The 55,797-nt window shown below is 63.6% G+C and carries 56 protein-coding genes and 1 tRNA gene (1 of these 57 only partly in view); 38 read left to right on the top strand and 19 right to left on the bottom strand.

The annotated features are described in order from the left end of the window. The 6 genes from B0G62_RS00290 to B0G62_RS00265 form a co-directional block, all read right to left on the bottom strand. Positions 1 to 898: the 5' portion of a glycosyltransferase family 4 protein gene (locus B0G62_RS00290; RefSeq protein ID WP_103701428.1), read on the bottom strand. It extends 134 nt beyond the left edge of the window; 898 of the gene's 1,032 nt are visible here — the first part of the coding sequence; it begins with the start codon at positions 896 to 898; the stop codon falls past the left edge of the window. Positions 899 to 979: 81 nt separating this feature from the next. Continuing rightward, positions 980 to 1,930: a UDP-2,3-diacylglucosamine diphosphatase gene (locus B0G62_RS00285; protein ID WP_103701426.1), complete on the bottom strand. Its 951-nt coding sequence runs from the start codon at positions 1,928 to 1,930 to the stop codon at positions 980 to 982. A 220-nt stretch (positions 1,931 to 2,150) separates the two neighbouring features. Continuing rightward, the gene (locus tag B0G62_RS00280) at positions 2,151 to 2,723 is read right to left on the bottom strand and encodes an RDD family protein (RefSeq protein ID WP_103702829.1); all 573 of its coding nucleotides are present in this window, start codon (positions 2,721 to 2,723) and stop codon (positions 2,151 to 2,153) included. Between the two features lie 94 nt (positions 2,724 to 2,817). Further along, complete coding sequence (locus tag B0G62_RS00275) at positions 2,818 to 3,651, bottom strand: DUF3106 domain-containing protein (protein ID WP_103701424.1); 834 nt, start codon at positions 3,649 to 3,651, stop codon at positions 2,818 to 2,820. Between the two features lie 16 nt (positions 3,652 to 3,667). Further along, positions 3,668 to 4,099, bottom strand: coding sequence for a DUF3619 family protein (locus tag B0G62_RS00270; RefSeq protein WP_103701422.1), 432 nt, complete (start codon positions 4,097 to 4,099; stop codon positions 3,668 to 3,670). Then, positions 4,096 to 4,659, bottom strand: a complete 564-nt coding sequence (locus B0G62_RS00265; RefSeq protein WP_103701420.1) for an RNA polymerase sigma factor — start codon at positions 4,657 to 4,659, stop codon at positions 4,096 to 4,098. The genes B0G62_RS00270 and B0G62_RS00265 overlap by 4 nt, the downstream gene beginning before the upstream one ends. 511 nt (positions 4,660 to 5,170) lie before the next feature. Here B0G62_RS00265 and B0G62_RS00260 point away from each other — a divergent pair. The 6 genes from B0G62_RS00260 (at position 5,171) to B0G62_RS00235 (ending at position 12,229) form a co-directional block, all read left to right on the top strand. After that, on the top strand, positions 5,171 to 6,946 hold the full coding sequence (locus B0G62_RS00260) for an acetolactate synthase 3 catalytic subunit (RefSeq protein WP_103702827.1): 1,776 nt from the start codon (positions 5,171 to 5,173) through the stop codon (positions 6,944 to 6,946). A gap of 117 nt (positions 6,947 to 7,063) precedes the next feature. Continuing rightward, positions 7,064 to 7,555: an acetolactate synthase small subunit gene (gene ilvN / locus B0G62_RS00255; protein WP_027795483.1), complete on the top strand. Its 492-nt coding sequence runs from the start codon at positions 7,064 to 7,066 to the stop codon at positions 7,553 to 7,555. A gap of 123 nt (positions 7,556 to 7,678) precedes the next feature. Then, positions 7,679 to 8,695 carry a ketol-acid reductoisomerase gene (gene ilvC / locus B0G62_RS00250; protein WP_103701418.1) on the top strand — a complete coding sequence of 339 codons (1,017 nt, stop codon included), beginning with the start codon at positions 7,679 to 7,681 and terminating at the stop codon, positions 8,693 to 8,695. Between the two features lie 148 nt (positions 8,696 to 8,843). Beyond that, positions 8,844 to 9,497, top strand: a complete 654-nt coding sequence (locus B0G62_RS00245; protein ID WP_103701416.1) for a phosphatidylserine decarboxylase — start codon at positions 8,844 to 8,846, stop codon at positions 9,495 to 9,497. Between the two features lie 11 nt (positions 9,498 to 9,508). Further along, entirely contained in the window at positions 9,509 to 10,384 is an 876-nt protein-coding gene (pssA, locus tag B0G62_RS00240; protein WP_103701414.1) for a CDP-diacylglycerol--serine O-phosphatidyltransferase, read from the top strand. A 297-nt stretch (positions 10,385 to 10,681) separates the two neighbouring features. Further along, positions 10,682 to 12,229, top strand: a complete 1,548-nt coding sequence (locus B0G62_RS00235) for a 2-isopropylmalate synthase (protein ID WP_103701412.1) — start codon at positions 10,682 to 10,684, stop codon at positions 12,227 to 12,229. Between the two features lie 83 nt (positions 12,230 to 12,312). On the opposite strand, the gene B0G62_RS00230 is transcribed toward B0G62_RS00235, so the two are convergent. After that, the gene (locus tag B0G62_RS00230) at positions 12,313 to 12,891 is read right to left on the bottom strand and encodes a hypothetical protein (RefSeq protein ID WP_103701410.1); all 579 of its coding nucleotides are present in this window, start codon (positions 12,889 to 12,891) and stop codon (positions 12,313 to 12,315) included. Positions 12,892 to 13,125: 234 nt separating this feature from the next. Between B0G62_RS00230 and B0G62_RS00225 the strand changes: the two genes are divergently transcribed. From B0G62_RS00225 to B0G62_RS00090, 28 genes are all read left to right on the top strand, one after another. Further along, the gene (locus tag B0G62_RS00225; RefSeq protein WP_103701409.1) at positions 13,126 to 14,418 is read left to right on the top strand and encodes a branched-chain amino acid ABC transporter substrate-binding protein; all 1,293 of its coding nucleotides are present in this window, start codon (positions 13,126 to 13,128) and stop codon (positions 14,416 to 14,418) included. A gap of 162 nt (positions 14,419 to 14,580) precedes the next feature. After that, positions 14,581 to 14,850 carry a 30S ribosomal protein S15 gene (gene rpsO, locus B0G62_RS00220; RefSeq protein WP_027795476.1) on the top strand — a complete coding sequence of 90 codons (270 nt, stop codon included), beginning with the start codon at positions 14,581 to 14,583 and terminating at the stop codon, positions 14,848 to 14,850. Positions 14,851 to 15,208: 358 nt separating this feature from the next. Next, positions 15,209 to 17,359: a polyribonucleotide nucleotidyltransferase gene (gene pnp / locus B0G62_RS00215; protein ID WP_103701407.1), complete on the top strand. Its 2,151-nt coding sequence runs from the start codon at positions 15,209 to 15,211 to the stop codon at positions 17,357 to 17,359. A gap of 140 nt (positions 17,360 to 17,499) precedes the next feature. Continuing rightward, positions 17,500 to 18,516 (top strand): NAD(P)H-quinone oxidoreductase, encoded by a 1,017-nt coding sequence (locus B0G62_RS00210; protein ID WP_103701405.1) that lies wholly within the window; start codon positions 17,500 to 17,502, stop codon positions 18,514 to 18,516. A 143-nt stretch (positions 18,517 to 18,659) separates the two neighbouring features. Beyond that, positions 18,660 to 19,442, top strand: coding sequence for a triose-phosphate isomerase (tpiA, locus tag B0G62_RS00205; RefSeq protein WP_103701403.1), 783 nt, complete (start codon positions 18,660 to 18,662; stop codon positions 19,440 to 19,442). A gap of 93 nt (positions 19,443 to 19,535) precedes the next feature. Continuing rightward, on the top strand, positions 19,536 to 19,937 hold the full coding sequence (gene secG / locus B0G62_RS00200) for a preprotein translocase subunit SecG (RefSeq protein WP_103701401.1): 402 nt from the start codon (positions 19,536 to 19,538) through the stop codon (positions 19,935 to 19,937). Between the two features lie 111 nt (positions 19,938 to 20,048). Further along, positions 20,049 to 20,133 (top strand) — tRNA-Leu (locus B0G62_RS00195). Positions 20,134 to 20,299: 166 nt separating this feature from the next. Then, positions 20,300 to 20,659: an NADH-quinone oxidoreductase subunit A gene (gene ndhC / locus B0G62_RS00190; protein ID WP_027819583.1), complete on the top strand. Its 360-nt coding sequence runs from the start codon at positions 20,300 to 20,302 to the stop codon at positions 20,657 to 20,659. Between the two features lie 72 nt (positions 20,660 to 20,731). Further along, complete coding sequence (locus B0G62_RS00185) at positions 20,732 to 21,211, top strand: NuoB/complex I 20 kDa subunit family protein (protein WP_027819582.1); 480 nt, start codon at positions 20,732 to 20,734, stop codon at positions 21,209 to 21,211. Positions 21,212 to 21,234: 23 nt separating this feature from the next. Continuing rightward, entirely contained in the window at positions 21,235 to 21,840 is a 606-nt protein-coding gene (locus B0G62_RS00180; RefSeq protein ID WP_103701399.1) for an NADH-quinone oxidoreductase subunit C, read from the top strand. A 9-nt stretch (positions 21,841 to 21,849) separates the two neighbouring features. Further along, complete coding sequence (locus B0G62_RS00175) at positions 21,850 to 23,103, top strand: NADH-quinone oxidoreductase subunit D (protein WP_103701397.1); 1,254 nt, start codon at positions 21,850 to 21,852, stop codon at positions 23,101 to 23,103. A 153-nt stretch (positions 23,104 to 23,256) separates the two neighbouring features. Next, positions 23,257 to 23,742, top strand: coding sequence for an NADH-quinone oxidoreductase subunit NuoE (gene nuoE, locus B0G62_RS00170; protein WP_103701396.1), 486 nt, complete (start codon positions 23,257 to 23,259; stop codon positions 23,740 to 23,742). Then, positions 23,739 to 25,067 (top strand): NADH-quinone oxidoreductase subunit NuoF, encoded by a 1,329-nt coding sequence (nuoF, locus tag B0G62_RS00165; RefSeq protein ID WP_103701394.1) that lies wholly within the window; start codon positions 23,739 to 23,741, stop codon positions 25,065 to 25,067. Before nuoE ends, nuoF begins: the two co-directional genes overlap by 4 nt. Positions 25,068 to 25,190: 123 nt before the next feature. After that, positions 25,191 to 27,524 (top strand): NADH-quinone oxidoreductase subunit NuoG, encoded by a 2,334-nt coding sequence (nuoG, locus tag B0G62_RS00160; protein ID WP_103701392.1) that lies wholly within the window; start codon positions 25,191 to 25,193, stop codon positions 27,522 to 27,524. Beyond that, entirely contained in the window at positions 27,525 to 28,589 is a 1,065-nt protein-coding gene (gene nuoH, locus B0G62_RS00155; protein WP_103701390.1) for an NADH-quinone oxidoreductase subunit NuoH, read from the top strand. It begins immediately after the preceding gene. Between the two features lie 11 nt (positions 28,590 to 28,600). Beyond that, the gene (gene nuoI, locus B0G62_RS00150; protein ID WP_103701388.1) at positions 28,601 to 29,089 is read left to right on the top strand and encodes an NADH-quinone oxidoreductase subunit NuoI; all 489 of its coding nucleotides are present in this window, start codon (positions 28,601 to 28,603) and stop codon (positions 29,087 to 29,089) included. 174 nt (positions 29,090 to 29,263) lie between these two features. After that, positions 29,264 to 29,974 (top strand): NADH-quinone oxidoreductase subunit J, encoded by a 711-nt coding sequence (locus B0G62_RS00145; protein WP_103701386.1) that lies wholly within the window; start codon positions 29,264 to 29,266, stop codon positions 29,972 to 29,974. A gap of 20 nt (positions 29,975 to 29,994) precedes the next feature. After that, complete coding sequence (nuoK, locus tag B0G62_RS00140) at positions 29,995 to 30,300, top strand: NADH-quinone oxidoreductase subunit NuoK (protein WP_006052894.1); 306 nt, start codon at positions 29,995 to 29,997, stop codon at positions 30,298 to 30,300. An 11-nt stretch (positions 30,301 to 30,311) separates the two neighbouring features. Next, positions 30,312 to 32,360: an NADH-quinone oxidoreductase subunit L gene (gene nuoL / locus B0G62_RS00135; protein ID WP_103701384.1), complete on the top strand. Its 2,049-nt coding sequence runs from the start codon at positions 30,312 to 30,314 to the stop codon at positions 32,358 to 32,360. 13 nt (positions 32,361 to 32,373) lie between these two features. Beyond that, positions 32,374 to 33,873, top strand: coding sequence for an NADH-quinone oxidoreductase subunit M (locus tag B0G62_RS00130; protein ID WP_103701382.1), 1,500 nt, complete (start codon positions 32,374 to 32,376; stop codon positions 33,871 to 33,873). A gap of 24 nt (positions 33,874 to 33,897) precedes the next feature. Next, positions 33,898 to 35,370, top strand: coding sequence for an NADH-quinone oxidoreductase subunit NuoN (gene nuoN, locus B0G62_RS00125; RefSeq protein WP_103701380.1), 1,473 nt, complete (start codon positions 33,898 to 33,900; stop codon positions 35,368 to 35,370). Continuing rightward, complete coding sequence (locus B0G62_RS00120) at positions 35,370 to 35,672, top strand: DUF2818 family protein (RefSeq protein WP_103701378.1); 303 nt, start codon at positions 35,370 to 35,372, stop codon at positions 35,670 to 35,672. The genes nuoN and B0G62_RS00120 overlap by 1 nt, the downstream gene beginning before the upstream one ends. A 119-nt stretch (positions 35,673 to 35,791) precedes the next feature. After that, on the top strand, positions 35,792 to 36,397 hold the full coding sequence (locus B0G62_RS00115; RefSeq protein ID WP_103701376.1) for an NUDIX domain-containing protein: 606 nt from the start codon (positions 35,792 to 35,794) through the stop codon (positions 36,395 to 36,397). A 265-nt stretch (positions 36,398 to 36,662) separates the two neighbouring features. Continuing rightward, positions 36,663 to 37,142, top strand: a complete 480-nt coding sequence (locus B0G62_RS00110; protein ID WP_103701374.1) for a DUF1178 family protein — start codon at positions 36,663 to 36,665, stop codon at positions 37,140 to 37,142. Positions 37,143 to 37,206: 64 nt separating this feature from the next. Continuing rightward, positions 37,207 to 38,403, top strand: a complete 1,197-nt coding sequence (locus B0G62_RS00105; protein WP_103701372.1) for an acyl-CoA dehydrogenase family protein — start codon at positions 37,207 to 37,209, stop codon at positions 38,401 to 38,403. Positions 38,404 to 38,414: 11 nt separating this feature from the next. After that, a complete protein-coding gene (locus B0G62_RS00100; RefSeq protein ID WP_103701370.1) occupies positions 38,415 to 39,536 on the top strand; it encodes an acyl-CoA dehydrogenase family protein in 1,122 nt (373 codons plus the stop codon). A 33-nt stretch (positions 39,537 to 39,569) separates the two neighbouring features. After that, positions 39,570 to 40,043 carry a MaoC family dehydratase gene (locus B0G62_RS00095; RefSeq protein WP_103701369.1) on the top strand — a complete coding sequence of 158 codons (474 nt, stop codon included), beginning with the start codon at positions 39,570 to 39,572 and terminating at the stop codon, positions 40,041 to 40,043. Next, a complete protein-coding gene (locus B0G62_RS00090; RefSeq protein WP_103701366.1) occupies positions 40,040 to 40,522 on the top strand; it encodes a MaoC family dehydratase in 483 nt (160 codons plus the stop codon). The genes B0G62_RS00095 and B0G62_RS00090 overlap by 4 nt, the downstream gene beginning before the upstream one ends. A gap of 88 nt (positions 40,523 to 40,610) precedes the next feature. On the opposite strand, the gene B0G62_RS00085 is transcribed toward B0G62_RS00090, so the two are convergent. After that, positions 40,611 to 41,327, bottom strand: a complete 717-nt coding sequence (locus tag B0G62_RS00085; RefSeq protein ID WP_103701364.1) for a glutathione binding-like protein — start codon at positions 41,325 to 41,327, stop codon at positions 40,611 to 40,613. Positions 41,328 to 41,538: 211 nt separating this feature from the next. On the opposite strand from B0G62_RS00085, the gene B0G62_RS00080 reads away from it, so the two are divergent. Next, positions 41,539 to 42,099, top strand: a complete 561-nt coding sequence (locus tag B0G62_RS00080) for a hypothetical protein (RefSeq protein ID WP_244193065.1) — start codon at positions 41,539 to 41,541, stop codon at positions 42,097 to 42,099. 24 nt (positions 42,100 to 42,123) lie between these two features. On the opposite strand, the gene B0G62_RS00075 is transcribed toward B0G62_RS00080, so the two are convergent. From B0G62_RS00075 to B0G62_RS00055, 5 genes are all read right to left on the bottom strand, one after another. Then, a complete protein-coding gene (locus B0G62_RS00075; protein WP_103701360.1) occupies positions 42,124 to 43,383 on the bottom strand; it encodes an acyl-CoA dehydrogenase family protein in 1,260 nt (419 codons plus the stop codon). A gap of 82 nt (positions 43,384 to 43,465) precedes the next feature. Continuing rightward, positions 43,466 to 44,620, bottom strand: coding sequence for a phosphotransferase (locus B0G62_RS00070; protein ID WP_103701358.1), 1,155 nt, complete (start codon positions 44,618 to 44,620; stop codon positions 43,466 to 43,468). Between the two features lie 34 nt (positions 44,621 to 44,654). Continuing rightward, positions 44,655 to 45,374, bottom strand: coding sequence for a histidine phosphatase family protein (locus B0G62_RS00065; protein WP_103701356.1), 720 nt, complete (start codon positions 45,372 to 45,374; stop codon positions 44,655 to 44,657). Positions 45,375 to 45,390: 16 nt separating this feature from the next. Continuing rightward, positions 45,391 to 46,182: an oxepin-CoA hydrolase, alternative type gene (locus B0G62_RS00060; RefSeq protein WP_103701353.1), complete on the bottom strand. Its 792-nt coding sequence runs from the start codon at positions 46,180 to 46,182 to the stop codon at positions 45,391 to 45,393. Next, entirely contained in the window at positions 46,179 to 46,364 is a 186-nt protein-coding gene (locus B0G62_RS00055) for a hypothetical protein (protein WP_103701350.1), read from the bottom strand. The genes B0G62_RS00060 and B0G62_RS00055 overlap by 4 nt, the downstream gene beginning before the upstream one ends. Positions 46,365 to 46,499: 135 nt before the next feature. Here B0G62_RS00055 and B0G62_RS00050 point away from each other — a divergent pair, with 135 nt between their 5' ends. Beyond that, positions 46,500 to 47,141, top strand: a complete 642-nt coding sequence (locus B0G62_RS00050) for a glutathione S-transferase family protein (RefSeq protein ID WP_103701348.1) — start codon at positions 46,500 to 46,502, stop codon at positions 47,139 to 47,141. A gap of 83 nt (positions 47,142 to 47,224) precedes the next feature. Here B0G62_RS00050 and B0G62_RS00045 read toward each other — a convergent pair whose 3' ends face one another. Together B0G62_RS00045 and B0G62_RS00040 are read right to left on the bottom strand one after the other, a co-directional pair. Further along, positions 47,225 to 48,427: a pyridoxal phosphate-dependent aminotransferase gene (locus B0G62_RS00045; RefSeq protein ID WP_103701346.1), complete on the bottom strand. Its 1,203-nt coding sequence runs from the start codon at positions 48,425 to 48,427 to the stop codon at positions 47,225 to 47,227. 97 nt (positions 48,428 to 48,524) lie between these two features. Beyond that, positions 48,525 to 49,025 (bottom strand): putative toxin-antitoxin system toxin component, PIN family, encoded by a 501-nt coding sequence (locus tag B0G62_RS00040; RefSeq protein ID WP_103701344.1) that lies wholly within the window; start codon positions 49,023 to 49,025, stop codon positions 48,525 to 48,527. Between the two features lie 65 nt (positions 49,026 to 49,090). Between B0G62_RS00040 and yaaA the strand changes: the two genes are divergently transcribed. Further along, positions 49,091 to 49,873: a peroxide stress protein YaaA gene (gene yaaA, locus B0G62_RS00035; RefSeq protein ID WP_103701341.1), complete on the top strand. Its 783-nt coding sequence runs from the start codon at positions 49,091 to 49,093 to the stop codon at positions 49,871 to 49,873. Positions 49,874 to 49,932: 59 nt separating this feature from the next. Then, positions 49,933 to 51,096: a M14 family metallopeptidase gene (locus tag B0G62_RS00030; RefSeq protein ID WP_103701339.1), complete on the top strand. Its 1,164-nt coding sequence runs from the start codon at positions 49,933 to 49,935 to the stop codon at positions 51,094 to 51,096. Between the two features lie 114 nt (positions 51,097 to 51,210). Here the strand turns inward: B0G62_RS00030 and B0G62_RS00025 are convergent, their stop codons facing one another. From B0G62_RS00025 to B0G62_RS00010, 4 genes are all read right to left on the bottom strand, one after another. Beyond that, positions 51,211 to 51,909 (bottom strand): BspC domain-containing protein, encoded by a 699-nt coding sequence (locus B0G62_RS00025; protein WP_103701337.1) that lies wholly within the window; start codon positions 51,907 to 51,909, stop codon positions 51,211 to 51,213. A gap of 271 nt (positions 51,910 to 52,180) precedes the next feature. Beyond that, positions 52,181 to 52,855, bottom strand: coding sequence for an energy-coupling factor ABC transporter permease (locus tag B0G62_RS00020; RefSeq protein ID WP_103702825.1), 675 nt, complete (start codon positions 52,853 to 52,855; stop codon positions 52,181 to 52,183). A gap of 10 nt (positions 52,856 to 52,865) precedes the next feature. Continuing rightward, positions 52,866 to 53,816, bottom strand: coding sequence for a LuxR family transcriptional regulator (locus B0G62_RS00015; RefSeq protein WP_103701335.1), 951 nt, complete (start codon positions 53,814 to 53,816; stop codon positions 52,866 to 52,868). Between the two features lie 197 nt (positions 53,817 to 54,013). Beyond that, entirely contained in the window at positions 54,014 to 55,228 is a 1,215-nt protein-coding gene (locus B0G62_RS00010; RefSeq protein WP_103701333.1) for a DUF2863 family protein, read from the bottom strand. Between the last annotated feature and the right edge of the window lie 569 nt (positions 55,229 to 55,797).

The following is a 55,797-nucleotide window of genomic DNA, read 5'->3' as shown; positions in this document are numbered from 1 at the left end:
CTTCGAGGCAGGCTTCGCGCAGGTCCTCGTTCATCGCGCCCGCGCCGCCCGTGCCCAGCACGTCGATCGGGCCCGTGACGGGGTAGGCGGCCACCGGCGTGCCGCAGGCCAGCGCCTCCAGCAGCACGAGGCCGAAGGTGTCGGTGCGGCTCGGGAACACGAACACGTCGGCGGCGGCGTAGACCTTGGCCAGTTCGGGCTGGCTCAGCACGCCCAGATAGTTCGCCTGGGGATAGCGCGACTTCAGCTCGGCCAGCGCCGGGCCTTCGCCGCAGACCCACTTCGAGCCGGGCAGATCGAGCTTGAGGAAGGCCTCGACGTTCTTTTCCACCGCCACGCGGCCCACGTAGAGGAAGATCGGCCGGGCCGTGTTGAGCACCTTCGAGTCCATTGGCTCGAAGATTTCCAGATCGACGCCGCGAGTCCACAGCACGACATTGGTGAAGCCGAATTTTTCGAGGTCGGTCTTCACGACGGGCGTGGGCGCCATCACGGCGAGCGAGGGCTTGTGGAACCAGCGCAGGAAGCGATAGGTGACCGACAGTGGAATGCCGAAGCGCGCCTGCACGTACTCGGGAAAGCGCGTGTGGTAAGCGGTCGTGAACGGCAGGTCGTGGTCGATTGCGTAGCGGCGGGCGGCGAGGCCCAGTGGGCCTTCGGTGGCGACGTGGATCGCGTCGGGGCCGAAGGCGTCGATGCGCTCGCGCAGATGGCGCCTGGGGAGCAGCGAGAGCTTGATCTCGGGATAGGTCGGGCACGGGATCGTGCGGAATTCGAGCGGCGTGAGCAGTTCGACCTGATGGCCGAGCGCGATCAGCTCGCGCGTCGTGTTCTTCAGGGTCCGTACCACGCCGTTGACCTGCGGCTCCCATGCATCGGTCACGATCATTACTTTCATCGGTCGTCGGCCCTCGGGGTTCGGGTGTTGCGGTGGGTTGGCGAATGCTTGGGATGAGGGACGTCGCGCGTCATGCCGGTTTCAGGCCGCGCTCACGCGCGCCTTGCGCGGCGCGCCCTGGGCTTGCGGCGACTGCATCACGGTCCAGTAGACGATGCGCAGTTCGCCCTCGAAGGTTTCGACCAGCGCCGACAGACTCTCGACCCAGTCGCCGTCGTTGCAATAGAGCACGCCGTCGATTTCGCGGATCTCGGCCTTGTGGATGTGGCCGCAGACGACGCCGTCACAGCCGCGGCGGCGCGCTTCGTCGGTCATCACGCGCTCGAACGAGGAGATGAAGTTCACCGCGTTCTTGACCTGGTGCTTGAGGTACTGCGAGAGCGACCAGTACTGGAAACCGAGCCGCGCGCGGATGCGGTTGAACCAGCGGTTGAGCACGAGGATCACCGTGTACGCCGAGTCGCCCAGATAGGCGAGCCACTTGGCATGCTGGATCACGCCGTCGAACAGATCGCCGTGCACGACCCACAGGCGCTTGCCGGCGAGCGTCGTGTGGAACGCTTCCTCGCGCACGTGGATGTCGCCGAAGGCGAGGTTGCAGAACTGGCGCGCGCCTTCGTCGTGGTTGCCCGGGATGTACACCACCTGGGTGCCCTTGCGCGCCTTGCGCAGGATTTTCTGCACCACGTCGTTGTGCGCCTGCGGCCAGAACCAGCCTTTGCGCAGTTGCCATCCGTCGATGATGTCGCCCACGAGGTACAGATAGTCCGACTCGTTGTGACGCAGGAAATCGAGCAGATAGTTCGCCTGGCAGCCGTTGGTGCCGAGGTGAATATCCGAGAGCCAGATGGTGCGGTAGCGATGCGGAGCGGGGTGGTCGTCGTCGTGCGAGTCGGAGGAACCGGTGTCCTTGAGGGGCAGCGCCGGCGTCGGGAACGCGGCGGCGCTCGGACCGGAGTGGAAGGCGGCGGAATCGCTATCCTGACCGGAGGTCTGCCGGAAAAGTGGGGTCGCGGACGTCTTCTGGGCCATGGCTCACGCGGCAGGTTGCAATACGCGCATTGCGCCATGAGGCCGTGACGGCGCCGTGACATTCACAAGAAGGTCTTGTTACGCAGTCCCGACGAGCAATGGGTGCGGGCCGCCGCAGCCGCGCGGGGCATGGCCGGCAAGGCGTCGAGGCTTGCGCGCGCTACTTTCGCGCGCTGCAGCGTGACGCTTTGATGACGTGGCGCGCTGACGACGGCGCGTTTTAACGAGGCTGGCGCAGCACAGAAACGATGCGCGTGCCGGCGAGCCGATCATGCGGAAACTGCCGGTCGCGGCTCAGGCGGGCGCTGGCGGCCCAGAGCACGAACCAGAGCGCGGCGAGCGCGAGCGTGTGCGGGACGGTGAGGTTCAACAGCGGATGCAGCGCGAGCGGCGGCAGGAACCAGAGCCAGGCGGCCAGGTAGCGCAGCGTGGCGCGGCCGGTCGTGGGGGGCTGGCCATCCGGGCCCACCACGCGCAGGCGCCAGGTTTTCATCGGCAAGGTCTGGCCGCCATGACGCCAGAAGCCGACGAAATACGCGAGCGCGACGAACGCGATCCAGACGGCCATCAGCCGGTGGTACGTATAGCCGTTGCGCTGCTGCAGAACGAGACTGAACGCGAGGCCCGCGAGGAAGATCACGCCGAACAGCAGCACGCTCTCGTAGAGGAGCGCGGCGAGGCGCCGGCGCACGGTCACGGGGGCAGCAGGCGCAGCAGGTTCACGCGGCGCGGCGCGGGACGCGTTCGGGTCGGAAGCGGCGAGGGCGGGCGCAGCGGTGGCGTGTTCGGTCACGGTGGCGCGAAGGCTCAGCGATGGGACTTCGTGAGCATAACCGCGATCGGCGGCCACCAGAAACGCGGGAAAACGTGGGCGCCCTCGCGCAGGCTCAGGAACCCTTGAACGCGGCGGGCGCTTCGGACGGCGATACCGGTACGGGGATCGCGGGTTCGAAGCTGCCGGCGGCGGGAATGCTGGCCGCCATGGCCGTGGCGGGCGGCTCGGCGAGCTGCCCCGAGGTGCCGGGCTGACCCGGTGCGACAGGCGCCGTCGTGCCGCCCGGCACCGAGGCTCCCGCGGCGGTGCGGGCACGCGCGCGACGGTCGCGTTCGTTCACGAGGCGCTCGATATCGCGGATCTCGCTCTTGTTGCCGCTCGGCGGCGCGCTCACGACGGTGCGGCGCTTGCGTTCGCTCGCGGCGAGCTTTTCCTTCTGGTCTTCGGAGAGTTCCTGGTAGGCCTTCCACGCGCGCTGGCGGGCCTGCGGCGGCAACTCCTTCGAGACCTGGTAATTCTCGCGCGCGACGCGGCGCTGCTCGGGCGTCATGCGCACCCATTCGGCCATGCGCTCTTGCAGACGTCTTTGCACATCGGGCGTCATCTTCGGATAATGCGCGGCGATCCGCAGCCATTTGCGCTTGCGCACATCGCTGAATTTGTCCCATTCGCTGGCGAAGGGGGCGAGCGCGACGCGCTGCGCGTCGGTCAGGCGCGACCAGGAGAGCGGGTTGTCCGCATTGTCGTTCGCAGGCGCGGCGGCGACCGTCGCCGCTGCCGCAATGGAGTCAGAAGCCGATGGCTGGCCCTGGGCGGCGACGGCCGGCGCGAGCGCCGCGTCCGGGGCGGCTGCCTCGGGGTGAAAGCGCGGATACGTCGCCGCATACGACACCAAAGCCGTGACCACGCATCCGATGACAATGGCCAGGCCGCGCTTGTAACTCACCCCGTCAATCCCCCGCTTAGTGCGCGCGCGTCAGGTACGCATTGAAACCGTGATCGAGATAGGCCGTGAGCGGCAGGTCGTCGCTCAGCATGGCCGCGTCGATATCGGCAAGTTCTGCGGTGCGTTGTTGGTCTTCGAAATAGGCAATCGCGAACAGGCCGGCCACCAATGCGGCGAGCGGCCAGGCCAGCGCGAAGCGCGCGAACGCGGACCGGCGGCGCGGCGGCAGGCCGTCAGGCAGCGCGGCCATGCCGGCGCCCACGCCCGCTGCGGCGAGCGACGGCACGCGCACGAGCACCGGCTCAGCCTTCTTGCGGGCGAGCGCGGCCTTGCGGGCGGCGGTGAGACGGGCAGTGGTGGCGGACGGCAGGCTGGCCGCGCTCTCGTCGAGCGCGCGGCGCATCCCCTGCACGAACTCTAATTCCTTGATTTCGAGAGCGGAGCTCATAGCGTGATTCCTTTAGCCTTGAGCGCCTGAGCCAGCGTGTGCGTGGCCCGCGAACAGTGCGTTTTCACGCTACCTTCGGAGCAGCCCATGGCGGCGGCGGTTTCGGCGACATCCATATCTTCCCAGTAACGCATCAGAAACGCCTCCCGTTGACGTGCCGGTAATTTCTGGATCTCTTCTTCGATCAGCTTGAGGATCTGTTCGCGCTCGAATTGCTGCTCGCTGCTCTCGACGCCGGGCGATCCCGACTCGGACTCGAAGGTTTCGAGGATGTCGAACTCCTCGTCGTCGGCGCCGCCGAGTGACGAGAACAGGCTCACCCACGTATTGCGTACTTTCTGCCGACGAAAATAGTCGTGCATCGTGTTTTGCAAAATACGCTGGAAGAGCAGGGGGAGTTCGGCAGGCGGGCGGTCTCCGTATTTTTCCGCGAGTTTGATCATCGCGTCCTGCACGATATCGAGCGACGCGTCATCGTCGCGCACGGCGTAGACCGTCTGCTTGAACGCGCGCCTTTCGACGCCCGCCAGGAAATCGGCGAGTTCCTTGTCTGATGCCATCCGTTGCAGGCGCCGCCACCAGCGTACGCGTAATCGTTCGAAAAATGTCGTAAAACCCGCGGATCCTAGCAAATTTTCGCGCAAGCGGGGGCGCCGTCCGGCCAGACGTTTGCGTTCGAGCGGGCAGAAAGCGTCCGCGCGCCTTTCAGCAAGCCGCTGTGGCGTCGCGCTGTGGCCTCGATAGGGATCTTGCGGACTTCTTTCAATTGTCTTCGTGTTTTGCGGTCCGTAAGTGGTCCGCATGTGGATTCCGGGAGGATTTGTCGCGCACGCAACGTTTATTCCCGATGCGCGGCGAACGAGCGGCGCTTGAACGGAAATCGCAAAATAAGCGCTTGACCGAATGCTTTCGAGCCGCTATCTTCGACGGTTCGCAACATAAGTGACTTGTCTCAATTCGGATGTGGCCCAAGAAGCTCATCTGTCAACTGGACGCGCCGCTTGAACCCGAGCCACAAGCCCGGCAGAGAGCACCCGATCAATTTTTTGCCGAAAATTCGAAAGGTCAATGATGAATATGCCCAGCGCGGAATTCTCCACGTCGGTCCCCCCTTCGCAAGAATCTGCCCCTCAAGCTGCTACTTCCATCGGCGGAACCGTGCTGATGAAGGCGCTCGCCGACGAGCAGGTCGAATTCATCTGGGGCTACCCCGGCGGCTCGGTACTTTACATTTACGACGAGCTGTACAAGCAGGACAAGATCCAGCACGTTCTCGTGCGCCACGAACAGGCAGCCGTGCATGCGGCCGATGCCTACGCGCGTTCGACCGGTAATGTCGGCGTGTGTCTCGTGACCTCGGGACCTGGCGTCACCAATGCGGTGACGGGCATCGCGACGGCCTATATGGACTCGATCCCGATGGTGATCATCAGCGGCCAGGTGCCTACCGCCGCGATTGGTCAAGACGCCTTCCAGGAGTGCGACACGGTCGGCATCACGCGTCCCTGTGTGAAGCACAACTTCCTCGTGAAGGACGTGCGCGACCTCGCCGCTACCGTCAAAAAAGCTTTCTACATCGCGCGCACCGGCCGTCCCGGCCCCGTGCTGATCGACATTCCGAAGGACGTGTCGAAGACGCCGTGCGCGTATGAACCGGTCAAGAACGTCGCACTGCGCTCGTACAATCCGGTCACCAAGGGCCACTCGGGGCAGATCCGCAAGGCGGTGTCGCTGCTCCTCTCGGCCAAGCGTCCGTATATCTACACCGGCGGCGGCATCATCCTCGCGGATGCGTCGCGCGAACTGAATCAGTTCGCCGATCTGCTCGGCTACCCGGTCACGAACACGCTGATGGGTCTGGGCGGCTACCGCGCGAGCGACCGCAAGTTCCTCGGCATGCTCGGCATGCACGGCACCTACGAAGCCAATATGGCGATGCAGCACTGCGACGTGCTGATCGCGATCGGCGCGCGCTTCGACGACCGTGTGATCGGCGACCCGGCGCACTTCGCCTCGCGTCCGCGCAAGATCATTCACATCGACATCGACCCGTCGTCGATCTCGAAGCGCGTGAAGGTCGATATCCCCATCGTCGGCGACGTCAAGGAAGTGCTCAAGGAACTCATCGAGCAGCTTCAGCACGCCGAACACGGCCCGGATACGGCCGCGCTCGCCGACTGGTGGAAGGAAATCGAAGGCTGGCGCGAGAAGAACTGCCTGAAATTCGACCGTTCGAGCGACATCATCAAGCCGCAGTTCGTGGTGGAAAAGGCGTGGGAACTGACGGGCGGCAACGCGTTCGTGTGCTCGGACGTGGGCCAGCACCAGATGTGGGCCGCCCAGTTCTATCGCTTCAACCAGCCGCGCCGCTGGATCAACTCGGGCGGTCTCGGCACGATGGGCTTCGGCCTGCCGGCGGCGATGGGCGTGAAGATGGCGCACCCGGACGACGACGTGCTGTGCATCACGGGCGAAGGCTCGATCCAGATGTGCATTCAGGAGCTGTCGACCTGCAAGCAGTACGACACGCCCGTGAAGATCATTTCGCTGAACAACCGCTACCTCGGCATGGTCCGCCAGTGGCAGCAGATCGAATACAGCAAGCGCTATTCGCATTCCTATATGGATGCGCTGCCTGACTTCGTGAAGCTCGCCGAAGCGTACGGCCACGTCGGCATGCGTATCGAAAAGACCGCGGACGTCGAGCCGGCGCTCAAGGAAGCGCTGCGTTTGAAGGACCGCACGGTGTTCCTCGATTTCCAGACCGACCCTTCCGAAAACGTCTGGCCGATGGTTCAGGCCGGCAAGGGCATCACCGAGATGCTGCTCGGCTCGGAAGACCTGTAACGGTATTCGAACGACAGCCGTTGCAATCCCGCGCGGCGCGCGTCCACACAAGGGGCGTGCGGGTTCGCGGGAACGCAGCGGCGACACGCTCAATCTGGATAAATCGCGGATCACATCATGAGACACATCATTTCCGTTCTGCTGGAAAACGAGCCGGGCGCGCTCTCGCGCGTGGTCGGCCTCTTCTCCGCACGCGGCTACAACATTGAAACCTTGACGGTGGCGCCGACCGAAGACCGTTCGCTGTCGCGCATGACCATCGTTTCCATTGGCTCGGACGACGTGATCGAACAGATCACGAAGCATCTGAACCGCCTGATCGAGGTGGTGAAAGTGGTCGACCTTACCGAGGGCGCCCACATCGAGCGCGAGCTAATGCTGATCAAGGTAAGGGCGGTCGGCAAGGAACGTGAGGAGATGAAGCGGATGGCGGATATTTTCCGCGGCCGCATCATCGACGTCACCGAAAAGACCTACACGATCGAACTGACGGGCGCGAGCGACAAGCTCGACGCGTTCATCGAAGCGATCGACGCAACCGCGATTCTCGAAACCGTCCGTACGGGCGGCTCGGGCATCGGGCGCGGAGAGCGCATTCTGAAGGTGTGACCCGACCACAGTCGATCTTGCACCGGAACTTGACCGGATGAAGCGGTTACGACACGCGGCATCCGGCGCAGCAAAAGCTAATAGCAGTACCGAAATTCACCAGACTCTCGCCAAGGAACCAACATGAAAGTTTTCTACGACAAGGACGCCGATCTCTCCCTCATCAAGGGCAAGCAGGTCACGATCATCGGTTACGGCTCGCAAGGCCACGCACACGCGCTGAACCTGAAAGACAGCGGCGTGAACGTCACGGTCGGTCTGCGCAAGAACGGCGCATCGTGGAGCAAGGCTGAGAACGCCGGCCTGCAGGTCAAGGAAGTGGCCGATGCGGTGAAGAGCGCCGACGTCGTCATGATGCTCCTGCCCGACGAGCAGATCGCCGATGTCTACGCGAAGGAAGTTCACGCGAACATCAAGAACGGCGCAGCGCTCGCGTTCGCACACGGCTTCAACGTGCACTACGGCGCAGTGATCCCGCGCGCGGATCTGGACGTCATCATGATCGCGCCGAAGGCGCCGGGCCACACGGTCCGCGGTACGTACTCGCAAGGCGGCGGCGTGCCCCACCTGATCGCTGTCCACCAGGACAAGTCGGGCGCAGCGCGTGACATCGCGCTGTCGTACGCAGCAGCGAACGGCGGCGGCCGTGCCGGCATCATCGAAACGAACTTCCGCGAAGAAACCGAAACCGACCTGTTCGGCGAACAAGCCGTGCTGTGCGGCGGTACGGTCGAACTGATCAAGGCTGGCTTCGAAACGCTGGTGGAAGCCGGTTACGCGCCGGAAATGGCGTACTTCGAGTGCCTGCACGAACTGAAGCTGATCGTCGACCTGATCTACGAAGGCGGCATCGCCAACATGAACTACTCGATCTCGAACAATGCCGAGTACGGCGAGTACGTGACGGGCCCGCGCGTCGTCACGGCTGAGACGAAGAAGGTCATGAAGGACGTCCTGAAGGACATCCAGACCGGCGAATACGCCAAGAGCTTCATTCTGGAAAACAAGGCGGGCGCACCGACGCTGCAATCGCGCCGCCGCCTGGGCGCCGAGCACCAGATCGAAACGGTCGGTGCGAAGCTGCGCGCGATGATGCCGTGGATAGCCGCGAACAAGCTCGTCGACCAGTCGAAGAACTAATCTGACGGAGCGGATCTGTCTGGCTGTGCGGTTTTGACCGACGCGCAGCCGGCGTACCCGAGTCGGACTCAACAAAAGCCGCCCAGGTGAGAAGAAGCCTGGGCGGCTTTTGCTATGCTACGGTTTTTATAATAACTGCGAAGCCAACATGAATTACCCCCATCCGATCATCGCGCGCGAAGGCTGGCCGTTCATCGCCATTGCGGCCGTCGTGACGCTTCTGATCCATGCGGTCGCAGGCTTCGGCTACGCATGGCCGTTCTGGCTGATCCTGATTTTCGTCGTTCAGTTCTTCCGCGATCCGCCGCGCCCGATTCCGACCCAGGCCAACGCCGTGCTGTGTCCGGCCGATGGCCGCATCGTTGCGGTCGAAACCGCGCACGACCCGTATGCCAACCGTGAAGCGCTGAAGATCAGCGTGTTCATGAACGTCTTCAACGTCCACTCGCAACGCTCACCCGTGGACGGCGCCGTCGCCAAGGTCGAATACTTCCCGGGCGCGTATCTGAACGCCGCCATCGACAAGGCTTCGACCGAGAACGAGCGCAACGCCGTGGTGCTCACGATGGCCGACGGCACGACCGTGACCTCGGTGCAGATCGCGGGCCTGATCGCACGCCGCATTCTTTGCTACGTGCGCGCAGGCGAGCCGCTCTCGCGCGGCCAGCGCTATGGCTTCATCCGCTTCGGCTCGCGCGTCGACGTGTACCTGCCGGTGGGCAGCCGGCCGCGCGTGTCGATCGGCGAGAAGGTCTCCGCCTCGTCGACGATCCTCGCTGAACTGCCGACCCAATCGGCATAAGGAGGGCACCGATGGCCGGACTCAAACCGCGTCGACCCCGTAATCCCGGCAACGCGCCGCTACCGCGACCGTTCCGCCGCAACAAGGCCATGCAGGAGTCCGTTGGCCCTGCGGCTAGCCGCCGTGCCGCCCGCCAGGAATTCCTGAAAAAGCGCGGCATCTATCTGCTGCCCAATGCGTTCACGACCGCCGCGCTGTTCTGCGGTTTCTTCGCGGTCGTGCAGGCCATGAACGTGCGCTTCGAGGTGGCGGCCATCGCCATCTTCGTGGCGATGGTGCTCGACGGCATGGACGGGCGCGTGGCGCGCATGACGCATTCGCAGAGCGCGTTCGGCGAGCAGTTCGACAGCCTGTCGGACATGGTCTCGTTCGGCGTCGCGCCCGCGCTCGTGATGTACGAGTGGGTGCTCAAGGACCTCGGGCGCTGGGGCTGGCTGGCGGCCTTCGTCTATTGCTCGGGCGCCGCGCTGCGGCTCGCGCGTTTCAACACCAACATTGCCGTGGTGGACAAGCGCTTTTTCCAGGGCCTGCCGAGCCCGGCCGCGGCTGCGCTGATCGCGGGCTTCGTCTGGCTGGCTACCGACAACCGCGTGCCGGTGAAGCTCTCATGGCTGCCGTGGGTCGCTTTCGTGCTGACGATCTACGCGGGCGTGACGATGGTGTCGAACGCGCCGTTCTACAGCGGCAAGGCGCTCGACGTGCGCCATCGCGTGCCGTTCGCGGCCACGCTGCTGGTGGTGGTGGCTTTCGTGCTGGTCTCGTCCGATCCGCCGCTGATGCTGTTCGGCCTGTTCGTGCTCTATGGCCTTTCGGGCTATGTGTTCTGGGCCTGGCAGTCGGTGCGCGGGCGCAATAACCCGGCGCGCTCATCGCCAAGAGAGCGGTAGGGCGCTTGAATCGCTGAATCCAGAGGGCTGCGCGCGAGCGCGGCCCTTTTTGTTTTCCGCGGCCCACCCGGATTGCGCTATCGGCGGAATCCGGCTATAGTCGGCTGATGGACACCATCCAGTTCCCCTTCTTCTCCCTTCAAGCCGGCGCGCCCCTACGCACGCTAGCGCTAGCGCGCCTGCCGCGCTGATCTCGCTCGCCCTCCGTAAGCCTCGTTCATTGTCAGCGTCGCCATCGGTGGCGCGAACACCCGAAATCCGTTTTAGACACTGAACAAGTCCCCCCGGAGACCCAAAATGGCAGCAGACAAGCTCATCATCTTCGATACGACGTTGCGTGACGGCGAACAGTCGCCCGGTGCGTCGATGACGAAGGAAGAGAAGATCCGTATCGCGAAGCAACTCGAGCGCATGAAGGTCGACATCATCGAAGCCGGCTTCGCGGCCAGCTCGAATGGCGATTTCGACGCGATCCACACGATCGCCGGCCTGATCAAGGACAGCACGATCTGCTCGCTGGCCCGCGCCAACGACAAGGACATCCAGCGCGCCGCCGACGCGCTCAAGCCCGCCGACCACTTCCGCATTCACACCTTCATCGCCACGTCGCCGCTGCACATGGAGAAGAAGCTGCGCATGTCGCCGGAGCAGGTGCTCGAACAGGCGAAGCTCGCAGTGCGTTTTGCGCGCAAGTTCACCAACGACGTGGAGTTCTCGCCGGAAGACGGCAGCCGCTCGGACATGGACTTCCTGTGCCGCGTGCTCGAAGCCGTCATCGCCGAGGGTGCGACCACGATCAATATCGCCGATACGGTCGGCTACGGCGTGCCAGAGCTGTATGGCAACCTCGTGAAGACGCTGCGCGAACGCATTCCGAACTCGGACAAGGCGGTGTTTTCGGTGCATTGCCATAACGACCTCGGCATGGCGGTGGCGAACTCGCTGGCCGGTGTGCAGATCGGCGGGGCGCGTCAGGTCGAGTGCACGATCAACGGCCTCGGCGAGCGCGCGGGCAATACCTCGCTCGAAGAAATCGTCATGGCCGTGAAGACCCGCAAGGACTACTTCGGCCTCGATCTCGGCATCGACACGTCGCAGATCGTGCCGGCCTCCAAGCTCGTGTCGCAGATCACCGGTTTCGTCGTGCAGCCGAACAAGGCCGTGGTGGGCGCCAACGCGTTCGCGCACGCTTCGGGCATCCACCAGGACGGCGTGCTCAAGGCGCGCGACACCTACGAAATCATGCGCGCGGAAGATGTGGGCTGGAGCGCGAACAAGATCGTGCTCGGCAAGCTTTCGGGCCGTAACGCGTTCAAGCAGCGCTTGCAGGAACTGGGCATCACACTCGAAAGCGAAGGCGAACTCAATAACGCGTTCGCTCGCTTCAAGGAACTGGCCGACCGCAAGGCCGAAATCTTCGACGAAGACATCATCGCGATCGTCACCGAAGAATCAGCCGAAGCGCAGGAGAAGGAGCACTACAAGTTCGTCGCGCTGTCGCAGCGCTCGGAAACGGGCGAGCGTCCGCACGCGCGTATCGTGTTTTCGGCGGACGGCTCGGAAGTCACGGGCGAAGCCGCGGGCAACGGTCCGGTCGATGCAACCTTCAACGCGATCGAAACCGAAGTGGGCAGCGGCTCGGAACTCCTGCTGTATTCGGTGAACGCGATCACGACCGGCACCCAGGCGCAGGGCGAAGTGACGGTGCGTCTGTCGAAGGCCGGCCGCATCGTCAACGGCGTGGGCACCGATCCGGATATCGTCGCGGCTTCGGCCAAGGCGTATATCTCGGCGCTCAACAAGCTGCATTCGGATAACGACAAGCTCAATCCGCAGCGCTCGTAAGCGTTCGCGCTGTTGTCGTCGTCGTTAAAAAACCCCCGTGCTCGCGAGAGCGCGGGGGTTTTGCTTTCAGGCGGCCCAGGGGATCAGAACCGGTTGCGCAGATCCGGATCGTGCAGCGGATCGGGCGTCTTCTGCGTGAGCCGCAGAATGCCCTGGTCGTCGAAGTAAAAGCTGTAGAGCATGTACCAGACGTTGTCTTCCAGATAACGGTAAGTCCACGCTTCCTTCTTCATCAGCCGGAAATAGGCGGTTTCTTCCGGGCGGCCGAAGTTCACGAGCACGTCGGTGCGCGTCCACTTGCCGATCTCGGCCTTGTAGAACTCGTTGGGCTGCAGCACCTGGCGCACGTTGACGACCTTGCCGCTGCCGTCGATGTCGGCGGCGACGGTGGTTTCGCCCATCGGCTGGGTCGGCCACATCAGGCGCTTGCCGCCATTGGGCAGGTCGTAGCTTTCGCGCGGCGGCCCAAAGCGGGCGATCACGGCCTGGGCGTCGTCGCCAGCGTGGAATTGCTGCCACGGCGGCACGCAGCCGGCCAGCGCAAGCGTGCCGAGGCCTGCGGCGAGCACGCGGCGCGGCAGCGGCAGGCCGCGTGTGAGGGCCGTCAGGCGCGCAACTGGAGCGACCAGCGCGGTGAGGGCAGAGGAAAGGCGGTTGAGCATGAAGTCTCCCGGCGCTCGCTCGCAGGGATCACGAGCGAATGCGGTGCGCGATTTCGAATCGGTCGGAGCCGGCGGTCAGAACCCGCGGTTGCAACCATTATGGAACCGTTATTTTGACACGGCGCGATTTCGCGGGGTGGTCCGGTGAGCGACGCCGGGCTTGCGGCGGCGCGCGTGCGCGTCCTATGATCCGCGCTTCACCTGAGCCAGACACATAAAACGAGGAATGAGCGCATGAAGTCCCAATACCCGCGCAAGGCGTTCGCACTGCTCGCCACGCTGACGGCAGCGGCAGGGCTGCTCGCGCTGCCTTGCGCGAATGCGCAAGCCGCGAACACCGGCAAGCCCATCCAGCTCGCGTTGATCGAGGGCATGTCGGGGCCGTTCGCCGATGCGGGCGCGGCTGTCGAGCGCAATCTGCGCTTCGGCGTGGAGCGCGTGAACGCGGCGGGTGGCGTGGCGCTGCCCGATGGGCGTCATCCGCTGGAACTGGTCGTGCTCGACAGCAAGGGCAGTACCGAAGCCGCGCTGATGCAACTGCGTGCCGCGCAGGACCGCCATATCGGCTTCGTCATGCAGGGCAACAGCTCGGCGGTGGCGGCGGCGCTCGTCGCGGCCATCGACCGCCAGAATGCGCGCGAGCCGGAAAATCGCGAGTTGTTCCTCAATTATTCCGCCGACGATCCCGCGCTCACCAATGCCAACTGCAGCTTCTGGCATTTCCGCTTCGACGCGCACGCGGGTATGCGCATGGACGCGCTTGCGGACGTGATCGCCGCCGATAAATCGGTGAAGAAGGTCTATCTGCTCAACCAGGACTACAGCTTCGGCCACGACGTAAGCACGCTCGCGCGCGCGGCGCTGGGCAAGCAGCGTCCGGATATCGCCGTGGTCGGCGACGAGTTTCATCCGATCGGCCGCGTGAAGGATTTTGCGCCGTATATCGCCAAGATCCGCGCGTCGGGCGCCGACGCCGTCATCACCGGCAACTGGGGCAACGACCTCACGCTGCTGGTGAAGGCGGCGCGCGAGCAAGGTCTCGACACCCGCTTCTACACGTTCTACGGCAACAGCCTGGGCGCGCCGGCGGCGCTGGGCGATGCGGGCGTCAAGCGCGTGATCGCGGTCGCCGACTGGCACCCGAACGCGGGCGGCGCGTCGTCGGACGCCTGGTATCAGGCGTTCCGCGTGCGCTATCCGGCTGCGGCGGACGACTATCCGGTGCTGCGCATGGAAATGCTGGTCGAAATGCTCGCGCAGGCGATGACGAAGGCGGCCTCGTCCGATCCCGAGGCGGTGGCGAAAGCGCTGGAGGGCATGCGCTTCGACAATGGCTTCCATCCGATGTGGATGCGCGCCGAGGATCACCAGATGATCCAGCCCCTTTACGTCATGCAGATGGACAGGCAGGGAACGCCGGGCGTGCGCTATGACAACGAAGGCTCGGGCTACGGCTTCCGCACGGTGCTGGCGCTGCCGCCGGAGCGTACCGTACCCGCGACGACCTGTCAGATGAAGCGGCCTTGATCCCGACAAAGGCGTGGCAAAGGCGTGGGCAAACCCAGGCGGCTCTCGGCCTGACCCGGCTGTGCTACAATGCTGGACTCGCCGTAATTCACGGTGGGTAAGAACCAGGCACGGCACGGCCTTTCTTCCGTGACCGCTCGTTTGTTTTTAAGGAAAAGTAAAATGTCCGTAGCAGATATCAAGAAGTCCGACATCGTCGCGCAATTCGCGCGCGGCACCGGCGACACGGGTTCGCCCGAAGTTCAGGTTGCACTCCTGACGTCGCGTATCAACGAACTGACTGGCCACTTCAAGTCGCACGCGAAGGACCACCACAGCCGCCGCGGTCTGCTGCGCATGGTGAGCCGCCGCCGCAAGCTGCTCGACTACCTGAAGGGCAAGGACGCTGATCGTTACCGCGCACTGATCGAAAAGCTGGGTCTGCGCAAGTAATCGCAAGGTCTTGCAGAAAGATGCCTGTGTCAGTTCCACTGATGCAGGCATTTTGTTTTTGAACGGTACGCTTCTCGCGATGCGTGCCGGATAGCAGTACAAGGCAGCACAACGTAACACCTGGCAGTAGAAGCAGCACAGACGCAGTACTACAAGCAGCAGGGCCGGGCCACGGGGCAGAGTTTTGTGTCATTCCATCGCATCGTGCGGCGCGACAGCACGCCGCAGCGTGTTCACCGCCGCGCGACGCGCTGGAATGGCATAACACTCCTCTGACCTGCGCGGTGCCGGAACCTGTCTTGCCGCGACGTCCGCGTGTGCGGGCGACGCATAACAAATGAGTAAGGAGTGAGTGACCATGACCATGTTCAATAAAGTCGTGAAGGAATTCAAATGGGGTCAGCACAATGTGCGCCTCGAAACCGGTGAAATCGCCCGTCAGGCGAGCGGCGCCGTCATCGTCGACGTCGAAGACACCGTCGTGCTCGCGACCGTCGTCGGCGCGAAGACGGCCAAGCCGGGTCAAGACTTCTTCCCGCTCACCGTCGATTACATCGAAAAGACCTATTCGGCCGGCAAGATCCCGGGCGGTTTCTTCCGCCGCGAAGGCCGTCCGTCCGAAGGCGAAACGCTGATCTCGCGCCTGATCGACCGTCCGCTGCGCCCGCTGTTCCCGGAAGGCTATTACAACGAAGTGCAGGTCGTGATCCACGTCCTGTCGATCAACCCGGAAGTCCCGGCTGACATCCCCGCGCTGATCGGCGCGTCGGCTGCGCTGGCGATCTCGGGTCTGCCGTTCAACGGCCCGGTCGGCGCCGCGCGCGTGGCCTACATCAACAACGAATTCGTTCTGAACCCGACGCGCTCGCAAAGCAAGCAGTCGCGTCTCGACCTCGTGGTCGCAGGCACGGAACGCGCAGTGCTGATGGTCGAATCGGAAGCGGACCAGCTGCCGGAAGACGTGATGCTCGGCGCGGTCGTGTTCGGTCACGAGCAGATGCAAACGGCGATCGACGCGATCCATGAACTGGTTCGCGACGGCGGCAAGCCCGAGTGGGACTGGCAGCCGGCGCCGAAGAACGAAGCGCTGATCGCCCGCGTGACGGAAATCGCTCACAGCGACCTGCTCGCCGCATACCAACTGCGCGACAAGCAACAGCGTTCGGCCAAGCTGAAGGAAGTCTACGCAGCGACGTCGGCGAAGCTTGAAGAAGACGCGGCTGCCGCTGGCACCGTCGCGGCCGACAAGGCGTCGGTCGGCAACGTCCTGTTCGACCTCGAAGCAAAGATCGTCCGTTCGCAGATCCTGAACGGCGAGCCGCGAATCGACGGCCGTGACACGCGCACGGTCCGCCCGATCGAAATCCGCACCGGCGTGCTGCCGCGCACCCACGGTTCGGCCCTCTTCACGCGTGGCGAAACGCAGGCGCTGGTCGTCGCGACGCTCGGCACCAAGGGCGACGAGCAGATCATCGACGCGCTCGAAGGCGAATACCGCGACCGCTTCATGCTCCACTACAACATGCCCCCGTTCGCGACCGGCGAAACGGGCCGTGTTGGCTCGCCCAAGCGCCGCGAAATCGGCCACGGCCGTCTGGCCAAGCGCGCGCTCGTCGCGTGCCTGCCGAGCGCGGAAGAATTCGGCTACTCGATCCGCGTCGTGTCGGAAATCACCGAATCGAACGGTTCGTCGTCGATGGCTTCGGTGTGCGGCGGCTGCCTCGCGCTGATGGACGCCGGCGTGCCGATGAAGGCGCACGTCGCGGGCATCGCCATGGGCCTGATCCTCGAAGACAACAAGTTCGCGGTGCTGACCGACATCCTCGGCGATGAAGATCACCTTGGCGACATGGACTTCAAGGTGGCCGGTACGGAAGCTGGCGTGACCGCGCTGCAGATGGACATCAAGATCCAGGGCATCACGAAGGAAATCATGCAGGTCGCCCTCGCGCAAGCGAAGGAAGGCCGTATGCACATCCTGAGCAAGATGACCTCGGCGGTGTCGGGCGTGAACACGGAACTGTCGGCTTACGCTCCGCGCATGATCACCATCAAGATCAACCCGGAAAAGATCCGCGACGTGATCGGCAAGGGCGGTTCGGTGATCCGCGCGCTGACGGAAGAAACCGGCACGACCATCGACATTTCGGACGACGGCGTCGTGACGATTGCTTCGACCTCGAGCGAAGGCATGGCCGAAGCGAAGAAGCGCATCGAGAACATCACGGCTGAAGTCGAAGTCGGTCAGGTCTACGAAGGCGCGGTCCTCAAGCTGCTGGACTTCGGCGCGATCGTGAACCTGCTGCCGGGCAAGGATGGTCTGCTGCACATCTCCGAGATCGCCAACGAGCGTATCAAGGACATCAACGACTATCTGAAGGAAGGCCAGATCGTGAAGGTCAAGGTCATCCAGACGGACGAGAAGGGTCGCGTGCGCCTGTCGGCGAAGGCACTGCTCAACGAGCAGGGCAATGGCGGCAACGCACCGCAGGGCGAGCCGCAGCAGTAAGGCGGTGAGCTGAAACGGCCGGTAGCGCGATGAGCGCGCCGGCCGTTTTTTTATGAGAATGTAGGTGGGATTGCTGTGCGTGCCGCGTCGCGGGCGCAGCGCCATCCACACCTTGGCGCAAAGCCCTTGGGAGACGCGAAATGAAGGCAATCGAGATAACCGAATTCGGCGCACCGGACGTGCTCAAGCTGGCCGAGCGCGCAACACCCGAGCCGAAAGCCGGCGAAGTGCTGATCAAAGTGAGCGCGTCGGGCGTGAACCGGCCGGACGTGTTCCAGCGCAAGGGCGCCTACGCGCCGCCGCCGGGCATCTCCGATCTACCGGGACTGGAGATCGCAGGCGAGATCGTCGGCGGCAACCTCGACGAAAAACACAATCCGTTTGGCCTGAAACTGGGCGATCGCGTGTGCGCGCTGATCGCGGGCGGCGGCTATGCCGAATATGCGGTCGCGCCGCTCGGGCAGTGTCTGCCGGTGCCCAGGGGACTCACCGATATCGAAGCCGCATCGCTGCCGGAAACCTTCTTCACCGTCTGGAGCAACGTGTTCCAGCGTGCCCAGCTTGGCCGCGGCGAGGGCGGGGAGAATGAAACGCTGCTGGTGCAGGGCGGTTCGAGCGGTATCGGCGTGACGGCGATCCAGATCGCCCACGCGCTGGGTTTTCGCGTGTTCGCCACCGCCGGGTCGGACGACAAGTGCCGCGCCTGCGAGGCGCTCGGTGCGGAGCGCGCGATCAATTACCGCAGCGAAGACTTCGTGGAAGTGGTCAAGGCGCTGACCCACGATCGCGGCGTGGACGTGATCCTCGACATGGTGGCGGGCGGTTATGTGGCGCGCGAACTGTCGGCGCTCGCGACGGGCGGGCGCCTCGTGCTGATTGCGACGCTCGGCGGTTCGAAGGGCGAAATCAACATGGGCGAGATTCTGCGCCGCCGTCTGACGATCACGGGTTCGACCCTGCGCGCGCGCTCCGTCGACTTCAAGGCGCAGATCGCGGGCGAGCTGAAGGCGCAAGTCTGGCCGCTGATCGAGGACGGGCGCATCAAGCCGGTCGTCTACAAGGTCTTCCCGGCCGAGCAGGCCGCCGAAGCGCACGCGCTGATGGAAAGCAGCGAGCACGTCGGCAAGATCGTGCTCGACTGGAATCCTGGGGCGTAACAGCCGCTTTAGGGTTCGTGCTTGATTTTCCTGACTTTTTCGACACGATTTTTCGCGTGTGAGGGGCGGGCCGGTTTGACCCGCTTCAATTACACACAGTAAAATGATGTGTTTTGCGTCCGCTTTTAACAGCAACCGAAACAATGACGAAACAACGATCGAAGCTCGTAGTCGGTAACTGGAAGATGCATGGCCGCCTGGCGGCCAACGCAGCATTGCTCGAAGGCGTCGCGCAGGGTGCCCAGGCGCTGCCGGCTGACGTGCGCGTCGGCGTATGCGTGCCGTTTGTCTATCTCGCGCAGGCGCAGGCGCTGCTCGGCGGCAGCCGGGTGGCGTGGGGTTCGCAGGATGTTTCGGCGCACGAGCAGGGTGCCTATACCGGTGAAGTCGCTGCGGGCATGGTCGCTGATTTCGAAGCTGGCTTTGCGATCGTCGGTCACTCGGAGCGTCGCGCGTATCACGGCGAAAGCCCGGAACTCGTCGCGGTGAAGACGCAGCGCGCGCTGGCGGCCGGCGTCACGCCGATCGTCTGCGTCGGCGAAACGCTGGAAGAGCGCGAAAGCGGCGCGACCGAACAGGTGGTCGGCGCGCAACTCGATGCGGTGCTGGCGGTGCTGTCGGAGCAGGAAGCGGCGCAGATCGTCGTCGCGTATGAGCCGGTCTGGGCGATCGGCACGGGCAGGAGCGCGACGACGCAGCAGGCGCAGCAGGTGCACGCATTCCTGCGCGCGCGTCTCGCGGCCAAGGGCGCGAACGTGGCGGACGTGCCGCTGCTGTACGGCGGCAGCGTGAAGCCGGACAATGCGGCGGAGCTGTTCCGTCAGGCCGATATCGATGGTGGCCTGATCGGCGGCGCGTCGCTGAAGGCACAAGATTTTCTCGCGATCTGCGCGGCCGCTACGGCGGGCGCAAGCGTCGCGGGCTAAAGGTTCGCCACGGCGCCTCTCGCGAGGGCCGTGCCGGCTTATTCTGCGCATCCTCGCGGGAGGATGCGTTCAACCAGGACTCAGGTGAGTGTGATGCTGTATTTGAAAACGTTGATTATCGTCGTCCAGCTTCTGTCGGCGCTCGGGGTGATCGGCCTCGTCTTGCTGCAGCACGGCAAAGGCGCGGACATGGGCGCGGCCTTCGGTAGCGGCGCGTCGGGCAGCCTCTTTGGCGCAAGCGGTTCCGCGAACTTCCTGTCGCGTACGACCGCAGTTCTCGCAACGGTCTTTTTCGTGTCGACGCTTGCGTTAACTTACCTGGGGTCGTATCATGCGAAGCCTTCGGCGGGCGTGCTTGGCGCTTCGGCACCAGCCCCGGTCGTGGCTTCGGCACCGGTCGCAGCGAGTGTTTCCGCAGCGTCCAATGTCAGCGTTCCGGCAGCAGCTTCGGCGGCGCTCGCATCTTCGGCACCTGGCAACGACGTTCCGAAATAAGTTTCAAAAATCTGTTTTTGTGCATTGAACAAACGGCGGGAACAGGTTAGAATTTAAGTCTTGAAGCGATTCGCGGGTTGCAATAAATTGTTGTCCCGGATTGCATGTAGTGCCGACGTGGTGAAATTGGTAGACACGCTATCTTGAGGGGGTAGTGGCGAAAGCTGTGCGAGTTCGAGTCTCGCCGTCGGCACCAATGTATTCGATAAAATGCCAGCCGCTTGCTTCATCAGCTTCGGCTGGCATTTTTGCTTTATACGTCGTGTTTGTTTTGTTCGCAGCGCGAAGCACGTAAAGCATTTCCCGCGGAGCGACCAGAAGTTCTCCTGCGGAACCTCAGAACCAACCGATAGAGGATAGCCTTGAACCTCGCTACCTATTACCCCGTCCTGTTATTCCTTCTTGTAGGTCTTGGTCTGGGCGTGGCGTTGGTCAGTATCGGCAAGATCCTCGGTCCCAATCGGCCCAACAGCGAAAAAAATTCACCGTACGAGTGCGGCTTTGAAGCGTTCGAAGACGCGCGCATGAAGTTCGATGTACGGTATTACCTCGTGGCCATTCTCTTCATCATCTTCGACCTCGAAACGGCATTCCTGTTTCCGTGGGGCGTGGCCCTGCGCGACATCGGCTGGCCGGGTTTCCTGTCGATGATGCTGTTTCTGCTCGAATTCCTGCTGGGCTTTGCCTACATCTGGAAGAAGGGCGGCCTCGACTGGGAATGACGGGTTAAATCGCCGGATAGCATGGGCGGCACTGTGGGGACACTGCAGGCCGTCCGCTGGAGTGGAAAGCACATGAGTATCGAAGGGGTCTTGAAGGAAGGGTTTGTCACCACTACGGCTGACAAGCTGATCAACTGGACGCGCACTGGCTCGTTGTGGCCAATGACGTTCGGCCTGGCGTGTTGCGCGGTCGAAATGATGCACGCGGGCGCGGCCCGTTACGACCTCGACCGCTTCGGCGTGGTGTTTCGTCCGAGTCCGCGTCAGTCCGACGTGATGATCGTCGCCGGCACGCTCTGCAACAAGATGGCGCCCGCGCTGCGCAAGGTCTATGACCAGATGGCCGAGCCGCGCTGGGTCATCTCGATGGGGTCCTGCGCCAACGGCGGCGGTTACTACCATTACTCGTATTCCGTCGTGCGCGGTTGCGATCGCATTGTGCCGGTCGACGTCTACGTGCCGGGTTGCCCGCCCACGGCGGAAGCCCTCGTCTACGGGGTGATCCAGTTGCAGGCGAAGATTCGCCGCACTAGCACCATCGCCCGTCAATAAAGGCCAAACGCCTCCCCCACAATATGGCAAGCAAACTCGAGACCCTGAAAGCGAACCTCGAAGCGGCCCTTGGTGCGCGCGTCGTCAGCCTCACTGAGAAGCTCGGTGAGTTGACCTTGGTCATAAAATCGGTAGATTACCTGAATGTTGCGACGGAATTGCGCGACAATCCGTCGCTTCGCTTCGAACAGTTGATCGACCTGTGTGGCGTCGACTATCAAACCTATGGCGACGGCGTCTGGGACGGCCCGCGTTTTGCGGCCGTTTCGCACCTGCTCTCCATCACGAATAACTGGCGTCTGCGTCTGCGCGTGTTCGCGCCGGACGATGAAGTGCCTATCGTGCCCTCCGTCGTAGAGATCTGGAATTCGGCCAACTGGTACGAGCGTGAAGCGTTCGACCTGTTCGGCATCGTCTTCGAAGGTCACCCCGACCTGCGCCGTATCCTGACCGACTACGGTTTCATTGGCCATCCGTTCCGCAAGGACTTCCCGGTCTCCGGTTATGTCGAGATGCGATATGACCCGGAGCAGAAGCGGGTAGTCTATCAACCGGTTACGATCGAGCCGCGCGAGATCACGCCGCGTGTGATCCGCGAGGATCGCTACGGTGGTCTGAGGAAACACTAAGAGGGTCGCATGTCAGAGATCAAGAACTACACGCTCAACTTCGGCCCGCAGCACCCGGCAGCGCACGGTGTGCTGCGCCTCGTGCTGGAACTCGACGGCGAAGTGATCCAGCGCGCCGATCCGCACATCGGCCTGCTGCATCGCGCGACCGAAAAGCTCGCCGAAAGCAAGACCTTCATTCAATCGGTGCCGTACATGGACCGTCTCGACTACGTGTCGATGATGGTCAACGAGCACGGCTATGTGCTCGCGATCGAAAAGCTGCTCGGCATCGAAGTGCCGATCCGCGCCAAGTACATCCGCGTGCTGTTCGACGAAATCACCCGCGTGCTGAACCACTTGATGTGGATCGGCTCGCACGGGCTCGACGTCGGCGCGATGGCGGTGTTCCTGTATGCGTTCCGCGAGCGCGAAGACCTGATGGACGTCTACGAGGCGGTGTCGGGCGCGCGCATGCACGCGGCGTACTATCGTCCGGGCGGCGTCTATCGCGATCTGCCGGACGCAATGCCGCAATACAAGGCGTCGAAAATCCACAACGAGAAAGCGCTCGCGAAGATGAACGAAGCGCGCCAGGGCTCGGTGCTGGACTTCATCGACGACTTCTTCACGCGCTTCCCGGGCTGTGTCGACGAGTATGAAACGCTGCTCACCGACAACCGTATCTGGAAGCAGCGTCTCGTGGGCATCGGCGTGGTGAGCCCCGAGCGCGCCATGCAACTGGGTCTGACGGGCGCGATGCTGCGCGGTTCGGGCATCGAGTGGGATCTGCGCAAGAAGCAGCCGTACGAAGTCTACGACCAGCTGGATTTCGACATTCCGGTGGGCGTGAACGGCGATTGTTACGACCGCTATCTCGTGCGTGTCGAAGAAATGCGCCAGTCCACCCGGATCGCGAAACAGTGCATTGAGTGGCTGCGCAAGAATCCTGGCCCCGTGATGGTCGACAATCACAAGGTTGCGCCGCCTTCGCGCGTGAACATGAAGTCGAACATGGAAGAGCTGATTCACCACTTCAAGCTCTTCACGGAAGGCTTCCATGTGCCCGCCGGCGAGGCTTATGCGGCCGTCGAGCATCCGAAGGGTGAATTCGGCATCTACCTGGTGTCGGATGGCGCGAACAAGCCGTATCGTCTGAAGATCCGCGCGCCGGGTTATGCCCACCTGTCCGCGCTGGATGAAATGGCGCGCGGCCACATGATTGCCGACGCGGTCACGATCATCGGCACGCAGGACATTGTGTTCGGTGAAATCGACCGCTAGGTAGCAAACTGCCGGCGCGCCCGCAGGTGCGGAGCGCGCGGCGAAATACCGGGAACGCCACGTCTGTCGCAGCGAGCAGGAATGCACAACGCGCGGCAGGAGTTTGTCTGGCGGGAATTGAAACGGTAGGAATTGAAAGAGTCGTGTCTGAAAATGATCTCAGCTGAAGGCCTGAAAGAAATCGATCGCGCGCTGTCGAAGTACCCCGCCGATCAACGACAGTCCGCCGTGATGGCGGCTTTGGCCGTGGCTCAGGAAGAGCATGGCTGGCTGTCTCCCGAACTGATGCAGTTCGTGGCCGACTACATCGGTATGCCGCCGGTCGCCGTCCAGGAAGTCGCCACCTTCTATACGATGTTCGAGACCCGGCCGGTCGGCAAGCACAAGATCACGCTCTGCACGAACCTGCCGTGCCAGCTCGGCCCGGATGGCGGTGCGGAAGGCGCCGCGGAATATCTGAAGCAGAAGCTCGGAATCGACTTCGGCGAAACCACGCCCGACGGCAAGTTCACCTTGAAAGAAGGTGAGTGCATGGGCGCGTGCGGCGACGCACCGGTGCTGCTGGTGAACAACCACCGCATGTGCAGCTTCATGAGCCGCGAGAAGATCGACCAGCTGCTCGAGGAGCTTGCCAAATGACTGCGTTGCACGACCGTCACATCAAACCCCTGATTCTCGCGGGCCTCAATGGCGAGAACTGGCATCTTCAAGACTACGTGGCGCGCGGCGGCTATGCCCAGCTGCGCCGTATCGTCGAAGAAAAGATTCCGCCCGAGCAGGTGATCGCCGACGTGAAAGCGGGCGGTCTGCGCGGCCGTGGCGGTGCGGGCTTCCCGACCGGCCTGAAGTGGAGCTTCATGCCGCGTCAGTTCCCGGGCCAGAAGTATCTCGTCTGCAATTCGGACGAGGGGGAACCCGGCACATTCAAGGACCGCGACATCCTGCGCCTGAACCCCCATGCGGTGATCGAAGGCATGGCCATCGGCGCATACGCGATGGGCATCACCGTGGGTTACAACTACATCCACGGCGAAATCTTCGAGGTGTATCGCCGCTTCGAGGCCGCGCTCGACGAAGCGCGCGCCGCGGGTTTCCTGGGCGACAACATTCTTGGCTCGGACTTTTCGTTCCAGCTGCACGCGCACCATGGCTATGGCGCGTACGTGTGCGGCGAGGAAACCGCGCTGCTCGAATCGCTCGAAGGCAAGAAGGGCCAGCCGCGCTTCAAGCCGCCGTTCCCGGCGAGCTTCGGCGTGTACGGCAAGCCCACCACGATCAACAACACCGAAACTTTCGCAGCCGTGCCGTTCCTGCTGACCGTGGGCCCGCAGGCCTACATGGAACTGGGCAAGCCGAACAACGGCGGCACCAAGATCTTCTCGATCTCGGGTGACGTCGAGCGTCCGGGCAACTACGAGATTCCGCTCGGCACGCCGTTCGCGACGCTGATGGAACTCGCCGGCGGCGTGCGCGGCGGCAAGAAACTCAAGGCCGTGATTCCGGGCGGCTCGTCGGCGCCGGTCATTCCGGGCGACCTGATGATGCAGACGGACATGGACTATGACTCTATCGCCAAGCAGGGCTCGATGCTCGGCTCCGGCGCCGTGATCGTCATGGACGAAACGCGCTGCATGGTGCGCTCGCTGCTGCGTCTCTCGTACTTCTACTACGAAGAGTCGTGCGGCCAGTGCACGCCTTGCCGCGAAGGCACGGGCTGGCTCTATCGCGTCGTGAACCGTATCGAGCACGGCCTTGGCCGTCAGGAAGATCTGGATCTCCTGAACTCGGTGGCGGGCAACATCATGGGCCGTACGATCTGCGCCCTCGGCGATGCGGCGGCCATGCCGGTGCGCGGCATGCTTAAGCATTACTGGGACGAATTCGAATATCACGTGCACAACAAGCGTTGTCTCGTCGGCGGTCACGCCGGCTCGCACGCGGCTACGGAGACCGTGGCCGCCTGAGAAGGCGGGTAGGGATGGCGCGTGGTGCCGTGGTGCGTTCACCGCAGCACGACGCAACGGCGACGAAAGCGGGGAATGCCGCTGTGAAATTGAGCGGTAACAGGTTAGGGACGATTAACCATCATGGTTGAACTTGAAATAGACGGCAAGAAGGTGCAGGTGCCCGAGGGCAGCATGGTGATCCAGGCTGCGCAGCGCGTGGACACGTACATTCCGCACTTCTGCTATCACAAGAAGCTGTCGATCGCGGCCAACTGCCGGATGTGTCTCGTCGATGTCGAAAAGATGCCGAAGGCCGTGCCCGCATGCGCCACGCCGGTGTCGCAAGGCATGGTCGTGCGCACGACGTCGGACAAGGCCGTGCAGGGTCAGCAAGCCGTGATGGAATTCCTGCTGATCAACCACCCGCTCGATTGCCCGATCTGCGATCAGGGCGGCGAGTGCCAGCTGCAGGATCTGGCGGTGGGTTACGGCAAGTCGGCGTCGCGCTTCAGCGAAGAAAAGCGCGTCGTGTTCCACAAGAACGTCGGCCCGCTCATCTCGATGGAAGAGATGTCGCGCTGCATCCACTGCACGCGCTGCGTGCGCTTCGGCGACGAAATCGCCGGCGTGATGGAGTTCGGCATGCTGGGCCGCGGCATGCACTCGGAAATCAGCACCTTCCTCGGCAAGACCGTGGATTCGGAACTGTCGGGCAACATGATCGATCTGTGCCCGGTCGGCGCGCTCACGAGCAAGCCGTTCCGCTTCTCGGCGCGGACGTGGGAACTGTCGCGCCGCAAGTCGGTGAGCCCGCACGACTCGACGGGTGCGAACCTCGTCGTGCAGGTGAAGAACAACCGCGTGATGCGCGTGCTGCCGTTCGAGAACGAAGCCGTCAACGAATGCTGGATCTCGGACAAGGACCGCTTCTCCTACGAAGGCCTGAACGCCGAAGACCGTCTCACGCGCCCGATGATCAAGCAGGGCGGCGAGTGGGTCGAGACCGACTGGCAGACCGCGCTCGACTACGTGGTCAAGGGCATTCGCGGCATCAGCGACGATCATGGCGAGAGCATGCTCGCCGCGCTGGTCAGCCCGCATAGCACGCTGGAAGAACTGCATCTCGTGAAGCAGCTCGCGGACGCGATCGGCACGCCGAACGTCGATTTCCGCCTGCGCCAGAGCGACTTCTCGGCGCCGCTCGAAGGCGCGCCGTGGCTCGGCACGAAGATCGCCGATCTCTCGTATGCCGATTCCGCATTTATCGTCGGCTCGTTCCTGCGCCGCGACCACGCCCTCTTTGCCGCGCGTCTGCGCCAGGCCGCGAAGGGTGGCGCACAGGTGTCGTTCCTGAACGCGACCGGCGACGGCTCGCTGATCCCGAACGCGCAGCGCATCGTCGCCGCGCCCTCGGCATGGCTCGACGAACTCGCTGCGATCGCCGCCGCTGTCGCCGAAGCGAAGGGCGTGGCCGTGCCCGAAGGTTTCGCCGGCGCGCAAGCGAGCGACGCCGCAAAGCAGGTGGCTGCCTCGCTCGCAAGCGGCGAGCGCCGCTTCGTGCTGCTCGGCAATGCCGCGGTCCAGCATCCGGAATTCTCGCGTCTGCACGCCGCCGCGCAGTTCATCGCCGAAACGACGGGCGCAACGCTCGGCTTCCTCACGGAAGCCGCCAACACGGTCGGCGCGCATCTCGTGGGCGCACTGCCGGGCCGCGACGGCCTGAATGCACGCGAAGTGTTCGAGCAGCCGCGCAAGGGTTACCTCCTGTTCAACGTCGAACCCGAGTTCGACACGGCCAACCCGGCTGCCGCGCGCGCCGCGCTCGCGCAGGCGGAAATGGTCGCCGTGTTCTCGCCGTTCAAGACCGGTCTCGACTACGCCGACGTGCTCCTGCCGATCGCGCCGTACACGGAAACGTCGGGCACCTTCGTCAACGCCGAAGGCACCGTGCAGATTTTCAACGGCGTCGTGCGCCCGCTCGGCGATACGCGTCCGGCCTGGAAGGTCTTGCGCGTGCTGGGCACGCTGCTCGGCTTGCCGGGTTTCGAATACGACGCCGCTGAGGAAGTGCGCCGCAAGGCAATCGGCGACGGCAGCTTCGAAGCGCGTCTGTCGAACAAGACCGGCGCCACGGTCGCACGCGGCAGCGTCGCCAAGGCTGTGGAAGGCCGCTTCGAGCGTATCGCCGATGTGCCCATCTATCACGCCGACCCGATCGTGCGCCGCTCCGAAGCGCTGCACCTCACGACGGCCGCGCGCGTGGCGAACACGGTCGGCCTGCCGGCCGCGCTGTTCGACCAGCTCGGCCTGAAGGAAGGCGACGCCGTGCGCGTGCGCCAGGGCGAGCTGTCGGTGACGGTGCCCGCGACGCGCGATGCGAATCTTGCGCCGACGGCCGTGCGTCTGTCGGCGGCAACGCCGGCCGGCGCGCAGCTCGGCAGCCTGTTCGGTGAACTGCTGGTGGAGAAGGCGTAAATGAGCTTGTTCGATACGATCAATGCAGGCGGCAGCCAGCTGCTCGGCGTGGCGTGGCCCACGGTGTGGGCGCTGGTGCGCATTCTCGTCGTCGCGGTAGTGATCCTGCTGTGCGTGGCGTACCTGATTCTCTGGGAACGCAAGCTCATCGGCTGGATGCACGTGCGTCTCGGGCCGAACCGCGTCGGCCCCGGCGGCATGCTGCAGCCGATCGCCGACGTGCTGAAGCTGCTGCTCAAGGAAGTGATCCAGCCCGCCCAGGCGAGCCGCTGGGTCTATATGGTCGCGCCGATCATGGTGGTGGTGCCGGCCTTCGCGGTCTGGGCGGTGATTCCGTTCCAGGCGGGCGCGGTGCTCGGCGACATCAACGCGGGTCTGCTCTACGTGATGGCGATCTCGTCGTTCGGCGTCTACGGCGTGATTCTCGCGGGCTGGGCCTCGAACTCGAAGTACGCGTTCCTCGGCGCGATGCGTGCCGCGGCGCAGATGGTGTCGTATGAAATCGCGATGGGCTTCGCGCTCGTCGTGGTGCTGATGGTGTCGGGCAGCCTGAATCTCTCGGACATCGTGCGTCAGCAGATGCATGGCATGTTCGCGAGCTGGGGCATCACGTTCCTGTCGTGGAACTGGCTGCCGCTGCTGCCGATGTTCGTCGTGTACTTCATCTCGGGCCTCGCCGAAACCAACCGCCATCCGTTCGACGTGGTGGAAGGCGAGTCGGAAATCGTCGCGGGCCACATGGTCGATTACTCGGGGATGGGCTTCGCGCTCTTCTTCCTCGCCGAGTACATCAACATGATCGTGATTTCGGCGCTCACGTCGGTGCTGTTCCTTGGCGGCTGGAGCGCACCGTTCGCTTTCCTCGATTTCATCCCGGGCATCTTCTGGCTCGTGCTGAAGACCTTCTTCTTCCTGTCGGTCTTCATCTGGGCCCGCGCGACGTTCCCGCGCTTCCGCTATGACCAGATCATGCGCCTGGGCTGGAAAGTGTTCATTCCGGTGTGCGTGGTGTGGCTGATCGTGGTTGGCTTCTGGTATATGTCGCCGTTGAGCATCTGGAAATAAGGGGCGACGAAATGACCGCTATTCAACAGTTCTTCAAGACGTTCTTCCTGACCGAGCTGCTCAAGGGCCTCGCGCTGACGGGTCGTTACACCTTCAGGCGCAAGTTCACGGTGCAGTTCCCGGAGGAGAAGACCCCGATGTCGCCGCGTTTTCGCGGCTTGCATGCGCTGCGCCGCTATGAAAATGGCGAAGAGCGCTGCATCGCGTGCAAGCTGTGCGAAGCCGTGTGCCCGGCGATGGCCATCACCATCGAATCGGACGTGCGCGCCGACAACACGCGCCGCACGACGCGCTACGACATCGACCTGACCAAGTGCATCTTCTGCGGTTTCTGCGAAGAGAGCTGCCCGGTCGATTCGATCGTCGAAACGCACATTCTCGAGTATCACGGCGAGAAACGCGGCGATCTGTATTTCACGAAGGAAATGCTGCTGGCCGTCGGCGACCGCTACGAAGCGCAGATCGCGGCGAACAAGGCAGCAGATGCACCGTACCGTTGATCTTCAGTTTGACGCTGCTTCGGCCCGCGGTGCGGGCCGGCTGCGGGGCACGCCTGCGCCTGAAAATGCCGCGACTCCGCATGCCGCCCGACGCGGCGCGACGCTTCCTGGTCTGGCCGCCAGCCTGCGCCGCGCAATCCGCCTTATGATGGCCTCAACGATGAACCAGTAATCATGGAATTCACGACCGTCCTGTTCTACATCTTCGCGCTGTTGCTCACGCTATCAGGCATGAAGGTGATCACCGCGCGCAATCCTGTCTCGTCCGCGCTCTTTCTCGTGCTCGCGTTCTTCAACGCGGCTGCGGTCTGGATGCTGCTGGAGGCCGAATTCCTCGCGATCCTGCTGGTGCTCGTCTACGTGGGCGCGGTGATGGTGCTGTTCCTGTTCGTCGTGATGATGCTGGACATCAACGTCGACGTACTGAGCCGCGACTTCAAGCGCTTCATTCCGGTCGCGACCATCGTCGGCGCGATCATGGTGGTCGAAACCGCGCTGATCCTCTGGCACGGCTATGGCGCAACCACCACGCCGGTGGCGGATGGCTCGCTCGCGGCGGTGTCGTCGGGTGCGATGTCGAACACGCATCTGATCGGCAAGATCATCTACACCGATTACATCTTCGCTTTCGAAGTCGCCGGCCTCGTGCTGCTGGTGGCGATCGTTGCGGCAATCGGCCTGACCGTGCGCGAACCGAAGGACAGCAAGCGCCAGGACGTGTCGAAGCAGGTCGCCGTGCGGGCCAAGGATCGCGTGCGCATCGTCAAGATGCAGGCCGTGGTCGAAGTGCCGGAAGTCGAGGAACCCGCGCCGGCAGACGCCGCTGCGGCAGCACCGGCGGCCGCGCCTGGCGCCGCCCCGGCCGCGCCCGCAACGAAGAGCTAAGCGCGAAGGAGCGAACCATTATGTTGACCCTGGCCCATTACCTCGTCCTCGGCGCGATCCTTTTTGCGATCTCGATCGTCGGCATCTTTCTGAATCGGCGCAACGTCATCATCATCCTGATGGCGATTGAACTGATGTTGTTGGCGGTGAACACGAACTTCGTCGCGTTCTCGCATTACCTCGGTGACGTTCACGGACAGATTTTCGTGTTCTTCGTGCTTACAGTTGCGGCGGCGGAAGCTGCAATTGGTCTGGCTATTCTTGTGACTCTGTTCCGCAGCCTCGACACGATCAATGTCGAGGATCTCGATCAGCTCAAAGGTTAAGGCAGGCTGCTATGGCTACGACACTCAACGAAAACTTGCTGCTGGCAATTCCGCTGGCCCCGCTGGCCGGTTCCCTGATCGCCGGTCTTTTCGGCAAGACGGTGGGGCGCGCTGGCGCGCATACGGTCACCATTCTCGGCGTCGCGGTGGCGTTCGTGCTCTCGTGCATGACGTTCTTCGACGTGCTGAACGGCGCGAGCTTCAACGCGACCGTGTACGAATGGATGTCGGTGGGCGGCCTGAAGTTCGAAGTGGGCTTCCTGATCGACTCGCTCACCGCGCTCATGATGATCGTCGTGACCTTCGTGTCGCTGATGGTGCACATCTACACGATCGGCTACATGGCGGACGAAGAGGGCTACCAGCGCTTCTTCTCGTACATCGCGCTGTTCACGTTCTCGATGCTGATGCTCGTGATGGCCAACAACTTCCTGCAGCTGTTCTTCGGCTGGGAAGCGGTGGGTCTGGTTTCGTACCTGCTGATCGGCTTTTACTTCAAGCGTGAAAGCGCCATCTACGCGAACATGAAGGCGTTTCTCGTGAACCGCGTGGGCGACTTCGGCTTCCTGCTGGGCATCGGTCTGTTGCTCGCGTACGGCGGCTCGCTGAACTACAACGACGTGTTCGCGAAGGGCCACGAACTCGCGGCGCTGACGTTCCCGGGCACCTCGTGGAACCTGCTGACGGTCTCGTGTATTTGCCTCTTCATCGGCGCGATGGGCAAGTCGGCGCAGTTCCCGCTGCACGTCTGGCTGCCCGACTCGATGGAAGGCCCGACGCCGATCTCCGCGCTGATCCACGCCGCCACCATGGTGACGGCCGGTATCTTCATGGTCGCGCGCATGTCGCCGCTGTTCGAACTCTCGGACGCAGCGCTCTCGTTCATCGTCGTGATCGGCGCCATCACCGCGCTCTTCATGGGCTTCCTCGGCATCGTGCAGAACGACATCAAGCGCGTGGTCGCGTACTCGACGCTGTCGCAGCTCGGCTACATGACGGTCGCGCTCGGCGTGTCGGCTTATCCGGTGGCTATTTTCCACCTGATGACGCACGCGTTCTTCAAGGCGTTGCTGTTCCTCGGTGCGGGTTCGGTCATCATTGGCATGCATCACGACCAGGACATGCGCAACATGGGCGGCCTGCGCAAGTACATGCCGATCACATGGATCACGTCGCTGGTCGGTTCGCTCGCGCTGATCGGCACGCCGTTCTTCTCGGGTTTCTACTCGAAGGATTCGATCATCGACGCCGTGAAGCTCTCGCATCTGGCGGGTTCGGGCTTCGCGTACTTCGCGGTCGTGGCGAGCGTGTTCGTGACGGCGCTGTACTCGTTCCGCATGTACTTCCTCGTGTTCCACGGTGAAGAGCGCTTCCGCGGTCCGAAGCATCCGGAATCGCCGATGGCGATCGAAGCGGCGCATTCGGCTCACGGCGATCATGGCCACGACGACCATCACGCGCACGTTCCGCACGAATCGCCGTGGGTGATCTGGGTGCCGCTCGTGCTGCTCGCGATTCCGTCGATCATCGCCGGCGCGTATGCGATCCAGCCGCTGCTGTTCGGTTCGTTCTTCCAGAACGGCGTGGCGTTCGACAAGGTGATCTTTATCGGCCAGAACCATCCGGGTCTGACCGAGATGGCAGATGAGTTCCAGGGCTGGGCCGCGATGGGCGCGCATGCGTTCTCGGGTCTGCCGGTCTGGCTTGCACTCGCGGGTGTGGTGGTGGCGTGGTTCTTCTACATGAAGCGCCCGGATCTGCCGGCGGTGGTGCAACGCACGTTCTCGCCGGTCTACAAGCTGCTGGCAAATGCGTATTACCTCGACAAGATCAACGAAATCGTCTTCGCTCGCGGAGCAGTCGCGATCGGTCGCGGTCTGTGGAAGGAGGGCGATGTTGTCGTGATCGACGGCGTCGTGAACGGGAGCGCCAAGTTTATCGGCTGGTTTGCAACTGTCATTCGTTTCCTGCAATCCGGCTATATCTATCACTACGCATTCGCCATGATTATTGGCATGCTTGGCCTCCTTACCCTGTTTGTAACGCTCAGCGGCAAATAAGGCGAGGAAACGCATGCACGCAACCCCGATTCTCAGTATTGCGATCTGGATGCCGATCATCTTCGGCGTCATCGTTTTAGTAGTGGGTTCCGACCGGAACCCGGGCCGAGCCCGCTGGCTCGCGCTCATCGGTTCAGTGCTTAGTTTCCTTGTTACGTTGCCGCTCGTTTCGGGCTTCGACACCACCACGGCTGCGTTGCAGTTCGAGGAGAAGTCGGTCTGGATCGACCGCTTCAACATTGCCTATCACCTGGGCGTCGACGGCATCGCGATGTGGTTCGTGGTGCTCACGGCGCTCATCACCGTGATCGTAGTGATCGCGGGCTGGCAGGTCATCAAGGAAGACGTCGCGCAGTATTTCGCCGCCTTCCTTGTCCTGTCGGGTCTGATGATCGGCGTCTTTTGCGCCGCCGATGGCCTGCTGTTCTACGTGTTCTTCGAAGCCACGCTGATCCCGATGTACATCATCATCGGGATCTGGGGCGGCCCGAACCGCGTGTACGCAGCCTTCAAGTTCTTTCTGTACACGCTGGCCGGCTCGCTGTTGATGCTGATCGCGTTGCTGTATCTGTACCGTGTAACGCACACGTTCGAGCTTGCCGCCTGGCAGGACGCAAAGATTGCGATGACGCCGCAGATTCTGCTGTTCGTCGCGTTCTTCTTCGCGTTCGCGGTGAAGGTGCCGATGTTCCCGGTCCACACGTGGTTGCCGGACGCGCACGTCGAAGCGCCCACGGGCGGCTCGGTCGTGCTGGCCGCCATCATGCTCAAGCTCGGCGCGTACGGTTTCCTGCGGTTCTCGCTGCCGGTGACGCCGGACGCGAGTCACTATCTGGCGCCTGTCATCATCACGCTGTCGTTGATCGCTGTGATCTATATCGGCCTCGTGGCGATGGTGCAGTCGGACATGAAAAAGCTGGTCGCGTATTCGTCGATCGCCCATATGGGCTTCGTCACGCTCGGCTTCTTTATGTTCGGCCCGTCGAGCCAGCTTGCGGTCGAAGGCGGGATCATCCAGATGATCTCGCACGGCTTCGTCTCGGGCGCCATGTTTCTGTGCATTGGGGTGCTGTATGACCGCATGCATACGCGGCAGATCGCCGATTACGGCGGCGTCGTGAATACGATGCCGAAGTTCGCGGCGCTGGCCATGCTGTTCGCCATGGCCAACTGCGGCTTGCCGGGCACCTCGGGATTCGTCGGCGAATTCATGGTGATTCTGGCGGCTGTGAAGTTCAACTTCTGGATCGCATTCGGGGCGGCGTTCACGCTGATCCTGGGCGCGGCCTATACGTTGTGGATGTACAAGCGGGTGTACTTCGGCGCCATCTCGAACGATCACGTTCGCGAGCTGAAGGACATCAACAGCCGGGAGTACGGGATGCTCGTCGTGCTCGCGCTGTTTACGCTCTTCATGGGCATCTACCCGAAGCCCTTTACCGATGTGATGCACGTATCCGTGGAAAACCTCCTCTCCCACGTCGCAGTGTCGAAACTGCCGCTGTCACAGTAATACCGAGCGGAGGAACAAAAGATCATGCCAAACGCCCCTATGTACGCTCTGCTACCCGATGCGCTGGTACTCGCCGGCATCATCGTCGCGTGGCTCAACGACACGTTCACCGGTCCTTCCGGCCGGCGTACGACCTATTTCATCGCGCTGCTGACGACCATCATCGCCGGCGTCTGGTTCGCGGTGAACGCCTTCGATCCGCACGTGAGCTATTTCTTCACGCGCATGTATGTGGTCGATCCGTTCGCGAGTGCGATGAAGTCGGTGGTCACGCTCGGCTATGCCGTGTCGATCGTGTACTCGCGCAAGTATCTCGAAGACCGCGACCTGTTCCGGGGCGAGTTTTTCCTGCTTGGCATGTTCTCGCTGCTCGGCCAGATCGTCATGATCTCGGGCAACAACTTCCTCACGCTGTACCTCGGCCTTGAGCTGATGTCGCTGTCGCTCTACGCGCTGATCGCGCTGCGCCGCGACGCCTCGCAGTCGAACGAAGCCGCGATGAAGTACTACGTGCTGGGCGCGCTCGCGTCGGGCTTCCTGCTCTATGGCATCTCGATGCTGTACGGCGCGACGGGCTCGCTCGACCTCTCCGACGTGTTCAAGGCGGTCGCCTCGGGTCACATCAACGATATCGTGCTGCTGTTCGGCGTGGTGTTCGTGGTCGCAGGCGTGGCGTTCAAGATGGGCGCGGTGCCGTTCCATATGTGGGTGCCGGACGTCTATCAGGGCGCACCGACGGCGATGACGCTGCTCACTGGCGGCGGCCCGAAGGTCGCGGCATTCGCGTGGGCCGTGCGTTTCCTCGTCATGGGTCTGTTGCCGCTGGCCGTGGACTGGCAGGAAATGCTGATTATCCTCGCGGCGCTGTCGATGATCGTCGGCAACATCACGGGTATCGTCCAGCGCAACGTCAAGCGCATGCTGGCGTACTCGGCGATTTCGAACATGGGCTTCGTGCTGCTTGGGCTGCTTGCCGGCATCGTCGACAACAAGGCGACGGGCGCCGCCAGTGCGTACAGCTCGGCGATGTTCTATAGCATCGTCTACCTGATCACGACGCTCGGCGCGTTCGGCGTGGTGATGATGCTCGCCCGCCGCGACTTCGAAGCGGAAACGCTCGACGACTTCAAGGGCCTGAACCATCGCAGCCCGATGCTCGCGTTCGTCATGATGCTTGTGATGTTCTCGCTCGCCGGTATTCCGCCGACGGTCGGCTTCTACGCGAAGCTCGCCGTGCTCGAAGCGACGATGAACGCCGGCCTCACGTGGCTCGCCATCCTTGCCGTGGTCACGTCGCTGTTCGGCGCGTTCTACTACCTGCGCATCGTCAAGCTAATGTACTTCGATGCGCCGCAGGACACCTCGCCGATCGTGAGCCACGCAAGCAACCGCGCGCTGCTGACGATCAACGGTGTGGCCGTGCTCGTGCTCGGCATCATCCCGGGCCCGCTGATGTCGCTGTGCCTGCAGGCCGTGACGCACACGCTGCCTCTGTAATGTCGGCAGCCGGTTGGTTTATCGTGTTGTTGGCGCTCGCGGGCGCCAACCTGCCGTTTCTCAATCAACGTCTGTTCGGCCTTCTGCCGATGCGCGCGCCTAAAAAGAGCGCGTGGGTCCGCATCGCCGAGCTGATCGTGCTGTATTTCGTGGTCGGTGCGTTCGGCTTCCTGCTGGAAGCGCGCGCCGGTAACCGCTTCGACCAGGGCTGGCAGTTCTACGCCATCACGTTCAGTCTGTTTGTCGTGTTCGCGTTCCCCGGCTTCGCCTGGCAATATCTCGTCAAACGCCGTCTGGCGTAGTCCGACGGCAATGCGGTGCGCCTCGCTCGACAGCGGGGCGCCTGTATTTTCGATTGCAGCGCGGTTTTTCCGCGCCTCTGCGCATTCAGTCCTTATTTCCGATCCTCCCGAGGTTGAACATGGCTGCCGACCATCAGAAGCACGACGAGACGCACGATCCCGCGCTCGCCGAGACGTGTGTGGAAAGCACGACGCTCCACGCGGGCAAATTCCTGACGCTCAAGTGCGACACCGTGGCCTTGCCCGACGGCAAGCGCGCGACGCGCGAATATGTCCAGCATCCGGGTGCGGTGATGGTGATCCCGCTGTTCGACGATGGCCGCGTGCTGATGGAGCGCCAGTACCGTTATCCGCTGGCGCGCGTGATGACCGAATTCCCGGCGGGCAAGCTCGATCCGCAGGAAGGGGCGCTCGCCTGCGCGAAGCGCGAACTGAAGGAAGAGACTGGCTACGAAGCGCGCGAGTACATCTATCTCACGAAGATCCATCCGGTGATTTCGTACTCGACGGAGTTCATCGACATCTATCTCGCGCGCGGCCTGACGGCGGGCGAGTCGAAGCTCGACGAGGGCGAATTCCTGGAAACCTTTACCGCGACGCTGCCCGAACTGCTCGGCTGGGTGCGCGAGGGCAAGATCACGGACGTGAAGACCATCATCGGCACGTTCTGGCTCGAAAAGGCGCTGTCAGGCAGTTGGCCGCTGGGACAGCCCGATAAGGGCTGATTGCCGTCCGGCAGGCGGTTCAGGTGTTACGAAAACGGCGGCCCGCAAGGCTGCCGTTTTCACATCGGCGCCACATTGTTGCTGCAGGCAAAGGCAAGCGGGCCGACTCGCGCGGCGCTACAATCGACCACCGATCGGCCGGGACGCTTTGTCACTGAATGCGAAAACCGCACGGCATCGGTGTTTTCCCCTCCCGGAAATTTTACGAACGATCGTTCACAAATTTTCATTTTGCGCTACACTCCAACGCAAGCCTCGATTCCCCATGAAGGTCCTCGATTTACAGTGCCCAGACGGCCATCGGTTTGAAGGCTGGTTCGCTTCCGCTGACGATTTCGAATCGCAGCTTTCGCGCAAACTCGTCGAATGCCCGATGTGCGGCGCCACCAACGTGGCCCGCGTGCCGTCCGCGCCCCGACTGAATCTGTCGGGCGCAACGAGTGCCGGGTCATCGGCAGCGTCGTCGGTTGCGTCGGCCGCCAACGCGGACGGCCAGGCACACCATGCCGGGCCAGCCGCGCAATGGCAGGCGCAAGCGCTGCGCGCGATCCGCGAGGTCCTGGAGAAAACGGAGAACGTAGGCGACCGTTTCGCCGAGGAAGCCCGGCGCATGCACTACAACGAAGCGCCGGCGCGCAATATTCGCGGCGTCGCTTCCGCGGAGGATGCGCGAGCCCTCGTCGAAGAAGGCATCGATGTGATGCCGCTGCCGGTACCGGCCGCGCTGAAGGGTCCGCTGCAATAGCCATGCGGGTCTTCGCCGCGGTTCGGGTTCGCGCCCAACCAGCCGCGGCCAGGAGACAAACCGCATGGATCTCGACTACACCCCTACCGACGACGCATTCCGCGCCGAAGTCCGCAGCTGGCTCGAGGCCAACGTGCCTCAGGACGCGCGCGCCAAAGTTCTCAACCACAAACGCCTGAGTCGCGATGACATCGCGAACTGGCACAAGCTGCTCGGCACCAAAGGCTGGTCGGCGCCCGCGTGGCCCGCCGAATGGGGCGGCCCCGGCTGGACCGAAACGCAGCGCCACATCTGGGACGCCGAGTGCGGTCGCATCGGCGCGCCGCCGGTCCTGCCGTTCGGCGTGTCGATGGTCGCGCCCGTGATCATGAAGTACGGCAACGAGGCGCAAAAGCGCCGCTATCTGCCGCGTATTCTGTCGGGCGAAGACTGGTGGTGCCAGGGCTATTCGGAGCCGGGCTCGGGTTCCGATCTCGCCTCGCTGCGCACGCGTGCAGTACGCGAGGGCGATCACTACGTCGTGAACGGGCAGAAGACCTGGACCACGCTCGGCCAGCACGCCGACATGATGTTCTGCCTCGTGCGCACCGACCCCGCCGCGAAAAAGCAGGAGGGCATCTCGTTCCTGCTCATCGACATGAAGACGCCCGGCATCACCGTGCGCCCGATCATCACGCTCGACGAAGACCATGAGGTCAACGAAGTGTTCTTCGAGGACGTGAAGGTGCCGGTGGAGAACCTCGTCGGCGAGGAGAATCGCGGCTGGACTTACGCGAAGTATCTGCTCGGCCACGAGCGCACCGGCATCGCGCGCGTGGGCGCGTCGAACCGCGAACTCGCGTTTCTCAAGCACGTCGCGCTCAACCAGAAGAAGAACGGCAAGCCGCTGCTGCACGATCCGGTCTTCGCGTCGCGCGTGGCCGCCGTTGAAATCGAGCTGATGGCGCTCGAAGTGACCGCCGAGCGGGTGATTGCGAGCAGCAACAACGGGCGCGGCCCTGGCCCCGAGGCGTCGATGCTCAAGATCAAGGGCACCGAGATCCAGCAGGCGCTCACCGAACTGATGGTCGATGCGGTCGGCCCGCTTGCCGCGCCGTTCGATCCGGCTTTCCTGGAGGGCGAGCACGCGCATTCGGCTGCGGGCGACGACGACGCGGCCCCGCTCGCGGCGTACTACTTCAATTACCGCAAGACGTCGATTTACGGCGGATCGAACGAAATCCAGAAGAACATCATCGCGCAGATGATTCTGGGGATTTGAGGAGCGGCGCAATGGACTTCAATTTCACCGAAGAGCAACAGCAACTCGCCGACGCGCTGCGTCGCTATCTCGACAAGAACTACGGCTTCGAAGCGCGCCGGGCGATCGTGAAGACGCCCGAGGGTGTATCGGGCACGCACTGGAACGCGTTCGTCGAACTGGGGCTGACCGCGCTGCCGGTGCCGGAGCAGCAGGGCGGCTTTGACGGTACGCCCTTCGACATGCTCGTGGTCATGCAGGAGCTGGGCCGCGCGCTCGTGGTCGAGCCGTACTGGGCGAGCGCCGTGGGTATCGAAGCGCTCAAGCTCGCGGGCGCGGACGATGCCGATAACGCCGCGCTGCTCGAACGCGTGGCTTCCGGCGAAATCAAGCTGGCGCCCGCGTTCCACGAACCCGGCGCGCGCTACGACCTGTTTGAGCTTGCCACGACGGCGAAGGAAACCGGCGACGGTTTCGCGCTCAATGGCGCCAAGTCGGTCGTCCAGCACGGTGCGCAGGCCGATTACTGGATCGTGCCGGCGCGTCTGGCGGACGAAGTGGCGCTGTTCGTCGTGGCGCGCGGTGCGCCTGGCGTGACGGTGAGCGACTATCGCACCATCGACGGGCAGCGCGCCGCCACGCTCAAGTTCGACGGCGCGCAGGCGCGGCGCCTTGGCAGCACGGGCGCGGCCGCCTGGGAGCAGATCGCCGATTACGCCACCTTCCTGCTGTGCGCGGAAGCCGTCGGCGCGATCGACGCGCTCAATCACGCAACGGTCGAGTACACCAAAACGCGCCAGCAGTTCGGCGTGCCGATCGCGCGTTTCCAGGCGCTTCAGCACCGCATGGCCGAAATGCTGATTCACGGCGAGCAGGCGCGCTCGCTCACGTATCTCGCGGCGGCGCGCTACAGTAGCGCATCGCCCGACGAGCGCCGCCGCGCGATTTCCGCGGCGAAGGCGCGCGTGGGACAGGCGGCGCGCTATGTCGGCCAGCAGGCGGTGCAGTTGCACGGCGGCATGGGCGTGACCGACGAGGTCGCGGCGGCGCATCTGTTCAAGCGTCTCGCGATTATCGAAACCACGCTCGGCGACGTCGACTATCACCTCGAACGCTTCGCCTCGCTGCCGGGTTTCGCGCAGGTTGCTGCTTGAGCGTGACGTATTGAACGATTCGGAGAGCCGTCGATGGGTTTGAGTTATGAAGATCTCGAAGTGGGCAAGTCGTATGAAGTCGGCTCGCACACGTTCGGGCGCGAGGAGATCGTGGAGTTCGCGCAGAAGTACGATCCGCAGCCGTTCCACCTGAGCGAGGCGGGGGGCGAGGCGTCGATGTTCGGCGCGCTCGTGGCGAGCGGCTGGCATACCTGCTCGATCATGATGGGTATGCTGGTGCGCAATTTCTTCAAGGACTCGACCTCGATGGGCTCGCCGGGCCTCGACGGGATTCGCTGGATCAAGCCGGTGCGCGTGGGCGATACGCTTTCGATGACCAATATCGTCGTGAGCAAGCGCGTCTCGCAGAGCAAGCCCGATCGCGGCATCGTCGAAACGCGCTGGGAAGGGCGTAACCAGCACGGCGAACTCGTCGTGACGGTTTCGTCGAAGGGAATGTTCGGACTGCGCCATCCGGGCGCTCAAACCACAGGAGACACTGCATGAGCGACGTCGCAAGCGCACCGACAGCCGTAGAGATTCCCGATCTGGCCGCCTTGCGCGCGCTCGTGGGCGCCGAGCCTTTCGTGAGCCCCTGGCGCGAAGTGAACATGCCGGCCGTACAGGGTTTCGCCGATGCCACGGGCGATCATCAGTGGATCCACATCGACGAGGAACGCGCGCGCCGCGAGTCGCCGTTCGGCGGCCCGATCGCGCACGGTTTTCTCACGCTCTCGCTCGTGCCGGTGCTGCTGGCATCGACGATCAGGCTGCGTCAGCGCATGGGCGTGAACTACGGGCTCAACCGCGTGCGTTTCACCTCGCCGGTGCCGGTGGGCGCGAAGCTGCGCGGCCGCTTCGGCGTCAAGGAAGTGAGCGATGTCGAGGGCGGCGGCGCGCAGGTCGTCTGGAACGTGAGCCTCGAAACCGAAGGCAGCGAGCGTCCCGCCTGCATCGCCGAATTCATCTCGCGGCACTATTTCTGATCGTTTCTTCCGCCGCGTGCGGCGGATGTGAAAAGGGCGTCTGGTTTTGCACCAGACGCCCTTTTTTATCGGCTCGACAGTAAAGGCGTTACGCCGCCTTCGAGTCGTGTTTCGCGTATTGCGTGGCGCCGAACAGCACTTCCTTGGCCTTGTCGTCCATGAGCGGCTTGCGCGCGTTGGCGAGCACTTCGACGCCGCGCTGGACCGCGGGCCGCGCCGCGATGGTCTCGTGCCAGCGCTTCACATTGGGCAGCGCGTCGAGATCGATGCCCTGGTTCTGCCACGAGCGCGTCCACGGGAACGCGGCGATATCGGCGATGGTGTACTCGTTGCCCGCCAGATATTCGGTCTTTTCGAGCTGCGTTTCCATCACGTTGTAGAGACGCCTGGCTTCGTTGGTGTAGCGGTTCACCGCGTACTCGATCTTCTCGGGCGCGTAGATGCGGAAGTGATGCGCCTGGCCGAGCATCGGGCCGAGGCCGCCCATCTGGAACATCACCCACTGCAGCACGTCGTAGCGCGCGGCGAGGTCTTCGGGCATGAACTTGCCCGTCTTCGCGGCCAGATAGATCAGGATGGCGCCCGACTCGAACAGCGAGAACGGCTTGCCGTCCGCGCGCACCGGGCCTTCGGAATCGGTGATGGCCGGGATCTTGTTGTTCGGGCTGATGTCGAGGAATTCGGGCTTGAACTGGTCGCCCGCGCCGATATCGACCGGATGCACGCGGTACTCGAGACCGGTTTCCTCCAGCATGATATGGACTTTGTGGCCGTTGGGCGTGGCCCAGCTATAGACGTCGATCATCGTGACTCCTTAAAGCACCAGAGGGAGGCGCACCGTTGCCGCGCGCCGGATCTCGCGGACGTTAGCATAGTTCGATGCACGCCGCCGAAGCGGCGAAAGTGACCTCAATGCCAGCGTGGAAATCGCCTGGCGGCAAGCGATGGCATCATGACGGGCAACGCTCACGGAAGGCGATTTTGCCTGCTTATTTTCGATGAAGACAATGGATACGATGGCCGATCGAACTGCGTCGCCCGCGCCATTTCTGGAGCATTACACGTTTTACGAGCGGCACGAAGCGGCAGTGGGCGACGCGCCGCCGTCGCGCGTCATCGAAGCCGTCGCGGCATTCGACATGCGCGACGATCCGGTCATCGACGCGCTGCTGCGCGTGCGCGAATGGCCCGAGCGGCTCGTGCAGCGCATGGGCGGCAAGCCGTGCGAGCCGTTCGATCTGTCCGCATTCACGCCATTGCATCGAGACGACCGCGAGCTGACGTTCGGTCTCGCCGGCCGCTTCTGGCGTCCCGATTTCGGGCTGGTGAAAGTGGCCGATGCGGCGGCATTCATCGCGCTCACGCGTGCGGACATCGCCCGACTGGTCTTGCGCTTTCGGGTGCCGGAGGGAGGGCCGTCCGGCACCCGCCTCGTCACCGAAACCTTTGTCGATTGCCCGTCGTTCGGCACGAAAGCGCTGATGACGCCGTACTGGTTCGCCATCCGTGCGTCGAGCGGATGGATCCGCAAGCGCACGCTGGCGGGCGTGGCGAGAGCGCTCGCCACGCAGCCATGACGGCTATTCGGCGTATTCGGCGTATTACGAGCGCGTAACCGGCATCTCCACGCGCGAAGCCGCGCCCGCATCCATATAACGCGAGAGTTCGAGCTTGGCGATGGCGTTGCGGTGCACTTCGTCCGGGCCATCGGCGAAACGCAGCGTGCGCGCCTGCGCGTAGGCATACGCCAGCGGGAAGTCGCCGCTCACGCCGCCGCCGCCGTGCACCTGGATGGCCCAGTCCAGCACCTGACAGGCCATACCCGGCGCCACGACCTTGATCATCGCGATCTCGCCGCGCGCGCCCTTGTTGCCCACGGTGTCCATCATGTACGCGGTCTTGAGCGTGAGCAGGCGCGCCTGCTCGATCATGCAGCGCGCCTCGGCGATGCGCTCCTGCGTGACGGTCTGCTGCGCAATGGTCTTGCCGAAAGCAACGCGCGAGAGCGCACGCTTCGACATGAACTCCAGTGCGCGTTCCGCGAGGCCGATCAGACGCATGCAGTGGTGAATCCGGCCCGGGCCCAGACGCCCTTGCGCGATCTCGAAGCCGCGCCCTTCGCCCAGCAGAATGTTCGATGCGGGCACACGCACGTTTTCGAGCTGGATTTCCATGTGCCCGTGCGGCGCGTCGTCATAGCCGAACACGGTAAGCGGGCGCTTGACCGTGATGCCGGCGGCGTCGGCGGGCACGAGGATCATCGACTGCTGGGCATGGCGCGGCGCGTCGGGATCGGTCTTGCCCATCACGATATAGACCGCGCAGCGCGGATCGCCCGCGCCCGACGACCACCACTTCGTGCCGTTGATGACATAGTCGTCGCCGTCGCGTTCGATGCGCGTCTGGATGTTGGTGGCGTCCGACGAGGCGACTTCCGGCTCCGTCATCAGGAACGCCGAGCGGATCTGGCCTTGCAGCAGCGGTTCGAGCCACTGGCGCTTGTGCTCGTCGCTGCCGTAGCGCTCGATGGTTTCCATGTTGCCCGTGTCGGGCGCGCTGCAGTTGAAGACTTCGGGCGCCCAGATTACACGGCCCATGATCTCGCACAGCGGGGCGTATTCGAGGTTCGTCAGGCCCGCGCCGCGATGCGACTCGGGCAGAAACAGATTCCACAAGCCCGCTTCGCGCGCCTTGACCTTGAGCTGTTCGACAATTTCCGTGGCGACCCACGGGTTACCGTTGGCGCGGTTGCGCTCGACTTCCGCGTGATAGACGGCTTCGTTCGGATAGATATGTTGGTCGAAGAACGCGAGTAGCTTCTCGCGCAGCGCCTGCACTTTCGGGGTGTAATCGAAATTCATCCAGGACCTCGTCAATAAAGCACTAAGAAAGCACTGAGCAGAATCGAGTGCGGATTGCGTACGCAGACTGAACGCCGATGCCTCAGCGAACCTTCTGCGCGTAATGCCACGCGAGTTCGGCCATCGGTTTCGCGCGGCGGCCGGCGTCGGCCGCCTGGGCGCTGGCGGCCGTGCCGTCCACGACGCGCTTCATGATCCCCTGCAGGATGGCCGCGATGCGGAACATGTTGTAGGCGAGATAGAAGTTCCAGTCGCCGTGGATCGTGAGGCCCGTGCGTTCGCAATAGCGGCGTACATACTGCTGCTCATCGGGAATGCCGAGCGCGGCCCAGTCCAGCCCGCCGATGCCGCGGAACTGCCCCGGCTCCACGTGCCACGCCATGCAGTGATACGAAAAATCCGCGAGCGGGTTGCCGAGCGTCGACAGTTCCCAGTCGAGCACCGCGAGCACGCGCGGCTCGGTGGGATGGAAGATCAGATTGTCGAGGCGGAAGTCGCCGTGCACGATCGACACGCGCGCGCTGCCTTCGGCGTTTTCGTCGGGAATATGCTGCGGCAGCCAGTCGATCAGGCGGTTCATCGCCTCGATCGATTCCGTCTCTGATGCCTGATATTGACGGCTCCAGCGATCGATCTGGCGTGCGAAGTAATTGCCGGGCTTGCCGTAATCGGCGAGGCCGATGGCGTTCGGATCGACGTTGTGGAGCGCGGCGATTACACGGTTCATCTCGTCGTAGATCGCGCCGCGCTCTTCGCGCGTCATGCCGGGCAAGGACTGATCCCAGAGCACGCGGCCCTCGACGAACTCCATCACGTAGAACGCGCGGCCGATCACGCTTTCGTCCTCGCACAGCGCGAGCATCTTCGCGACCGGCACCTCGGTGGCGCCGAGCGCGTCCATCACGCGGTATTCGCGCTCGATGGCGTGCGCCGAGGGCAGCAGCTTCGCCTTCGGGCCGGGCTTGGCGCGCATCACGTAGCTGCGCGTGGGCGTCACGAGCTTGAAAGTGGGATTCGACTGGCCGCCGGCGAACTGTTCGACCGTGAGCGGTCCTTCGAAGCCTGCAACGTGCGCCGTGAGCCATGCGGCCAGCGCCGCCGTATCGAAGCGCTGACGTTCGGCGACCGGGCGCGTGCCCTCGAAGGCCGAGAAGTCGGTCGAGCGATCGGCGTCGCTTTTGTTTTTGTTGTCGCTGCTACTGCGGGTTGTGTCTCCATCCGGCGTGGCTTGCGCCATGTCTGTCTCCCTTCTCCAGTATGGGTGGTCCGCGCTAGCGCTCAGGGCGAAAGCGCAGATATTGCGCGTACAGCATCTCCATCGTCGTGTTGCGCACGTCGCGATGCAGCGGCGCGGGCGGGGCGTAGTTGAGCGTACGCACGACCCAGTCGTGGGGCGCTGCGCCCACATCGAGCGCGTTGATGCAGCCCGTCGTCTGCGCGAGGTGGCCGAAAAACGCGCGCCCGCCCGCCGTGATGGCGTGCGAGAGGATCGCGCGGTTCACGCCGCCGTGCAGCACCAGCAGCGCGGTGTCCCACGACGGATCGGCGCGCAGCGCGGCCACGGCGGGCAGCACGCGATCGAGCAACTCGCCGATGGACTCGCCGCCGAGAAAACGCGTCTCTTCGGGCACGACGCCGTCGAAGGCGCGCAGGAACGCGTCCTCGACATCGGCGGGCGCGAGATCGGCCAGACGCCCGCCACGAATCTCCTGCCACGCGGGTTGTTCGTCCAGCGCGATCTTCTGCCCCGTGGCGACCAGCACGCGCTGGGCCGTTTCGACCGTGCGCCGCAGGCCGCTCACGATCACGCGGTCAAAGCGCACGCCTTGCTGCGCGAACGCCTGACCCGCAGCGCTGGCCTGGGCGCGGCCGGTTTCGTTGAGCGGCACGGTGTCGGGGTCGATCGCGCGGCCGCTGTCGTCGAAGTAGGTGACGTCGCCGTGGCGCATCAGATAGAGGCGGCGGCGCGTGGGCAACTGGAACTCGCTCATGGTTTTGATCGCCGGTTTAGCGCTTGTAGACCGGCGTGCGCTTTTCGAGGAACGCGGTGATGCCTTCGAGTCCGTCGCGATGATGCAGCGAGCTCACGAAGCTATCGCGTTCGTCGACGAGTTGCGCGTCGAGCGTTTGCAGCGGCGCGGTGCTCGTCAGCGCCTTGATGCGCGAGGCCGAGTTCGGCGAGATTTTCGCGAGTTCGTCGGCCCACGCGAGCGCCGCGTCGAGCGCGCTCTGCGGCTTGACCACCCGGTTCACCACGCCCAGGTCGGCCAGACGCTGCGCGCCGATCGGCTTGCCTTCGAGCATCACCTCGAAGGCGAGGGCGCGCGGCAGCGCATGCGAGAGGAACCATGAACCGCCGCCATCGGGCGTGAGGCCCACGCGCGAATAGGCCATCACGAATTTGGCGTCTTCGGCGGCCACGAGCAGATCGGCGGCCAGCGCGAGCGAGAAGCCCGCGCCCGCGGCGGCGCCCTCGACGGCGGCGATCACGATCTTGCTCGACTGGCGCATCGCCGTGACCCAGTGAGCCAGCATGTCGATGCTGGCGGCCTGCACCGAAGGGTCCTTGGCGCGGTTTTCGAGCAGGCGGTTCAGGTTGCCGCCCGCGCAGAAGAAGTTGTCCGCGCCCGTGAGGATGATCGCGCGCAGCGACTCGTCGCGCTCGGCCGCGTCGAACGCTTCGATTGCGGCGGCATACATGTCGGGGTGCAGCGCGTTGCGCGCGCCGGGATTCGACAAGGTGAGCACGAGCGTCGATTCGTGATGATCGGGGCGGGTGGTGCGGAGTTCGGCGCTCATTGCGATGCCTCGGTCGAGAGAGTGTGCGGATGGACGGCGCTGACGCAATTCGCGCCAGAACTCATGCGCGACGCGTCGAGCTTGCCTTTTGCCGCGAGTTTGGCGAAGGTGTCGGCGGAGTTGGCCTGCGCATTGATGGGCGCGGCGCCGGTTGTCTCAATGTTGAAATGATGTGAAGTCATTGGAAGCGTGGCTCCATGATTGGCCTAGAATAGCACGGTCGTACATTTTTATGAAAAAGGTTCTGCGCTTTCCCGGCGTGCTGCGGGTTCACCCGGAGCCGGAACGCAGGCCGTCGCTCCCAGGAGGAAACGAGGATGATCAAGCTGCATGGTTTTGCCCTCTCGAACTATTACAACAAGGTCAAGTTCGTGCTGCTCGAACACGGCATCGAGTTCGAGGAAGTGCTGACGAAGCTGCCGCTCGCCGAAGCGCAACTCGCCCAGTCGGCCACGGGCAAGGTGCCGTTCATCGAGACGGAGCAGGGTTTTCTGTGCGAGTCGGAAGTGATTGTCGAGTATCTGGCGGCGCGCTTTCCCGACAAACGCATCTTTAGCGCCGATCCGTGGCAGGCGGCCAAGGAGCGCGAGCTGATCGCGGTGATCGAGACGCATCTGGAACTGGCCGTGCGCGAGCTTTATCCCGAGGCGTTCTTCGGCGGCACGGTGAGCGAGGAGGTCAAGAAGAGCGTGGAGAAGCGCGTCACGCGCCATATCGCGAGCCTCAAGCGTCTGGCCACTTTCGCGCCGTATGCGCGCGGCGAGCAGTTTGGCATCGTCGATATGTCGGCGTTCGTGAATCTGCCGCTCATCGGCATGGCGACGCAGGCGATCTACGGTCGCGACATGCTGGCCGAGGCCGGCGTGGACTGGAAGGCGTATGTGAAGCTGCTGGGCGCCCGGCCTGCGGCGCAGCGCGTCGGCGCGGATCGCAAGGCGTATATCGAGGCGACGCGCTGAGGCGATGATCGACGCTTCGGGCGATGCGCCGCAACGACAGGTCGTTTGCGGTCGCATCGCGCGGGCTTGGCGTCGCGTGCGCGTCAGAGGCGCGCGAGGCGTTCGAGTGCGCTGGCGAGCGTGCTTTCCTGCTTCGCGAAGCAAAAGCGCACGACGCCCGATTCATGCGCTTCGTGATAGAACGCCGACACCGGAATTGCCGCCACGCCGATTTCAGCCGTGAGCCACTTCGAGAACTCGGCCTCCGGCAAGTCGCTGATCGCCGAATAATCGACGCACTGGAAGTAGGTGCCCTCGCAGGGCAGCAGCTTGAAGCGCGAGTTGGCCAGGCCCGCGCGGAAGAAGTCGCGCTTCTTCTGATAGAACGCCGGTAGTTCCAGATACGGCTGCGGATCGCGCAGATAGTGCGCGAGGCCGACCTGCATCGGCGTGTTCACCGTGAACACGTTGAACTGATGCACCTTGCGGAATTCCGCCGTGAGCGCGGCGGGCGCCGCGACATAGCCCACTTTCCAGCCCGTGACGTGATAGGTCTTGCCGAAGCTCGACACGATGAAGCTGCGCGCGGCCAGTTCCGGATAGCGCGCGACGCTCTCGTGCGGCTGGCCGTCGTAGACCATGTGCTCGTAGACCTCGTCGGAGAGGATCAGCACGTGGGTGCCGCGCACGATTTCTTCGAGTTTCCTCATGTCCTCGGCGCGCCAGACCGTGCCGGTCGGGTTGTGCGGCGTGTTGATGAGGATCAGGCGCGTTTTCGGCGTGATCGCCGCCGCGAGGCGGTCGAACGGGATCGCGTAGTCGGGCGCTTCGAGCGTCACGAACACGGGCTTGCCGCCCGCGAGCTCGATCGACGGCAAGTAGCTGTCGTAGGTCGGCTCGACCACGATCACTTCGTCACCGGGATGCACGGTCGCGAGGATCGCCGTGAGCAGCGCCTGGGTGGCGCCCGCCGTCACCGTGATCTCGCTGGCGGCGTCGTAGCGGCGACCATAGACGCTCGCGATCTTGTCGGAGATCGCTTCGCGCAGCGCGGCCACGCCCGCCATCGGCGGATACTGGTTGTGACCGTCACGCATGGCCTGCGCGACCGCATCGACAATGCGCTCGTCGCAGCCGAAGTCGGGGAAGCCCTGGCCCAGGTTCACCGCGCCTTTTTCGGCGGCTAGCGCGCTCATCACCGTGAAGATCGTCGTGCCGACATTGGGCAGGCGCGATGGAAAAGAGGGTGTGAGCAGGTTTTGCGGCGAAGTTTGCGTCGAATCTTGCGAAGGATGCGGTGCGTTCATGGCGCGGACGGTAGAAGACGGAGGGACGGGAAGGTTGATTGTAGGGCAGGGGCGCGCGCGTCGCTTCAGTGCGCGCTTCACTGCGATTCAGTACCCTTCAGGGCGCGGCGGCCAGCCCGCATTCGGCCACGAAGGTATCGGGCGTGCCGATGCGAAAGCCGAAGTCGCGCGCAATGCGCTTTGCCATCTTGAGCACGGCGCGGTCCTTCGAGACGAGCCACGCCGCGCCGCTCGCGCGCGCCAGTTCCAGAAACTTCTGGTCGTCGCGGTCGCGGCATTGCGGCAGCGCGCGCGCGTCGGCGGGCAATTCGGGCGTCTCGATCTGGCGCACCAGCGTGGCCAGCATGGCGAGCGCGCCCGCCTTGTCGGTGCCGCGCCCCTGGAACTGCGGATAGTCGAGCACGTAAGCCAGTTCGCCCTGACAACGCGTGTCGATCAGCGCGGCCAGCGCGCCGCCCTCGAGCGCGGTGCGGATCGCCCGCGTATGCGGGTCGTCGAAGACGAGGATGTCGAGCCAGACGTTGGAATCGAGCACCACGGTCAGCGGTGCGGCATCGGTCTGGGGCGGTGCGGGGTCAAGAGGCGTGAAACCGGTCATTCGTGAATTCGCTACAATCGGGCTTTCGCCTTTGAACATCGGCACCTGGGTGCCTGCAAGCCTCTATGATAATCGTTCTGTCGCCGGCCAAATCGCTCGACTATGACACGCCGGCGCACATCGACGCCCACACCATCCCCGATTTCGTCGACGATGCCGCCGAACTGATCGACGGCCTGCGCCGCCTGTCGCCGCAGCAGATCGGCACGCTCATGAGCATTTCGGACCCGCTCGCGCGGCTGAATTTCCAGCGCTACGCCGACTGGTCGACCAGATTCAGCCGCGACAACGCCAAGCAGGCCGTGCTGGCCTTCAACGGCGATGTCTACGAAGGGTTCGACGCCCGCTCGCTCTCGCATGACGATCTCGACTACGCGCAGAACCATGTGCGGGTGCTTTCGGGGCTCTATGGCGTGCTGCGTCCGCTCGACCTGCTGCAGCCTTATCGACTGGAAATGGGCACGCGTTTCGAGAATTCGCGCGGCAAGGATCTTTACGCGTTCTGGGGCGAGCGCATCACGCACGCGCTCAACGCGCAGCTGGAGCGCAACAACCGGGGCGCGCGCGTGCTCATCAACTGCGCGTCCACCGAGTACTTCAAGGCCGTCAAGCCGAAGAAGCTCGACGCGCCCATCGTCACACCGGTCTTCGAGGACTGGAAGGGCGGCCGCTACAAGATCATCAGCTTCCACGCGAAGCGCGCGCGCGGCCTGATGGCGCGCTATGCAGTCGAGAACCGCATCGCCGAGCCCGAAGCGCTCAAGGCCTTCGATGTCGAAGGCTACGCGTTCGATGCCGACGCATCGAACGATTCCACTTATGTATTCCGCCGGCGCATTGCCGACTGAGCGCTCATTGAGCGACTCGACCAAACCCTCCTGATTGCTGACCCAGCGAAGGAAAAGTCATGACGATTTCCATTTCCAGCCAGTTCGACGCGGGTGCGATCGAAGTGCTGTCGTGCGAAGAGGCCGAGAAGATCCGCCTGCGCGTGCGCCCCGATAACCAGTCGGAATTCGCGCAGTGGTTCTACTTCCGCATCTCGGGCGTGCGCGGCGAACGCTGCGTGATGACGTTCGAGAACGCTGCGCAGTGCGCGTTCCCCGAAGGCTGGCGTAACTATGAGGCGGTCGCGAGCTACGACCGCGTGAACTGGTTCCGCGTGCCGACCTCGTACGACGGCAAGGTGCTGACGATCGATCACACGCCCGATTTCGACAGCATCTATTACGCCTATTTCGAGCCGTACGGCGAAGAGCGCCATTCCGAATTCATCGGCACGATGCAGCAACTGCCGCACGCGATGCTCACCGAACTCGGCCAGACCGTCGAAGGCCGGCCGATGTCGCTGCTCACGCTGGCGACGCCGGGCGACGACACGCCCGCAGGCAAGCCCAAGAAGACGGTATGGATCATCGCGCGCCAGCATCCGGGCGAAACGATGGCCGAGTGGTTCGTCGAAGGGCTGGTGAAGCGTCTCGCGGGCATGGGCGACTGGGCGGGCGACCCGGTCGCGCGCAAGATCTTCGACCATGCGGTGTTCCACATCGTGCCGAACATGAACCCGGACGGCAGCCGCCACGGCAACCTGCGCACCAATGCGGCAGGCGCGAACCTAAACCGCGAATGGCTGGAGCCGGACGCGCAACGCAGCCCCGAAGTGCTGCTGGTGCGCGAAGCAATCGAGGACACCGGCTGCGATCTGTTCTTCGACATTCACGGCGATGAAACGCTGCCGTACGTGTTCGTGGCCGGCTCGGAAATGCTGCCGGGCTTTACCGAGCAGCAGCGCAAGGAACAGGCCGCGTTCATCGAGGCGTTCAAGATCGCGAGCCCGGATTTCCAGGACAAGCATGGCTACGAAGCAAGCCGCTATCGCGAAGATGCGCTGAAGCTCGCGTCGAAGTACATCGGTCACAAGTACGGTTGCCTGTCGCTCACGCTGGAAATGCCGTTCAAGGACAATGCGAATCTGCCCGACGAACGTGTGGGCTGGAATGGCGAGCGCAGTGCCGCGCTCGGCGCCGCGATGCTGCAGGCTATCCTGCATCACGTCGAAACGTTCGCCTGAATAGCGTAGCGGGCGTGACCCTGTGAAAAAGGGGGAAGCGGTGTGAGCCGCTTCCCCCTTCTTGTTTTCTGGCGCGCCTTTGACCGCGTGCGCTTCAGGGCGAAGCGCGCGAGATCAGTGCGCCGTCGACTTCTTTTTTGCGGACGTTTTCTTCGGAGTGGACTTCGACGATTTCGACGAGGTCTTCGTGCTGCTCTTGGACGTCGCGGACGACTTGTGGCTCGACTTGCCCGAAGTCGCTTTCTTCGAGCCCTTGCTCTTGCCCTTGCCGATGGCTTTCTTCGATTTGCCGCTGTGTCTGCCGCTCACATGCGCGGACGTGCCGCCCGCAGCGGCGCTGCTTTCACTATGCGCGCGCGACGGCGGCACAGGATCGTTCCAGCTGAACGCGAGGATCTGCTGGCCCACATAGCCGCAGCGGAACTTGAGGTCGTAGGGTTCGTGGCTGCTGTCCTGCGGCACGCCGACGCCATCGACGGTCACGATCGTATCGACCTTCACACGCTGCTTGCCTTCGTCGAACGAATCGTTCCAGGGCGTCACGGTGGCGTGCGCGCTGTCGAAGGAGCTGGGTGGAAACTCGACGTGATCGAGCACGGTCGACGTGCTGGCAATGAACTTGCCGTGTGCCGCGCAACTGGCGACAAGCGGATCGGCATGCATTTGCGTGACGTAGGTGTTGATGAGATCGTTTTGCTGTTCGAGCTGATCGGCCTGGGCCGGGAGCGAGCACAGAAGCGCAAGGCTCGCGGCGCAGGCGGCCAGTCGGCCGAATACGGTCAGCAACTGGCGGGATGCGTTGTTGCGGTCCATCTGATTGTTCTTGATGAGGGTGGGACGTCAGGCACCGTAAGATGCCGCGGCGCGGGTATGAGTTCCAGGCGCGCAACAAATAAATTCGTACGAACGGCTGAGGCAGTCGATTTGCGCGCGGCTGGCGGATAGTCCGCACCAGTCAGGCCGTGCGCGTTGGGACGCTGGGCCATTCTAGCGCAGGCTTACGGCGCGGCGTTCGAGGAACCTGTCGGATGATGTGTGCAGCAATGCCGCAGCTACCCAGTGCGACTCAGCGCGACCCAGGAAGTCAGGCGCGCGGGCCGCCGAGGCGATAGCGCCGCACGTCGTAGGTGGTGACCCAGGCAGGGCGATAGACGGCGATCAGGGCGGTGGCCATGCCGGTGAACCACGCTTCGCCAGACGCGAGCAGGAATACGCTAAACGCATAACCAGCCGGCACGGTGAGCATCGAACCGTTGTTCAGTGTCAGGTGAGTGCCAAGCGCGAGATACGCCGCCGCTGACACCGCAATGGCGGGCGAGACGAACCCCTGCCCGACGATGAACATGAACAGATTGCGCGGCAGCCACGCGATGCAGGCACGCTGCAATAGCGTCGAAACGCCCACTGGAAACGCGCCGAATACGAGGAAGGTGAGGGCGACGCCGTCCCAGGGCGCGTCGAACACCACGGCGGCCAATGCCACCACGACCGCCATGGCAACGAGTGCGAGTCCCCAGTCGAACAGCGTGACGACGAGGGTGGCGCCAAGCAGATGCAGCACGGTGCCGTCCTCGAGCCACGCGTTGCTCGCCCACAGCACGGCGACGGCCACGATGATGGCGAGCCACACATGCTGGAGCGTTGCGTCCTGCAGGCGCTTGAAGGGGTTGTTCCATAACGCGAGCGCGAGCAGTCCCGCCGATGCAATCCATGCAACGACGATCACCCAGAGCGGCAGCGGCGTGTATAGGAATCCCATGTGCTTCATATTACTCGTTGGAGGGCAAAACGTGTGCGCATCCGGGCGACGCGTCCTGCTCTTCGCTCGCCTCCGACGGCGAGCCGGCCAGCGGTGCGGGCGCTTCAAGCGCGTCCGGCGCGGCGGCCCTGTAGGGCGTGGCCGGCTCCGCGGCGAGCGGTAGCGCTTCAAGGGTGTCGTCTGTCTGCAACGGATAGCGAAAGGCCGTTTTGCTGCGCTTGCGTAACGGCACCTGGCCATGTTCGCCGTAAGAGGGTTTCGGCGCGCTTTCGCGACGTGTGCGTAGCACCTGCAACTGGTTGGCCAGCAGTCCGTTGTAGATCGCGACGGCGGCGGCGCGGTTAGGGGCGCCGAGTTGCTGGAAGATGCTCGCCAGATGGACCTTGACCGTGCCCTCGCTGATGCCGAGTGCGCGGGCGATCATCTTGTTCGTGCCGCCCATATGCACGCAACGCAGGATCTGCTCCTGGCGCGGCGAGAGGTCGATCCTGGGCTTGCCCTTGCGCAGCGCGGTGCTGCCTCTCGCGTTGCGGCGCGGAGGCACGGGCCACGGTCCGGGCGGACAGCATGACGGGCCAAAGATATCGGCGGGCAGATGATCTCCGCCTAGCAGAATCAACTCCAGCAACTTGACGATGAGGATTGAATCGGTCGTGCGCCGGATGATGCCGCGCGCGCCTTCGTCGAGCACGGCCCGCACGCTATGAGGCGGTTCGGTGCGGTCCACGAGCACGGCGATGGGCAGCGTTCGATGCCGGTTTGCGAAGTGACGCAACTCGCCCGGCAGAATGCCCTCATGCCAGTCGATGACCAGCAGGTCCGGCGTGAAGCGCTGCATCGCGCGTTCGGCGCTGCGCCAGTCGGGTGCGTCGTTAAAGCGTGCGCGCCGGTCGATTTGTCGTAACAGCGCCTTGAGCCCTTCGCGCCTTTCGGCGTCCGGATTGAATACTGCAAACCGCATGGGGATACCCTCCTCTCGTATCAGGCCTCTCGAAATATCGGGTGTGACAGTGTTTGTGCACACCGCTTTGAAACCGGGCCAACAGCATCATCATGACAAAAAGAGAAGCTTCCGACGGCCTGTCCAGATGGCGTAGGACATAGGGCAAAAAAAAGTCCCGCACTCAGGCGGGACTCGGTAGGAAAACACGGCGTTGCTTAGTGGAAGTGTGGCTGAACAGGCTCAGCATCTTCCGGCATCTCTGCATGAACAATCTCACCGAGGGGATCGGCATAGAGCGGCACGCCGCAGTCGTCGCAGTACTCCGGCTCGAAGCGGCCGGCGTGGCGGCGGATATCGGTGATGCCCGATTCCTTCAGCAGTGCGACGATCTCCTCGATCGGACCGCCTCCTACATTTTCCTCGGACGGTTCCTCGTCGATGTCAGCGTCGCCATTCTCGCGGCCATAAAGCGGCCACACGACACCGTAGAGAACGTCGTTGCTGCCGCGCCTGGTGAAGCCGACGCGGTACTCGTCGATGCGGCGTTCGCCGAAGCCCGCGACGACGGCGCGCAGGTCTTGTGCCGTCGCGCCGATCGTGTCGAGCAGATAGCGCACGGCGGTGCGGATCGTGTGCGGTCGCACGCGCTCGTCGGCATCGCGGCAGGCCGAATAGTAGGCGTCCGGCAGCAGGCACTCGAATTCGCAGCCCGGCATGACGACGGCGAGGTTCGCGCCACCTTGCGTGGCCCACTGTTCGAGGCACTGACCGCGCTCGATGCGCGTGCCGTTCTCTTCTTCCTGCCAGCGGAACAGCGGCGTGCCGACGGGCGCGGCCACCACGGCCAGCAGGAAGCGCGGATCGGCGAGAATGGGCGACGTCTCCGGCAGCTCGGTCGCGCTGATCTTCGCGCCTGTGCCATGGAGCGCGGCCTGCGTGAGCTGTTGCGCGAGACGCCAGGTCTCGACGTGATGGCGCGGCAGTTGATCGATGCTATAGAGATAGGGCGCCATCGCGACGCGCGAGCCGCTTGCCAGCACATGCGCCTGCAGATGCGTGCGCAGGGCGTCCGACGCTTCCGCCTTCAGCGGCCCCGACGGAATGACGTAACGCGTCCAGGCAAGCACGGGGACGGCAACGAGGAGCGCTTCATGTTGCACGCCGTCGTGCTCGACGAGGAACGACTCGCTATGGGTCTCGGCCATGTCTGCCAGCGCGCCGTAGGCATCCGGGTGGTTCTGCTGCAAATGATCGAGCGCGGCGTCGAGCGTAGTCTGATTGCCGTTGCGCACGACCTTCGCGAGCAGTGTGTCGAGCTTGGCCTCCCAGAAGCGGTCTTCGGTGCGACTGCCCGACGCAAACAGGGCGAGGGACAGGCCGACAAGTTTGTCGGCGTCAGGGGGGAGGCGTTTGGCGATTCGCGAGCGCATAAATCTTGTGAGTTTGGATGCGGAGAACATCACATTCTAGTCGGTTCCGGGCAGGCCATCGGTTTGGCCTACAGAGGGGGCGCCGGCAGGAGTGTCGCGGTGTCGCGAGAACGCGGGATGAAGAGGGGAGGCCGTGGGCGGGGCGTGTCGAGAAAACACTTGCCATGTGTCATCCCTGTGACTAGAATTCCGCTCCTTCGCTGCCTGCGGTACTGACAGCGAAGCCTGCCGGGAGAAACGGCGGGTCGTTCGGGTGGCATCTTTCAAGCAGTAGCCTGAAAAAAGATGTTGACGAAACGAAAAAGAGCCTTCATAATCTCGTTTCTCTGCTGCAGACGCAGCGACGCAGAAGCCGCCGGATGGTTGGAATGCCCGGCAGGATTCGCGACTCGATCTTTAAAAATTTACAGCCGATAAGTGTGGGCGCTTGATGCGGGTGCGGCCTGACGGATCCTTCGGGATTGGTCGGGAGTGGCAAAAGTATCAAGAGTCTCACACAGAAGTAAGTCAGGTTTTTGAAGTGATTCAAATTCCTGTCAGCTTTGAGTGAGCGACGGGTTCTTAAGTGA

The organism is Paraburkholderia eburnea (assembly GCF_002917095.1).
Taxonomy (GTDB): Bacteria; Pseudomonadota; Gammaproteobacteria; order Burkholderiales; family Burkholderiaceae; genus Paraburkholderia; species Paraburkholderia eburnea.
The sequence above is the reverse complement of the archived record's forward strand: the minus strand, read 5'-3'. Positions and strand labels throughout refer to the sequence as shown.

Coding starts and splice junctions, on each gene's coding strand:
- B0G62_RS00285 (WP_103701426.1), bottom strand. CDS start 1,930: ATGGCCCAGAAGACGTCCGCGACCCCACTTTTCCGGCAGACCTCCGGT.
- B0G62_RS00270 (WP_103701422.1), bottom strand. CDS start 4,099: ATGAGCTCCGCTCTCGAAATCAAGGAATTAGAGTTCGTGCAGGGGATG.
- B0G62_RS00265 (WP_103701420.1), bottom strand. CDS start 4,659: ATGGCATCAGACAAGGAACTCGCCGATTTCCTGGCGGGCGTCGAAAGG.
- B0G62_RS00260 (WP_103702827.1), top strand. CDS start 5,171: ATGAATATGCCCAGCGCGGAATTCTCCACGTCGGTCCCCCCTTCGCAA.
- ilvN (WP_027795483.1), top strand. CDS start 7,064: ATGAGACACATCATTTCCGTTCTGCTGGAAAACGAGCCGGGCGCGCTC.
- ilvC (WP_103701418.1), top strand. CDS start 7,679: ATGAAAGTTTTCTACGACAAGGACGCCGATCTCTCCCTCATCAAGGGC.
- B0G62_RS00245 (WP_103701416.1), top strand. CDS start 8,844: ATGAATTACCCCCATCCGATCATCGCGCGCGAAGGCTGGCCGTTCATC.
- pssA (WP_103701414.1), top strand. CDS start 9,509: ATGGCCGGACTCAAACCGCGTCGACCCCGTAATCCCGGCAACGCGCCG.
- B0G62_RS00235 (WP_103701412.1), top strand. CDS start 10,682: ATGGCAGCAGACAAGCTCATCATCTTCGATACGACGTTGCGTGACGGC.
- B0G62_RS00230 (WP_103701410.1), bottom strand. CDS start 12,891: ATGCTCAACCGCCTTTCCTCTGCCCTCACCGCGCTGGTCGCTCCAGTT.
- B0G62_RS00225 (WP_103701409.1), top strand. CDS start 13,126: ATGAAGTCCCAATACCCGCGCAAGGCGTTCGCACTGCTCGCCACGCTG.
- rpsO (WP_027795476.1), top strand. CDS start 14,581: ATGTCCGTAGCAGATATCAAGAAGTCCGACATCGTCGCGCAATTCGCG.
- pnp (WP_103701407.1), top strand. CDS start 15,209: ATGACCATGTTCAATAAAGTCGTGAAGGAATTCAAATGGGGTCAGCAC.
- B0G62_RS00210 (WP_103701405.1), top strand. CDS start 17,500: ATGAAGGCAATCGAGATAACCGAATTCGGCGCACCGGACGTGCTCAAG.
- tpiA (WP_103701403.1), top strand. CDS start 18,660: ATGACGAAACAACGATCGAAGCTCGTAGTCGGTAACTGGAAGATGCAT.
- secG (WP_103701401.1), top strand. CDS start 19,536: ATGCTGTATTTGAAAACGTTGATTATCGTCGTCCAGCTTCTGTCGGCG.
- B0G62_RS00185 (WP_027819582.1), top strand. CDS start 20,732: ATGAGTATCGAAGGGGTCTTGAAGGAAGGGTTTGTCACCACTACGGCT.
- B0G62_RS00180 (WP_103701399.1), top strand. CDS start 21,235: ATGGCAAGCAAACTCGAGACCCTGAAAGCGAACCTCGAAGCGGCCCTT.
- B0G62_RS00175 (WP_103701397.1), top strand. CDS start 21,850: ATGTCAGAGATCAAGAACTACACGCTCAACTTCGGCCCGCAGCACCCG.
- nuoE (WP_103701396.1), top strand. CDS start 23,257: ATGATCTCAGCTGAAGGCCTGAAAGAAATCGATCGCGCGCTGTCGAAG.
- nuoF (WP_103701394.1), top strand. CDS start 23,739: ATGACTGCGTTGCACGACCGTCACATCAAACCCCTGATTCTCGCGGGC.
- nuoG (WP_103701392.1), top strand. CDS start 25,191: ATGGTTGAACTTGAAATAGACGGCAAGAAGGTGCAGGTGCCCGAGGGC.
- nuoH (WP_103701390.1), top strand. CDS start 27,525: ATGAGCTTGTTCGATACGATCAATGCAGGCGGCAGCCAGCTGCTCGGC.
- nuoI (WP_103701388.1), top strand. CDS start 28,601: ATGACCGCTATTCAACAGTTCTTCAAGACGTTCTTCCTGACCGAGCTG.
- B0G62_RS00145 (WP_103701386.1), top strand. CDS start 29,264: ATGGAATTCACGACCGTCCTGTTCTACATCTTCGCGCTGTTGCTCACG.
- nuoK (WP_006052894.1), top strand. CDS start 29,995: ATGTTGACCCTGGCCCATTACCTCGTCCTCGGCGCGATCCTTTTTGCG.
- nuoL (WP_103701384.1), top strand. CDS start 30,312: ATGGCTACGACACTCAACGAAAACTTGCTGCTGGCAATTCCGCTGGCC.
- B0G62_RS00130 (WP_103701382.1), top strand. CDS start 32,374: ATGCACGCAACCCCGATTCTCAGTATTGCGATCTGGATGCCGATCATC.
- nuoN (WP_103701380.1), top strand. CDS start 33,898: ATGCCAAACGCCCCTATGTACGCTCTGCTACCCGATGCGCTGGTACTC.
- B0G62_RS00120 (WP_103701378.1), top strand. CDS start 35,370: ATGTCGGCAGCCGGTTGGTTTATCGTGTTGTTGGCGCTCGCGGGCGCC.
- B0G62_RS00115 (WP_103701376.1), top strand. CDS start 35,792: ATGGCTGCCGACCATCAGAAGCACGACGAGACGCACGATCCCGCGCTC.
- B0G62_RS00110 (WP_103701374.1), top strand. CDS start 36,663: ATGAAGGTCCTCGATTTACAGTGCCCAGACGGCCATCGGTTTGAAGGC.
- B0G62_RS00105 (WP_103701372.1), top strand. CDS start 37,207: ATGGATCTCGACTACACCCCTACCGACGACGCATTCCGCGCCGAAGTC.
- B0G62_RS00100 (WP_103701370.1), top strand. CDS start 38,415: ATGGACTTCAATTTCACCGAAGAGCAACAGCAACTCGCCGACGCGCTG.
- B0G62_RS00095 (WP_103701369.1), top strand. CDS start 39,570: ATGGGTTTGAGTTATGAAGATCTCGAAGTGGGCAAGTCGTATGAAGTC.
- B0G62_RS00090 (WP_103701366.1), top strand. CDS start 40,040: ATGAGCGACGTCGCAAGCGCACCGACAGCCGTAGAGATTCCCGATCTG.
- B0G62_RS00085 (WP_103701364.1), bottom strand. CDS start 41,327: ATGATCGACGTCTATAGCTGGGCCACGCCCAACGGCCACAAAGTCCAT.
- B0G62_RS00080 (WP_244193065.1), top strand. CDS start 41,539: ATGGCCGATCGAACTGCGTCGCCCGCGCCATTTCTGGAGCATTACACG.
- B0G62_RS00075 (WP_103701360.1), bottom strand. CDS start 43,383: ATGAATTTCGATTACACCCCGAAAGTGCAGGCGCTGCGCGAGAAGCTA.
- B0G62_RS00070 (WP_103701358.1), bottom strand. CDS start 44,620: ATGGCGCAAGCCACGCCGGATGGAGACACAACCCGCAGTAGCAGCGAC.
- B0G62_RS00065 (WP_103701356.1), bottom strand. CDS start 45,374: ATGAGCGAGTTCCAGTTGCCCACGCGCCGCCGCCTCTATCTGATGCGC.
- B0G62_RS00060 (WP_103701353.1), bottom strand. CDS start 46,182: ATGAGCGCCGAACTCCGCACCACCCGCCCCGATCATCACGAATCGACG.
- B0G62_RS00055 (WP_103701350.1), bottom strand. CDS start 46,364: ATGACTTCACATCATTTCAACATTGAGACAACCGGCGCCGCGCCCATC.
- B0G62_RS00050 (WP_103701348.1), top strand. CDS start 46,500: ATGATCAAGCTGCATGGTTTTGCCCTCTCGAACTATTACAACAAGGTC.
- B0G62_RS00045 (WP_103701346.1), bottom strand. CDS start 48,427: ATGAACGCACCGCATCCTTCGCAAGATTCGACGCAAACTTCGCCGCAA.
- B0G62_RS00040 (WP_103701344.1), bottom strand. CDS start 49,025: ATGACCGGTTTCACGCCTCTTGACCCCGCACCGCCCCAGACCGATGCC.
- yaaA (WP_103701341.1), top strand. CDS start 49,091: ATGATAATCGTTCTGTCGCCGGCCAAATCGCTCGACTATGACACGCCG.
- B0G62_RS00030 (WP_103701339.1), top strand. CDS start 49,933: ATGACGATTTCCATTTCCAGCCAGTTCGACGCGGGTGCGATCGAAGTG.
- B0G62_RS00025 (WP_103701337.1), bottom strand. CDS start 51,909: ATGGACCGCAACAACGCATCCCGCCAGTTGCTGACCGTATTCGGCCGA.
- B0G62_RS00020 (WP_103702825.1), bottom strand. CDS start 52,855: ATGGGATTCCTATACACGCCGCTGCCGCTCTGGGTGATCGTCGTTGCA.
- B0G62_RS00015 (WP_103701335.1), bottom strand. CDS start 53,816: ATGCGGTTTGCAGTATTCAATCCGGACGCCGAAAGGCGCGAAGGGCTC.
- B0G62_RS00010 (WP_103701333.1), bottom strand. CDS start 55,228: ATGCGCTCGCGAATCGCCAAACGCCTCCCCCCTGACGCCGACAAACTT.